Origin of the sequence: Paenibacillus sp. 1-18 (genome assembly GCF_000520755.1) — a bacterium.
Taxonomy (GTDB): domain Bacteria; phylum Bacillota; class Bacilli; order Paenibacillales; family Paenibacillaceae; genus Paenibacillus; species Paenibacillus brasilensis.
In genome coordinates, this window is record NZ_ASSB01000135.1 from 1 (window position 1) to 48,062 (window position 48,062).

Annotated in this window: 39 protein-coding genes and 5 tRNA genes; 41 read left to right on the forward strand and 3 right to left on the reverse strand. The window is 46.7% G+C overall.

Annotated elements, in window-relative coordinates:
• Positions 1-25: 25 nt before the first annotated feature.
• The 13 genes from L693_RS0108680 to yajC all read left to right on the forward strand — a co-directional run bounded on the left by L693_RS0108680 (position 26) and on the right by yajC (position 8,652).
• Positions 26-101 (forward strand) — tRNA-Lys (locus L693_RS0108680).
• 34 nt (positions 102-135) lie between these two features.
• Positions 136-210: transfer RNA gene (locus L693_RS0108685), tRNA-Gly, on the forward strand.
• 5 nt (positions 211-215) lie between these two features.
• Positions 216-292, forward strand: a tRNA-Arg gene (locus L693_RS0108690).
• 12 nt (positions 293-304) lie between these two features.
• Positions 305-384: transfer RNA gene (locus L693_RS0108695), tRNA-Leu, on the forward strand.
• A 7-nt stretch (positions 385-391) separates the two neighbouring features.
• Positions 392-465: transfer RNA gene (locus tag L693_RS0108700), tRNA-Pro, on the forward strand.
• Between the two features lie 116 nt (positions 466-581).
• Positions 582-1,286: a BofC C-terminal domain-containing protein gene (locus L693_RS0108705; protein ID WP_025716925.1), complete on the forward strand. Its 705-nt coding sequence runs from the start codon at positions 582-584 to the stop codon at positions 1,284-1,286.
• A gap of 229 nt (positions 1,287-1,515) precedes the next feature.
• A complete protein-coding gene (gene ruvC, locus L693_RS0108710) occupies positions 1,516-2,019 on the forward strand; it encodes a crossover junction endodeoxyribonuclease RuvC (protein WP_025716926.1) in 504 nt (167 codons plus the stop codon).
• Positions 2,016-2,630 carry a Holliday junction branch migration protein RuvA gene (gene ruvA / locus L693_RS0108715; RefSeq protein WP_025716927.1) on the forward strand — a complete coding sequence of 205 codons (615 nt, stop codon included), beginning with the start codon at positions 2,016-2,018 and terminating at the stop codon, positions 2,628-2,630. The genes ruvC and ruvA overlap by 4 nt, the downstream gene beginning before the upstream one ends.
• Positions 2,631-2,680: 50 nt before the next feature.
• Positions 2,681-3,688 carry a Holliday junction branch migration DNA helicase RuvB gene (ruvB, locus tag L693_RS0108720; protein WP_025716928.1) on the forward strand — a complete coding sequence of 336 codons (1,008 nt, stop codon included), beginning with the start codon at positions 2,681-2,683 and terminating at the stop codon, positions 3,686-3,688.
• 303 nt (positions 3,689-3,991) lie between these two features.
• Positions 3,992-6,085, forward strand: coding sequence for a SpoIID/LytB domain-containing protein (locus L693_RS0108725; protein WP_025716929.1), 2,094 nt, complete (start codon positions 3,992-3,994; stop codon positions 6,083-6,085).
• Between the two features lie 7 nt (positions 6,086-6,092).
• Positions 6,093-7,121 carry a tRNA preQ1(34) S-adenosylmethionine ribosyltransferase-isomerase QueA gene (gene queA / locus L693_RS0108730; protein ID WP_025716930.1) on the forward strand — a complete coding sequence of 343 codons (1,029 nt, stop codon included), beginning with the start codon at positions 6,093-6,095 and terminating at the stop codon, positions 7,119-7,121.
• 20 nt (positions 7,122-7,141) lie between these two features.
• Complete coding sequence (gene tgt / locus L693_RS0108735) at positions 7,142-8,281, forward strand: tRNA guanosine(34) transglycosylase Tgt (protein WP_025716931.1); 1,140 nt, start codon at positions 7,142-7,144, stop codon at positions 8,279-8,281.
• 35 nt (positions 8,282-8,316) lie between these two features.
• Positions 8,317-8,652: a preprotein translocase subunit YajC gene (gene yajC / locus L693_RS0108740; RefSeq protein ID WP_025716932.1), complete on the forward strand. Its 336-nt coding sequence runs from the start codon at positions 8,317-8,319 to the stop codon at positions 8,650-8,652.
• A 100-nt stretch (positions 8,653-8,752) separates the two neighbouring features.
• Here the strand turns inward: yajC and L693_RS0108745 are convergent, their stop codons facing one another.
• Positions 8,753-9,142, reverse strand: a complete 390-nt coding sequence (locus L693_RS0108745; RefSeq protein WP_025716933.1) for a TIGR04086 family membrane protein — start codon at positions 9,140-9,142, stop codon at positions 8,753-8,755.
• 206 nt (positions 9,143-9,348) lie between these two features.
• Between L693_RS0108745 and L693_RS0108750 the strand changes: the two genes are divergently transcribed.
• Entirely contained in the window at positions 9,349-10,128 is a 780-nt protein-coding gene (locus L693_RS0108750; RefSeq protein WP_025716934.1) for a DUF421 domain-containing protein, read from the forward strand.
• Between the two features lie 9 nt (positions 10,129-10,137).
• On the opposite strand, the gene spoVB is transcribed toward L693_RS0108750, so the two are convergent.
• Complete coding sequence (gene spoVB / locus L693_RS0108755; protein WP_025716935.1) at positions 10,138-11,721, reverse strand: stage V sporulation protein B; 1,584 nt, start codon at positions 11,719-11,721, stop codon at positions 10,138-10,140.
• Between the two features lie 306 nt (positions 11,722-12,027).
• Here spoVB and L693_RS0108760 point away from each other — a divergent pair, with 306 nt between their 5' ends.
• The 7 genes from L693_RS0108760 (at position 12,028) to L693_RS0108785 (ending at position 19,306) form a co-directional block, all read left to right on the forward strand.
• Positions 12,028-12,285, forward strand: a complete 258-nt coding sequence (locus L693_RS0108760; RefSeq protein ID WP_007431667.1) for a post-transcriptional regulator — start codon at positions 12,028-12,030, stop codon at positions 12,283-12,285.
• A 90-nt stretch (positions 12,286-12,375) separates the two neighbouring features.
• Positions 12,376-13,632 (forward strand): protein translocase subunit SecD, encoded by a 1,257-nt coding sequence (gene secD, locus L693_RS27880; RefSeq protein ID WP_049825102.1) that lies wholly within the window; start codon positions 12,376-12,378, stop codon positions 13,630-13,632.
• Entirely contained in the window at positions 13,622-14,542 is a 921-nt protein-coding gene (secF, locus tag L693_RS27885; RefSeq protein ID WP_049825103.1) for a protein translocase subunit SecF, read from the forward strand. Before secD ends, secF begins: the two co-directional genes overlap by 11 nt.
• Positions 14,543-14,736: 194 nt before the next feature.
• Positions 14,737-15,687 (forward strand): cation diffusion facilitator family transporter, encoded by a 951-nt coding sequence (locus L693_RS0108770; RefSeq protein ID WP_025716936.1) that lies wholly within the window; start codon positions 14,737-14,739, stop codon positions 15,685-15,687.
• A gap of 33 nt (positions 15,688-15,720) precedes the next feature.
• On the forward strand, positions 15,721-18,117 hold the full coding sequence (recJ, locus tag L693_RS0108775) for a single-stranded-DNA-specific exonuclease RecJ (RefSeq protein ID WP_025716937.1): 2,397 nt from the start codon (positions 15,721-15,723) through the stop codon (positions 18,115-18,117).
• 69 nt (positions 18,118-18,186) lie between these two features.
• Entirely contained in the window at positions 18,187-18,699 is a 513-nt protein-coding gene (locus tag L693_RS0108780) for an adenine phosphoribosyltransferase (protein WP_025716938.1), read from the forward strand.
• A 262-nt stretch (positions 18,700-18,961) separates the two neighbouring features.
• Positions 18,962-19,306 (forward strand): cache domain-containing protein, encoded by a 345-nt coding sequence (locus L693_RS0108785; RefSeq protein WP_025716939.1) that lies wholly within the window; start codon positions 18,962-18,964, stop codon positions 19,304-19,306.
• Between the two features lie 138 nt (positions 19,307-19,444).
• On the opposite strand, the gene uraA is transcribed toward L693_RS0108785, so the two are convergent.
• Positions 19,445-20,755 carry a uracil permease gene (gene uraA, locus L693_RS0108790; RefSeq protein ID WP_025716940.1) on the reverse strand — a complete coding sequence of 437 codons (1,311 nt, stop codon included), beginning with the start codon at positions 20,753-20,755 and terminating at the stop codon, positions 19,445-19,447.
• A 283-nt stretch (positions 20,756-21,038) separates the two neighbouring features.
• Here uraA and L693_RS0108795 point away from each other — a divergent pair, with 283 nt between their 5' ends.
• From L693_RS0108795 to L693_RS0108890, 20 genes are all read left to right on the forward strand, one after another.
• Positions 21,039-23,216, forward strand: coding sequence for a RelA/SpoT family protein (locus L693_RS0108795; RefSeq protein ID WP_025716941.1), 2,178 nt, complete (start codon positions 21,039-21,041; stop codon positions 23,214-23,216).
• A gap of 139 nt (positions 23,217-23,355) precedes the next feature.
• A complete protein-coding gene (gene dtd, locus L693_RS0108800) occupies positions 23,356-23,802 on the forward strand; it encodes a D-aminoacyl-tRNA deacylase (RefSeq protein WP_025716942.1) in 447 nt (148 codons plus the stop codon).
• Between the two features lie 136 nt (positions 23,803-23,938).
• Positions 23,939-24,100 carry a hypothetical protein gene (locus L693_RS30515; RefSeq protein WP_167518644.1) on the forward strand — a complete coding sequence of 54 codons (162 nt, stop codon included), beginning with the start codon at positions 23,939-23,941 and terminating at the stop codon, positions 24,098-24,100.
• 879 nt (positions 24,101-24,979) lie between these two features.
• The gene (gene hisS, locus L693_RS0108810) at positions 24,980-26,224 is read left to right on the forward strand and encodes a histidine--tRNA ligase (protein WP_025716943.1); all 1,245 of its coding nucleotides are present in this window, start codon (positions 24,980-24,982) and stop codon (positions 26,222-26,224) included.
• 85 nt (positions 26,225-26,309) lie between these two features.
• Positions 26,310-28,088, forward strand: coding sequence for an aspartate--tRNA ligase (gene aspS / locus L693_RS0108815; protein WP_025716944.1), 1,779 nt, complete (start codon positions 26,310-26,312; stop codon positions 28,086-28,088).
• A 151-nt stretch (positions 28,089-28,239) separates the two neighbouring features.
• Positions 28,240-28,989 (forward strand): tRNA threonylcarbamoyladenosine dehydratase, encoded by a 750-nt coding sequence (locus L693_RS0108820; RefSeq protein WP_025716945.1) that lies wholly within the window; start codon positions 28,240-28,242, stop codon positions 28,987-28,989.
• 174 nt (positions 28,990-29,163) lie between these two features.
• Entirely contained in the window at positions 29,164-30,462 is a 1,299-nt protein-coding gene (locus L693_RS0108825) for an NCS2 family permease (protein WP_025716946.1), read from the forward strand.
• A 98-nt stretch (positions 30,463-30,560) separates the two neighbouring features.
• Entirely contained in the window at positions 30,561-32,378 is a 1,818-nt protein-coding gene (locus tag L693_RS0108830) for an ABC transporter ATP-binding protein (RefSeq protein ID WP_025716947.1), read from the forward strand.
• Between the two features lie 397 nt (positions 32,379-32,775).
• The gene (locus L693_RS0108835; protein ID WP_025716948.1) at positions 32,776-33,474 is read left to right on the forward strand and encodes a response regulator transcription factor; all 699 of its coding nucleotides are present in this window, start codon (positions 32,776-32,778) and stop codon (positions 33,472-33,474) included.
• A gap of 427 nt (positions 33,475-33,901) precedes the next feature.
• Positions 33,902-35,251: a 2-hydroxycarboxylate transporter family protein gene (locus tag L693_RS0108840; protein ID WP_025716949.1), complete on the forward strand. Its 1,350-nt coding sequence runs from the start codon at positions 33,902-33,904 to the stop codon at positions 35,249-35,251.
• 182 nt (positions 35,252-35,433) lie between these two features.
• On the forward strand, positions 35,434-37,677 hold the full coding sequence (locus L693_RS0108845) for a sensor histidine kinase (RefSeq protein ID WP_025716950.1): 2,244 nt from the start codon (positions 35,434-35,436) through the stop codon (positions 37,675-37,677).
• Positions 37,678-37,722: 45 nt separating this feature from the next.
• Positions 37,723-38,016 carry a citrate lyase acyl carrier protein gene (gene citD, locus L693_RS0108850; RefSeq protein ID WP_025716951.1) on the forward strand — a complete coding sequence of 98 codons (294 nt, stop codon included), beginning with the start codon at positions 37,723-37,725 and terminating at the stop codon, positions 38,014-38,016.
• Positions 38,017-38,898, forward strand: a complete 882-nt coding sequence (gene citE, locus L693_RS0108855) for a citrate (pro-3S)-lyase subunit beta (protein WP_025716952.1) — start codon at positions 38,017-38,019, stop codon at positions 38,896-38,898.
• Between the two features lie 10 nt (positions 38,899-38,908).
• Complete coding sequence (citF, locus tag L693_RS0108860) at positions 38,909-40,468, forward strand: citrate lyase subunit alpha (RefSeq protein ID WP_025716953.1); 1,560 nt, start codon at positions 38,909-38,911, stop codon at positions 40,466-40,468.
• A gap of 33 nt (positions 40,469-40,501) precedes the next feature.
• On the forward strand, positions 40,502-41,695 hold the full coding sequence (locus tag L693_RS0108865) for an NAD(P)-dependent malic enzyme (RefSeq protein ID WP_231503574.1): 1,194 nt from the start codon (positions 40,502-40,504) through the stop codon (positions 41,693-41,695).
• A gap of 117 nt (positions 41,696-41,812) precedes the next feature.
• Entirely contained in the window at positions 41,813-42,856 is a 1,044-nt protein-coding gene (gene citC, locus L693_RS0108870) for a [citrate (pro-3S)-lyase] ligase (RefSeq protein ID WP_231503575.1), read from the forward strand.
• Position 42,857: 1 nt separating this feature from the next.
• Positions 42,858-43,403 carry a citrate lyase holo-[acyl-carrier protein] synthase gene (gene citX / locus L693_RS0108875; RefSeq protein WP_025716956.1) on the forward strand — a complete coding sequence of 182 codons (546 nt, stop codon included), beginning with the start codon at positions 42,858-42,860 and terminating at the stop codon, positions 43,401-43,403.
• 43 nt (positions 43,404-43,446) lie between these two features.
• Positions 43,447-44,313, forward strand: a complete 867-nt coding sequence (gene citG, locus L693_RS0108880; protein ID WP_025716957.1) for a triphosphoribosyl-dephospho-CoA synthase CitG — start codon at positions 43,447-43,449, stop codon at positions 44,311-44,313.
• Positions 44,314-44,649: 336 nt separating this feature from the next.
• The gene (locus L693_RS0108885) at positions 44,650-46,791 is read left to right on the forward strand and encodes a HelD family protein (protein WP_025716958.1); all 2,142 of its coding nucleotides are present in this window, start codon (positions 44,650-44,652) and stop codon (positions 46,789-46,791) included.
• A 288-nt stretch (positions 46,792-47,079) separates the two neighbouring features.
• A partial coding sequence (locus L693_RS0108890) for an AAA family ATPase (protein ID WP_025716959.1) occupies positions 47,080-48,062 on the forward strand: 983 nt, incomplete at its 3' end.

Consider the following 48,062-nt stretch of genomic DNA (forward strand, 5'->3'; position numbering starts at 1 on the left):
CTACAAAGTTATATTACCCTGTTGGGAGCCATTAGCTCAGTTGGTAGAGCACCTGACTTTTAATCAGGGTGTCGAAGGTTCGAGTCCTTCATGGCTCACCATTTTTGAAATTATATGTTATAGTATAATTGTATTGCGGACGTGGCTCAGCGGTAGAGCATCGCCTTGCCAAGGCGAGGGTCGCGGGTTCGATTCCCGTCGTCCGCTCCATATTTGCGCCCTTAGCTCAGCTGGATAGAGCGTTTGACTACGAATCAAAAGGCCGGGAGTTCGAATCTCTCAGGGCGCGCCATTAACTTCATAAGCCGGTGTGGCGGAATTGGCAGACGCGCGCGACTCAAAATCGTGAGGGAAACCGTGGAGGTTCGAGTCCTCTCACCGGCATATGTATCGGGATGTAGCTCAGCTTGGTAGAGCACCTGGTTTGGGACCAGGGGGTCGCATGTTCAAATCGTGTCATCCCGATTCAAAAGGAAAGTCGCTGGGAACAGCGGCTTTTTTTATTGTATTTATTATCTTTTTGTATAATTCAGTAATCGCCAGGTCACACTAACACAAAAAGTGGGACGGAAGGGATTACTGTGAAGCGATTAAGTTGGAAAAAACAAATGAAACGGCGTTGGAATCAGGGAAGAAGAATGGTATGGGCCTTTACCATTTTTGGAGCGGCTTGTTTGCTGGCAGGGTTGGGTATTCTGTTTTCAAGACATATGCAGGCTATGCTGTCACAGCCACTGGCCGCTACAGTTATGGCAGAGGTTGATATGGAGGAATCTTCACCCACAACACAGGCTGAAGATCGCTCCTCACAGATGCAAGTTTTGCAAAGCATACGTGCTTCCGGTATAAGCAGGAAGACTCGTCTGTTAACCACCTACGTCTGTGGTACGGAAACGCTTTCCTTAGGTACGCTGAGCTCGCAGCAGCTGGAAAATTTACTAAGGCAGCATCCCGACTGGAAGGGACGGCTTAATACCAAGGGAGAGGTGTGGCTGGAGCGGAGGGTAGAAGATTTGTCGGAATCGTGTAAAGAGCGCGGCTACATGGGCTTGAGCGCTGACGGACAGCTCACTTTGTTTGAAGGACCACCTAAAAAGGAGAAGGTTATACGGACTTTTTTCCAACTGGATGTGGACTCCATGGAAACGGCTTTACCGGAAGGGGTGTATGAACAACTTCAGCAGGGAATCCGTGTACAGGATATAAACGAGTATAACAGTGTAATCTCTACTTTTAGTGACTTTGCGGTGGAACGAACACAGAGGGTATTAAAACAGCAATATTGATTAGAAGCAGGAGACGTTAGGCATTTACCGATCAGGTGATGCTTGTGGCGTCTCTTTTTATGTTTTTACTTAGAGTAAAATTTTTTCCTCTATTAGATACAAAGTTTTGTTATAATGAAATGAACGACACATATGTTCGCTTTGTATGGAATTTAGCACAGATGTATTGAGGATGGAGTAGGCTGATGGTTAGTTAACACCATCGTTTAGTGATAGGGGAGAGATTTTTTTGCGTTTTCTAGGAATTGATCCGGGTATTGCTATTGTGGGCTTCGGATTTGTGGACAAGATTGGCAGTAAGGTGGTTCCTGTGCAGTACGGCTGCATTCAGACTGAGGCTCATACACCGGAAGAAGAAAGGTTGCTTCATGTGTATGAAGGCATGTTGCAATTGATTGATAAATATAAGCCTGATGCGGTAGCGCTGGAGAAGCTTTTTTTTAATCGCAACGTTACGACTGCTATGTCTGTAAGTCAGGCACGGGGTGTGCTGGTGCTGGCTGCAAAGCAACGTAATCTCCCTATAGGGGAATACACGCCGATGCAGGTTAAGCAGGCTATTGTAGGGTATGGTAAGGCGGAGAAGAAGCAGGTACAGGAGATGGTTAGAATGTTTCTAAAGCTCCAGGCTGTGCCCAAACCGGATGATGTAGCGGATGCTTTGGCGGTGGCTATTTGTCATGCGCATTCCTATGGACTAAATTCAAAATTAAATGAGGTATTGCGAAAATGATAGATTTCTTGCGTGGTTCTGTAGCTCACTTGGAAAATGAATATGTCGTTTTGGATGTGCAGGGGGTGGGATATCGCGTGTTCTGTCCCAATCCTTACGCCTTCGCCAAAACGGAAGGGCCGGTGGTTATTTACATTCACCATCATGTAAGGGAAGATGCTATTTCACTGTTCGGGTTTGCAACCCGTGAGGAACAGCAATTATTCCGTAAATTAATCGATGTATCTGGTATTGGACCACGTGTGGCACTTGGTATTTTGGGAGGCGGTACGCCTGCTCATGTGGTGACGGCGATTTATCAGGAAAATATCACATTTCTCACCAAGTTACCGGGGATTGGTAAAAAGACGGCACAACGTATGATTCTGGACTTGAAAGACAAACTGGACAGTATTGGTTCGCTGGGAATGGTGACTGGATTATTTGCGGAGCCTGTCGTGGAAGAGGGAGAGGGCTCCTATTGGGGCGAGGCACGTGAGGCGCTCAAGGCGCTCGGTTACACAGATGCAGAGTTGGATAAGGTATGGAGCAGAATGAAGAAGGATGCCAAACCTGATGAATCTGCCGATATTTTGATGAAACGGGCTTTGCAACTGTTGTTTGCCGGATAGGACGCTGATGTCCGTTGACAGAAGTCTGGTGAAAAGAGGAGCGATGGAAAATGGATGATCGGATTATTTCCGCCAATTTGATGATGGAAGACCAAACGGCGGAGCTAAGCCTTCGCCCCCGTTATCTTAATGAATATATCGGGCAAAATCAGGTTAAGGAAAATTTGAAAATTTACATTGAAGCAGCCAAGATGCGTAAAGAAGCGTTGGATCATGTACTGTTGTACGGTCCACCCGGATTGGGTAAAACGACTCTCGCTAACATTATTGCGAATGAGCTAGGGGTTAATTTGCGCACCACTTCGGGGCCTGCGATTGAAAGGCCCGGAGACTTGGCTGCGTTGCTGACCAATCTCCAAGAAGGCGATGTTTTGTTCATTGATGAAATTCATCGCCTTCATCGGACGGTGGAAGAAGTCATGTACCCGGCGATGGAGGATTTTGCACTGGACATTATGATTGGTAAAGGCCCGAGTGCGCGATCGGTTCGCCTGGATTTGCCGCCCTTTACCCTTATAGGGGCTACTACACGCGCTGGTCTGCTTTCTGCGCCGTTGCGCGACCGGTTTGGTGTTATCAGTCGATTGGAGTTTTATACGACTGACGAGCTGGCCTACATCGTATCAAGAAATGCGGACATTATGGAGATTGAGATCGTCGGGGATGCAGCCGAAGAAATCGCATTGCGTTCAAGGGGAACACCACGGATTGCGAACCGGCTGTTAAAAAGGGTGCGTGATTTTGCTCAAGTTGCTGGAGACGGTATTATTCATTCAGAATTGGCCGCAGAGGCACTAAAAAGGCTTCAAATAGATCCGCTCGGACTGGATGAAATTGATCATAAAATGCTTAAGGCAATGATTCATTCATTTCGAGGCGGACCTGTGGGATTGGATACCATTGCCGCAACCATCGGTGAAGAGAGCCAGACGATTGAGGACGTGTATGAGCCATATTTGCTACAAATAGGACTTTTACAAAGAACACCTCGAGGACGGACGGTGACTCCGGCAGCATATGCTCACCTTGGAATCCCTATGCCAACGGATCCGCGGTGACTAGGAATGGCGGATTTTTATTACAAGAGAACAAGCCCGAAATAAGGTTTAAAAAGAAATGGAATTGAGATTAATTCAGAGCGTAGTTACGCAAATATGGCAAGTACGATAGAGTAAATACGTTTATGGTAAATATGACATTGGCGGAATAGGATGGCTAGGGAAAAAGACCTGTGAGTTAGAACTAACCGTGTTCAAATTTTGGTTTATTCCGTCGATGTATTTAAAGGGACAGGCAATGGTCGAGATCCCGCCAAACCATGCTTTATGCTTGTAAGACAGTCGGAATGGGGGAAGCCAAAAATGAGTGGGAAAGCATTGAACCGAAAAACAATATTCAGTACATGGACAGGCAGAGCCAAACGAGCAGCAGCAATTATGGTATTAGCTACAGTTTGCTTACCTTGGACTTCGAGTGTTCACGCTGCCGCCGCCCAAGAGGATATTCGTGTAGTGATCTTTGCGGATCTAGGTAGCAAGTATAAAGCAACAGTCCCTGCGGTAACCTTGAAATCATCAGAGGGTTTGAGTGTCGGACAGAACAGTGGAGGCAGTTTTCAGGCTTGGATGGGACTACCGGACAGCACCGCTCGTTTTAGTGTGGATAGCTATCGGGTGAAGGTGCTTGAAGGAAATGAAGCAGCTGCGATAAAAGCGGCTCAAGTCCTGCAAAAGACGAATGATAAACCTACGGTTTTTATCGGATCCAAAAACGGTAGCTCTGTCTATCAGGTGTACGCGGGAATATATGCAAGTGAACAGGCAGCACAGGCTGCTGTACAGCGGATTTCTTCCGCAACCGGAGCGCAGGCTGAAGTTAAGGGGAATAAGCACTGGTCAACAGGAAGCTATGGAAGCGAGCAGGAGGCAAACCTCGTTCGAACGACAATTGCTGCCGCAGGCTTTGATGCTTTTACGGTGATTCAATCAAGAGGTCAGTATGCTGTGTGGGTTGGTGAAGAGAGTAACGACAGCAAGCTGTCGACTTTAAAAGCAGAACTGGAGAGCAAGCAGCCCAAACTTACGTTATCTAAAGTTAGTGCTACTCAAACCGGCCTCATAATAAGACAAGAAGCAGGAGTAACGACAGGCTCGCAAGCAATGTTACATTATATGCTGAGTGGCTCTGATAACAGTAAGATAATAGTCAACGGCGGTAACAATGGCGTTCAAGTGGTTGAAAGATCACAGCGTACATATCGCGGCGACATGGAGATTAGCATGACATCAGGACAACTGGCGCTTGTTAATGATGTACCGTTGGAGCAGTATTTGTATTCCGTGGTAGGAGCTGAGGTCTATTCCTCATGGCCGGCTGAAGCTCTCAAGGCTCAAGCGGTGGCTGCCCGCAGCTATGCACTTGCCCAAGGCACTCGGTTTCAGATCGGTAATGTGGTGGATGGCACGTTAAGTCAAGCTTATAATGGCAAGGGCTCGGAAAATGCGAATGTCAGTGAGGCTGTAGATGCCACGGCTGGTGAAGTCATTAAAAGCGGCGGCAAAGTGCTCGAAGCTGTATTTTCATCCAATGCGGGCGGTGTAACAGCAGATGCTTCCGAGGTATGGAACAGCGGTGGTGAAGCATTCGCCAGCGTAGACAGCTCGGGAGATACAACGGCGCAAAAAGGAGCACAGGAGTGGTATCATGTACTTCTCTCCAGTGGCAAGACAGGTTATATTCGTGAGGATAATGCCAAGGAGCTGGAGGGAGTCACAGAAGCCGGGTTAGACAAAATTACCGTTACTGCTGAGAATACCAATGTGCGTGCTATTCCCCAAATTCAATCAGCCGTTGCACCAGTAGCCAAGGCGCAACCGGGTGAAGAGATGATTGTTTTGGAGAAGGTCCCTCAATCCGGAGACTATGCATGGGTGCGTGGACCTTTTACATCAGCGCAGATTTCTAAATCCCTACAAGGGAAAGTTACAGGTACAGTACCGTCTTTAATTGATCATCTGGATGTTACCAAACGTGGTCCGTCAGGGCGTGTTCTTGAGGTTGAGGCCAACGGCTCACCTTTGACAGTAAAATATCCCGATATGTATCGTTCAGCGATGGGGGGATTACCGAGTACTCTGTTTGATATTGCGAGTACCGGCAGTTATACTGTATTAGGCGCTGATGGGGCCACTTCTCATGTAAGTGGTTCGCAAGGAACTCAAATTTTGTCAGCATCTGGGAGCAGCACTTCAAGCGGTAACGGAGTGGTCGTCATGAACGAAGACCGTCATGCGCGAGTCATTGATAAAACGCAAAGCTTTATTTTTACAGGCAAAGGAAATGGTCATGGTTTGGGCTTGTCGCAATGGGGAGCCAACGGTTTGGCCGAACAGGGGTATGATTACAAGAAAATTTTGCAACACTATTACAAAAATGTGGATATAGTTAAGGAATGACCAATATATGAATGTAAACGACTATGATTTTGAATTACCCGAAACATTAATTGCACAGACGCCTTTGCTGGAACGGAGCGCTTCCAGATTGCTGACGTTAAACAAGAATAACGGTGAAGTGGAGCATCATACATTTGCGGATATTGTACAGTATTTTAGCCCTGGGGATACGCTGGTGTTAAATGATACGCGAGTGATTCCTGCACGCTTGTTCGGTATTAAGCAAGACACGGGGGCTAAGGCCGAGGTGCTACTACTTAAGCAATTGGAGGGAGACCGATGGGAAGCATTGGTGAAGCCAGGTAAAAAACTGAAAAAGGGAGCTGTAATCGTTTTCGGTGATGAGCTGAAGGCTGTTATTGAGAAAGAAGGAGATATGGGGGGCAGGGTGCTTTCATTTTCTTATGAAGGTATTTTTCAGGAGATCCTGGATCGTCTTGGGCAAATGCCGCTTCCACCCTATATCAAGGAGCAACTGGATGATCGCGAGCGCTATCAGACGGTTTATGCTCGGCACGAAGGTTCTGCTGCGGCTCCAACGGCAGGACTGCATTTTACAGAAGAATTGCTAGACCGAATTAGGGAGAAGGGCGTTTCCATTGCCTTTGTTACACTTCATGTCGGCTTAGGGACGTTCAGACCGATGTCGGTAGACACGATTGAAGAGCATGTAATGCACGAGGAATATTATTCATTGTCACAGGAAACGGCAGATGTACTTAATGAAACCAAGGCACGTGGCGGAAGAGTCGTGGCCGTGGGTACAACCAGTTGCCGAACGCTGGAGACGGTGGGCAGTCAATTCGCAGATGGAGTACTTAAGGCAAGCAGTGGCTGGACACAGATTTTTATTTACCCAGGTTATGAATTCCGTGTGGTGGATGCAATGATTACGAATTTCCACTTGCCTAAATCCACCCTGGTTATGCTTGTCAGCGCACTGGCGGGCAGGGAGAATATTATGCATGCTTACCAGGAAGCGATTGACCGCGAATATCGGTTTTTTAGCTTCGGAGACGCAATGTTCATTTATTAATTAAGGATGGTAGAGAAAATATGGCACCAGCAATAAGATACGAACATATTAAAACCTGCAAGCAATCAGGAGCCCGCCTTGGGCGTGTGCATACACCTCACGGGGTTATTGAGACACCAACCTTTATGCCTGTGGGAACGCAAGCTACGGTCAAAACGATGAGTCCTGAGGAATTGAAGGAGATGGATGCTCAAATTATTTTGAGTAACACGTACCATCTGTTTCTTCGTCCTGGTCATGATATTATTCGTGAAGCGGGTGGACTGCACAAGTTTATGAATTGGGATCGTCCTATTTTAACGGACAGTGGCGGATTTCAGGTGTTTTCCTTAAGCGAAATGCGTAAGATTTCAGAGGAGGGTGTTCATTTTCGCTCTCATTTAAATGGAGATAAGAAGTTTCTTTCGCCGGAAGTGGCGATGGAAATTCAAAACTCGCTGGGTTCGGATATTATGATGGCCTTCGATGAATGTCCACCGTTTCCGGCTGAGTATGAATACGTGAAAAAGTCACTGGAACGCACCAGCCGTTGGGCTGAGCGTTGTTTAGAGGCACATGCGCGTCCTCATGATCAAGGGCTGTTCGCCATTGTACAAGGGGGCATGCATGAAGATCTGCGCAAGCAAAGTGCCGCAAATTTGACTTCCATGGATTTCCCGGGGTATGCTATTGGTGGACTGAGTGTAGGTGAACCAAAGCACTTGATGTATGAAGTGCTTGATTATACGGTTCCTCTGCTTCCTACCAACAAGCCACGTTATTTGATGGGCGTAGGTTCGCCGGATGCCTTAATTGAGGGTTCTATCCGCGGTGTGGATATGTTCGATTGTGTACTTCCAACCCGGATTGCTCGCAACGGGACAACGATGACAAGTCAGGGTCGTCTTGTCGTTCGTAATGCCAATTTTGCAAGCGATTTTGGCCCGCTTGATCCGGCTTGCGATTGCTACACTTGTCGCAATTACTCACGTGCTTACTTGCGTCATTTGATTAAAGCAGATGAAACCTTCGGGCTCAGACTGACAACGTATCATAACTTGCATTTCTTAATACAATTGATGCGTAATGTCAGACAAGCGATTATGGATGACAGACTGCTTGATTTCCGCGATGAATTTTTTGAGCAGTACGGTCTTCATGATAATGATAAAGGCTTTTAAGTTTCAGGGGAGTGTATACGAAAGGGGGATTTAACATGTTTCAATTTGCTACAGCTGCGGCTGCACCCGGCGGAGCTGGGGGACTTTTTCAAATGATCTGGCCATTGGCTCTGATGTTTGTAATCTTCTATTTCTTGCTGATTCGTCCGAATCAGAAAAAACAAAAGCAACGCCAATCGATGCTTCAAGCTTTGAAAAAGGGAGATAAAGTGATTACAATCGGAGGTCTTCACGGTACAATTATGGAGATCACGGACGATGTGGTTGTTTTGCGTGTAAATGATGTAACAAAGTTGACCTTTGACCGCAGTGCAATCAGTAATGCAATTGCAAAAGATACAGCATCTGAGGAAGTTGTATCTAAATCGTAGAATCTGCCTGTCATCATGTGAAAAACCGAGCCTATGAGAAGGCTCGGTTTTTTGTGTTGATCGTTACATGCCCCGCGTTCACTTCACTTTTTTAAATTCGTTATTTACTGAGATTAATTCCGAACATTCCGCCTCCCGCGCCTATGATAAAGGCAATTCCCAAGTGCAACAGATCCTTAGCGTTCATGCCCGCATCCAGTGCCAGAAAACCGACCAGAAGAACAATTAATCCATACAGGATGCCTGTAATGCCGCCTTGATACCAGCCTTTGTTTGTGGATCTTTTACCGGCGACGAAGCCACCAGATAGCATAGCGAATGCGTGAACGATGTACGTATACAAGGATAAGTCCTGTTCCTGCATCTGTGTTAGCCACAACAGTAGTGAAAGAATCAATGCGCCCAGCAGCATCCATGCAAAAGCATAAAACAAGCCGGATAAAATGGGATGGGCCAGACGAAACGGACTCCAGCGGCGAATGAGCTCCATTGCTAATTCCTCCTGTACCAAGGTTTGAACTATTATCATTCTATGGTCAAGCCTTCGGGCTTAGTACCAAGTCGCAAGCAGTCTTTCTCTTTATTTCAATAATTTAGCCTTTTGTTTTTTGTATGAGTCCAGTGGGGAACGGTCAGAATACGTGTACAATGAACAATGAATGTCTTGCACAACGTACAGGAGAGGAGGCGAACAGATTGAGTCACGATATTTTTGCTCATATTTTTCGGACGCTGCTCATGTATTTTATCGTATATTTGGTGATGCGCTTGATGGGTAAAAGGGAGATCGGGAAGCTGTCTGTTTTTGATCTCGTCATTTCCATTATGATTGCGGAAATTGCTGTATTCAGTCTGGAGGATATAAAACGTCCGTTATATGAAGGGTTAATCCCTCTAGGAGTGCTGCTAATTCTGCAGATAGGAATTTCCTATTTCAGTCTCAAAAGCCGGCGTCTGCGCCTGCTATTCGATGGTCGGCCCAGTGTGTTGTACTCCAATGGGCAACTAAACAAGGATGAAATGGCCAAGCAACGCTACAATTTAGATGACTTGTTATTGCAACTTCGTGAACAAAATATTGAAAATCTGGACGAAGTTGAATATGTTATTTTGGAAACCACAGGCAAGCTTACGGTGGCAGGTAAGGATGATAAAGATGAAGGTGTTGAGTTAGACAGAATAAAACGGGATTTAAGTCAAACAAATTTGACGAACATGGAGCAACAGGACAAAAAAGTTCCTCCTACTCCTCAAATCGGCGGAAAGTTTAGATATGAGGGTCTACCTGTTCCATTAATTATGGACGGAAAGGTGTTGGATCGAAATTTGGAGCGAATGGATATGAACCGATTTTGGCTTAAAAATCAGATTCAAGAAAAGGGACACAGAGATTTTAAAGATGTTTTCTTATGCACGGTTAATCATAGAGGTGATGTATATATTACGCCACCAGCTTTTGGGGAGTCTTCGGATTAGACCTTCGTATTAGATTTCTTTGGCTTTAAACCATCTTCTCAAAATGGGAATGCGTGTAAGGTTGTCCCAGTCAATCATTTTGATTGAAGTCATCAGAATAAGGTACAGGATCATCCCGACACCTGCGGCAAAAATAAATTGAAGCCACATTTGGTCGAACATTGCCAGATGTCTGTAAACGTATAATACCGCAGCTGCCATAATGATCATGCCCACTCCAGTTTTCCAGAAATCGAGCAAGCGTACACGAAAACGAAGCAGTCTGCTTACACTGAAGCCATGCAGAAGGGTGACAATGGCATTGTTTACGCAAATGGCGATGACCGCTCCGTAGATACCATACTGAGGCTGAGAAGCAAGCCATACGATAAGCAAAATTTTGATGACGGCTCCGACAAAGGTGTTAAATAAAGCACTACCGGGACGGTCCAGCGCTTGAAGTGCTGCCTGAAGCGGGGCCTGGATGTACATAAACAGAGCAAAGGGCGCCATGAGTTTAAGCATACCTGCAATATCGCCATTATTGTAGAGTAACAGACACAGAGGCTCTGCCAACACGTACATGATAACAGCGAATGGGGCTCCTGCAACCAAAGCGAGCCGAAGCGATTGATGCAAACGTTTGTGAATGGCCGTAATGTGTCCCTTGGCAGCTGCTTCAGATAAGGAAGGCACGAGTGAAACCGCTAATGAACTGGTTAGGGCACCTGGCAGTAATAATACAGGAATGACCATGCCCTGCATGGCCCCATACTGTGCGGTTGCGATACCAGTTGCAATGCCTGCTACGGCGAGGCTACGCATACATAAAATGGATTCCAGCAAATAGGACAAGGAGCCGACGAGCCTTCCCGCCGTAACAGGGACGGATATAGACATAAGACGTGACAAAACGGATGATTCCTCGAGATAAACCTCTGAAGGTAAAGATGTCTCCGTTTGGTAGGGGATACGATCCCTTCGCTGGTTCCACGCATATTGCCATAGCAGGACAACCATACCCATCAGTTCACCAGCCAATGCACCGAGCATGGCTCCTGCAGCAGCGTAGGCAACACCGTAAGGAAGGAGTAAGTACGCAAACCAAATGACGCAAAAAATACGCATAACGGTCTCGGCAATCGAGGAGCTGGCGGACGGAATCATATTTTGTTTTCCCTGAAAATAGCCCCTATAGGCAGAGGATACAGCAACGATGACAATCATTGGAGTCATGCTAATAAATGTATAATACACACGGCTGTCGGTCAGGAGATGGCTTGTGATCCAAGGGGCGAACACAAGGCAGAGTACCATAGCGAGCAGGCTCAGCGTAACGGTAAAGCGCAGGCTGGTGTGTAAAATGCGCCGTGACATTTCAGGTTGTCCTGCTGTTTCAGCTTCGGCCACAAGCTTGGCCACTGCAAGTGGGATTCCCCCGGTAATAAGAGTCACCAGCACGATAAAAAAGGGATACCCCTGTTGGTATAAGCCGACTCCTTCGGGTCCGATAATACGCGGGAGCGCGATTCGTGGAATAAAGCCCAGTAGCCGATTGATGATTCCCGCTGCCAATAAAATAATTGCTCCATGGATGAATGTCTGCTTTTTCAATCGCAACTCCCTCTTCCCCCAAATGTAATTCTCCGTCTATGCGTTACTATAAAAGATATGCCAGACCTGTCCATGTTCATGACAAGCTTTTCGGATTAAAAGCAGAGTAATCCGGGCGACCAGAGGGAGGGTGGTGAATTCTGCTATTGACGAGCGAAATGAATGCATATATTGTTGATTTACGGCTATTTTCGACGAAAAGAAGGGTTTTCCAAGATCAGGACAGAAATGTTCTATAAAGCAGTCAATAATCCCGCTAATTGCTGATCTGCGGAAACGGAGTCGCTGGGAGGAGGAACGACCATCGTGGGTATGGAAGAGCTGGATGAGCAGGATTGGGATGACGCCATAGAGATGCTGTGCCAAAGCAAGGCAGACGAGCTGGTTCTCGTAGGCTATGAACATGTCACAAGTAAGGACGTGTGGAATTGCGTCAGCCATAAATATGAAAAGGAGGGTATTCCTCCACTGCACAAGCTCGTTAACGATATACTTTCCCTTAAAGCGACGAGCTTTATGAACTATTTGACAATGTCCGCATTACGGGGCTCCACTTTCGAATAGAAGGGGGGCTTTTTTTGCGTTCAAATTGACTGCTTTTTGAGGGGTAGCTATAATAGGAATATTGAGAATGAAAGGGGAACATGGGACGGAATGAAAAGAATTCTAAGTTTCATCGTGGTCGTGCTCATAACAGCTGGTGTTATGGTCGGGACAAGCCCGGGCCTACTAAAAAGTTTAAAACTAGGCCTCGATTTAAAGGGAGGCTTTGAAATTTTATATGAAGCCCAGCCTTTGGAAGCAGGGCAAAGTGTAACCAAACAGTCTCTTACACAAACAGCACAAAGTCTGGAGAGACGGATTAACGCGCTCGGTACGACTGAGCCGGAAGTAACAACAGAGGGCAGCAACCGTATTCGTGTGCGTCTTGCTGGTGTCTCTAACGAGGCGGAAGTTCGCTCCATGCTGAAAAAGCCTGCCGAGCTGACGTTCCGCAGTGCAACGGCAGCGGATGCTAAAAAGCCGGGTCAATACAGCAAAATTGAGCTTCGCGGTAACGATTTTGTGGAGAATGGCGCTGTTGTCGGCTATGACCAGCTGAATCAGCCTGAAATTAGCATCAAAGTGAAGGATAAAGCCAAATTTGCAGAGATCACAAAACGACTTCTTAACAAAGAGTTGGCTATTTTCCTGGATGATGAGTTACTATCTGCACCTACGGTACGTGGAGAGCTGACGGATGGCAGTGCTTCGATTACAGGTAACTACACTCGTGATGAAGCGAACAAGCTGGCCGATACGATAAATCTGGGGGCTCTTCCGCTTAAACTGACGGAAAAATATTCTCAGAGCGTAGGCGCTACATTGGGTCAGTTATCACTGGATCAGACTATTCGTGCTGGTTTGATCGGCTCCGTTATTATTCTGCTATTTATGATTGCGATGTTCCGTGTACCGGGATTGGTGGCCAGCTTCTGTCTCATCGTTCATACCTGGCTGGTGCTTGCGATCTTCTATTTGGGCGGTTTCGTGCTCACGCTTCCAGGTATCGCAGCTTTCGTGCTCGGGATCGGGATGGCGGTCGATGCCAATATCATTACGTATGAACGGATTAAAGAAGAAATCAAGTCAGGCAAAACGATTCGTTCTTCTGTTATTGCGGGTAGTAAGGCTTCGTTCCGTACCGTTATGGATGCAAATATTACGACAATTATAGCGGCGGCAGTTATGTTTGGTCTGGGAACAGGCTCCGTTCGAGGATTCGCCTTAGTGCTCATCGTTGATATTGTTACCAGTATCTTGACGAATATCTTCTTCTCCCGCTTCTTGCTCAATCTGCTGGTTAAAGCGGATGTTGTGAAGAAGCCCAAGTATTTTGGTGTGAAGGAGAGTGATATCAGTGCGCTTTAATTGGAATTTGAAATATATCAAGATGAGCAAGTGGTTTTATACCTTTTCGATTATTATCACATTGCTCGGTATTTTGAGCTTGTCGATATTCGGTTTGAATTACGGGGTTGATTTCCGTTCCGGTTCTAACGTGGATGTCAATTTGACTAAGGCAGTTACACAGCAACAGATTCAGACTTTGCTCGACAAGAATGGAATCGGCAAAGAGGTTGATTATACACCGGGTAAGGAGCGCTTCGGCATTCGTTTTTCAAAGGTATTGACGGATCAACAAGTGAATAGTTTTAAAACCTCTTTCAATAAAGAGCTTGATCCTAAGGCTTCATTTGAGGTCAATACGGTGGATACAGAAATGGCCCAAGAGCTGGAGCGAAATGCAATCTGGGCGATTTTACTGGCCTCTGTTGCCATTGCTCTCTACATCTCGATCCGGTTTGAATGGCGTTTTGCTGTTGCAGCAATTGTTTCGTTGCTGCATGATGCGTTTCTCGTCATTAGTATTTTCTCCATATTCCGCCTTAAGGTGGATCTGACCTTTATTACGGCCATTCTGACGATTGTCGGTTTTTCCATCAATGATACCGTCGTTATTTTTGACCGTATTCGGGAAAATCTGCGATTTGCGAAGAAGAAGTCCAGGGCCGACTTGGAGCAGGTCGTTGATCACAGTATTGCCCAGACAATGACGCGTTCACTCGCAACTGTCTTTACTGTGTTTATTGCCTCTGTGTGCTTGTTCATTTTTGGCGGCGAGTCGATTCGGATGTTCTCGCTTGCAATGGTTATCGGTCTCCTGTTCGGTGCTTATTCTTCCATCTTCATTGCCAGCCCGCTGTGGGTAGCTTTGAAGGGGAAACAAAAAACTCCGACAGCTGGCGGTGGCGCCGCGGTCAAAGCTGCAAAGTCATAAGTTACGCAAATGCCAGTAGTATAAATTAAAGAGAAAGCCGCGTCTGCTTGGGCGCGGTTTTCTAAGGTTTTTACATTTACGTTAATTAGAAGCCCAGCAGTGGACTCATGAAGGGCTTTATTTTGAGGGATTTGATTGATTTGGAATGGAGCTTGACCGGGAAATTGTCAGTTCAGGATTGAGGGGGAAACGTTGTGAATAGCAAACGCAGCCGATCATTAGAAACTACGGCGTGGAGCGGGATTGTAGGTAATCTCGCACTGGCTGTTCTAAAGGGAACTGTCGGTTATGCGGCAAATAGCAAAGCGTTGTTGGGGGATGCACTGCACACGGCTGCGGATAGTGCTTCTCGATTGCAGGACCTGTTTTCCAAAGGTACAGGACACGGAATGCTGGCACGGTTGCGAAACGGTGAAAAGGTTCGGACTGTCATTTCTGTGGTGCTGGCTATTTTGGTGCTGATGAGTGGTCTTCAGCTAGCGATCTCGGCTGTCCGTTCACTAAGCAGTCCAGAACCACAGGCTCCCGGTCTGTACGCATTAATTACTGCTTTTGTTGCTTTGGTGCTGAGAGAGGTGTTATTTCAGTTTCAATACCGATACTCGATTAAACATGGTCATAAAGCGGAAGCAGATCTGTACGCTAATCATGAACGGTACTCGCTGTATGCATCACTGATTGCATTGATCGGCATGATCGGTGCAATGACTGGTAAAGCAATGGAGTGGCCTGCGTTGCTATATCTTGATCCAACCGCAGCTTTGCTGGTAGCTTGTATGGTATTGCGTAAAGGCTATCTGATGGTGGTGAATACCGCCTATCAGGCACCAGCGAGGCTCTTGCGGGAGGAAGACTCCCGAAGTTTTATGGAGACGATTCAGCGGGTGTATGGTATTGTAACGATTGAACATTTCCAGGCTCAGGAAGCAGGGCATTTCATAACGGTTGATGTAACAATTAGTGTGAACCCTCGGATTACGGTGCAGGAAGCGCAGGAAATTGCCGATCGGGCTAAAAATTTACTACTGACCCGTTTTCCACAGGTGACCCATGTACAAATGCAGTTCATTTCCTATCAATCCGAGTATCCTTACAAATCCAATCATGAACTACCGGATAATGATGTGTCGTCCTTGCTGCAATAATGCAAGGCGACGATGAAAGAAAGGTGAATAGGATTGCTTCATTCGCAGTACAGATGGAAGACCCCGGAACTTAACCTGACAGCGGCTCAGTCGTTAACAGAAGAGCTGGGGATTTCACCATTGTTGTCTCGGCTTTTAGTGAACCGGGGCGTCACTACGGCCGGGGAAGCAAACCGCTTTTTGTACGGAAGTGTGGATGATATACACGATCCTTATCTGCTTCTTGGCATGAAAGAGGCCGTGCCGAGAATTCGCAAGGCATTGGAGCGCGGCGAGCATATATTGATCTATGGCGATTATGATGCGGACGGGGTGTCCAGTACATCTTTAATGATTCAGCTTATGCGTTTCCTAAAGGCCTCTTATGATATTTATATTCCCCATCGCTCCAATGAGGGATACGGCCTGCATAACCATGCCCTGGATTGGGCTCATCAGCAGGGAGTTACGCTGGTCATTACGGTGGATACCGGAATTAGTGCAGTAGAGCAAATTAATTATGCAACTTCCTTGGGTATCGATGTTATTGTGACTGATCACCATGAGCCGCCTGCTGTGCTTCCCAAGGCGTATACCTTGATCAATCCGAAGCTGCCTGGCTGCCCATACCCATTTAAAGGCCTTGCAGGTGTTGGTGTTGCTCTAAAGCTGGCACAGGCACTGTTGGATGAGGTACCCGAGGAATGGTTTGAAATCGCCGCTATTGGTACGGTAGCTGATCTGATGCCGTTACACGGTGAGAATCGGACGATGGTACGCAGAGGGATCCAATCGATGAGAAGCTCTGCGTTTCCCGGGATTCGGGCGTTGCTTAGTGTAGCAGGTGTGGATATGTCTACAGTGACTTCTGCCAACATCGCATTTGCCTTGGCTCCGCGGATTAATGCCAGTGGACGTCTGGATCATGCGGGACGAGCCGTTTCCCTCCTGACAACAGAACAAGAGGAAGAAGCAGATCAACTTGCACATGCGCTTGATCTGCTTAACCGGGAGCGTCAACAGGTGGTTGAACGAATTGTGGAGCAAGCAGAGGAACAGTTGGCAGCCAAGCTGAATGGAGGCAAGCTCCCCTCAGTTATTGTTTTGGCTGGTGAAGGATGGAACGTGGGTGTTGTCGGAATTGTGGCCTCCAAGCTATTGGATCGTCATTATCGTCCAACCATTATTCTTGGGATTGATGCCGAGACTGGTATGTGCAAAGGTTCTGCCCGTTCTATTCCTGCCTTGGATATTTATAGTGCTCTTACAGACAGCCATGAACTTATGGAGCATTTTGGCGGCCATCCTTCGGCTGCGGGTATGACGCTGACCCGCGATAATCTGGAGTTGTTCGAGGAGCGGCTTAACCGGTATGCCAGTTCAATTTTGACACCGGAAGACCTTATTCCTATAGCAGAGGCAGATATGGTCTGTCGTCTGGACGAGGTATCTTTACAGGTGGTTGAAGAACTGGAATTGTTACAGCCGTTTGGAATGGCGAACCCTTCTCCACGATTCGTATTACAGGGGCTTCAATTACGCGAGGCTCGAAAAATGGGGCGTGAAAAAAATCATGTAAAGCTTCTGCTGGAGCAGAACGGACTGTCGCTGGATGCGATTGCCTTCCGGCGTGGCGATTTGGCTGATTTTTTACAGCAACAAACCGAACTGGATCTGCTGGGCGAGCTGTCTATTAACGAGTGGAACGGCAAACGTTCTCTCCAATTGATGATGCAGGATATTCGTGTACAAGCCCCGCAAATTTTTGATTATCGCGGAGTATCGAACCCTATTGCGGAGCTGGAACGAGGCTTGAAAATTTTCCATCCGCGTGTAGAGGAGAGAAAAAATGACGTTGCAGTGTTGATACATCCTTCATCCAGACTTCGTCCAATGGATTCCGTAAATGCAGAATCCTTATGGTTGTACGATGAGGATGGCACTGTTACTCCTGGTAATGGTCAAAGGAATGCACAGCAATCTGTGATGTCATTGTTCGTGCTGGAGCCACCGGAAACACCGGAGCAGCTACAGGCAGTATGGTCTACCTTTGAAAATGTAGAAAATGTATTTCTCCTGCATTCGGTCAGTGAACGTGCCGGTCGGCTCGTAAGCCCTGACAGGGAGCTGTTCAAGCGTATTTATGTTGTGCTTTCCCGAATAGGAACACAGCCTGTTGATGAAAAAGCAATGCTGCCTGCTCTTAGTCGGCAGTGTTCCTGTTCAGTACGAATGTTATCTAAAGTACTGGACATCTTTGAGGATCTTGAGTTTATGAAGCGTGCAGAGGGGCAATTTTGTTTTGTGCCTAATCCGCCCAAGCGTGATTTAACGACTTCTCCACGCTATCAGGAATTATATGATATGGCTGAGATGGAGCGTTATTTACTGGATGCGGATACAACCCAGATGACGAGTTGGATCATGTCGCTGATGAAGGGTGCTTCTTGAGACACTGCCTCAAGCTTATGTTGTAGAATGGATATACTAATTTAGAAGTTTACAGTAGGAGGAACTAAGTTGGACTACAAAGAATATATTCGAGTGATTCCCGATTTTCCACAACAAGGTATTAGTTTTAAGGACATTACGACCTTGATGAAAAATGGTGAAATGTACCGTAGGGCAATCAACGATATGAAGGAACTGGTATCGGATTTGAAAATTGATTTGATTGCAGGTCCTGAAGCACGCGGATTTGTCGTAGGTGCGCCTCTGGCCTATGCTCTTGGCGTTGGTTTTATTCCTATTCGTAAAAGCGGAAAGCTGCCTGGGGAAACCATTGAGGAAGCATACGGTTTGGAATACGGCAAGGATACGCTGGCTATGCATAAGGATGCAATTGAGCCGGGGCAAAACGTATTGATTGCCGATGATCTGCTTGCTACAGGTGGAACCATTGCCACATCCGTGAATTTGGTACGTCAGCTTGGTGGAAATGTGGTAGGAGCTGCTTTTCTTATAGAACTGTCTGAACTCAATGGCCGGGCGAAACTGCCTGACGTAGATGTGTTCACCCTCATTAAGTATTAAGTCTTAGAATTCGGGGTTTCCTTTTCCCGGGAAATATTTATATATGGATCGCTTAAATAGTCCGATGGAGCAACTCTTTAGGTAAAGAGATGTTCCATCGGACTATTTTTGTTGTATGCATTTTGGTTAGAAATGTAATTTACATTAACCTTCAATTTATTTGCGAAAATCGTTATAAATTATCTGAACAAAATGTCGATAACAATCGTCATGTTTTACTAGTTTCGATGATAAGCAAGAGTACGGAACAACTGGTGACAGGATGAAAATTGATGCTTATGGAAGACTGTTCGAACAAGAACTATTATTAAATGATATGACTTATGGGTTGGGCGTTTTTTTCGCTAAAGATGCGTATGAACCGGGTGTGACATACCGATCACAATATGTGCATAGGGATGGCGGACAAATCAGGCAAACGACTGAATATGATGATCCGCAATATAATTATTTAACACAGCCATGGTATACAGAGGCAGTTAAGCGCGGTAAAGAATTGAACTTTACGGAGCCTTTTTATGATACGAAGATGAAGGTCAATATGATTACTATCTCTACGGGTGTTTCTGACACGCTCAACCAGGTGGTATCCCGTTTTCGTGTATGATTTTAATCTTACATTATAGACATGAATTTTGAAAAAAAGCCGCTCCACGTAGTTACGAGTCCACACACTTGGATGCTAGTCAGGTGTGTGATGGCCCGTATCTCATGGAGTCGGCGTTTTCATGTAAAGGAACAGGTATTAATCGGGTATTTTTTCCGTTAAAGGTTCCTGTGTTTTATCGCTGGACCAGCCAAGCACGTCAATCAGCTTGAAGAACAGGCTGAGGACGATGCCGATGATTGTTGCCAGTGCCATACCTTTCAGGGTAACCGCACCCCAAGTGAGCGTTGTACCACTGATTCCGACAACCAGTACGACGGTAGCGAGCAGCATATTGGTCGGCTTGGCGAAATCGACCTTTTGCTCCACAAAGATTCTCAGACCAGAGGCAGCGATGACACCGAATAACAGCAAGGATACGCCGCCCATGACTGGAGCCGGGATGTTGGATACAATTGCTGAGAAGGTGCCTGAGAAGGAGAGCAGAATGGCAATCACAGCGGCGCCACCAATGACCCAGATGGAGTACACCTTCGTTAATGCCATGACACCGATGTTTTCACCATAGGTTGTATTGGGCGTAGAGCCGACAAAGCCGGAAATCACAGTGGAAATACCGTTACCAAGCAGTGAACGGTGCAGACCGGGATCTTTGGACAGCTCGCGTCCGACAATGTTGCTGGTTACGAGCAAATGACCAATATGCTCCACGATGACCACCAGAGCGACAGGAAGAATTGTCAGCATAGCCGATGTATTAAATATTGGAGTGGTAATGACAGGATGTCCGAACAAAGGAGCGTCCGCAATGGCCTGTGTATTGACCATACCCATAAAATAAGCAAGTACATAGCCTACCACAATTCCAATCAAAATATGAATGATTTTGGCAAATCCGCGGAACAGTACCGCACCCAGAATGGTAACTCCGAGTGTAACAAGGGAAAGAGTAATAGTTTTGGGATCTGGAGACCAGGTTTTCGCAGGGCCTGAATTGATAATGCCTGCCATGCCTGCTGCTACTGGAACCAGCTCGAGACCGATCAGAGCTACAATGGAGCCCATGACTGCGGGAGGAAATACCACATCCAGCCAACGGGTTCCGGCATATTTGATCACCAGTGCGACGAGGCAGAAAATAACACCTGTTGCGATAAAAGCGCCAAGGGCCATAGCATAACCGTTAACGCCTGGATTGCTTTTAAGCACGAGACTAACGGGAGCGATAAAAGCGAAGCTGGAGCCGAGATAGGCGGGGATTTTGCCACGGCAGATCCATATGTACAGCAATGTGCCAATACCGTTCATTAGCAAAATCATGCCGGGATCGACACCGAAAATATTCGGCACCAGCACGGTGCTGCCAAACATGGCAAACAAATGCTGTACGCTGAGCAGGAACCCGGGTCCTACCGGAAGCTTTTCATTAACTTGAATTTCGCGTTGCAACGCAGTTCACTCCTTAGTTCTTTCAATTATTCTTATATACATTAATTACTTTTCGTATTTTTTTCAATATAATTCGTTTCGTTTCGCCAACAATCCCGATTTACTGAACTAAATGTGACGAAATAACCTATGGTAAAATAACACGGCAATACCAAACGTGTAATAGTTGACGTGTGACGCAGTAACCGTCATAATTATAGGAAATCACTTTTAAAAGGGAACCTTTGCGCGACATTGATCGGCGGGTTCCATTTTGCATAGAAAGGACACGGAATAGAGCAGAATGGGGATAGAGCAATTACTTAAAAAGGCCGGGGCCTATACCAGAGAAGCAGATCTTATCCGCATCAGGGACGCCTATGATTTTGCAGAGCAGGCCCATTCCGGGCAGACTCGGAAGTCTGGTGAACCTTATATTCTGCATCCGCTTGCGGTTGCTGATATCGTCGTTAATATGCAGATGGATACCATCTCCATTATCGCCGCTCTTTTACATGACGTTGTGGAGGATACGACGGTGTCTTTGGCGCAGATTCGCGAGCATTTTGGCGATACTTGTGCGATGCTTGTCGATGGTTTGACGAAACTGGAGCGTATCCAGTTCCGTTCCAAGGAAGAACAGCAGAACGAAAATTATCGAAAAATGTTTATTGCCATGGCACAGGACATTCGTGTCATTGTTATTAAGTTGGCGGATCGTTTGCATAATATGCGTACCTTGAAATATCAGTCGGAGGAAAGCCAGCGCCGAATCGCTTATGAAACGCTGGAGATTTTCTGTCCAATTGCGAACCGGTTAGGTATTTCAGCGATTAAATGGGAAATGGAAGATATTGCTCTTCGCTATCTGAATCCTCAGCAATATTATCGCATCGCCAATTTGATGCATAAGAAACGGGCAGAGCGGGAGCAGTTTATTGATAATGTTATCGTACGCATCAGAGAAAAGCTCGAAGAGATGGGTATTCAAGCTGACCTTTCTGGGCGTCCCAAGCACATTTATAGCGTGTTTAAAAAAATGACAACGAAGAACAAGCAATTCAATGAAATATATGATTTGCTGGCGATTCGAATTATTGTAGATAACATAAAGGACTGTTATGCGACGCTGGGGATCATCCATACGTTGTGGAAGCCGATGCCGGGGCGGTTTAAGGATTATATCGCCATGCCCAAGGCCAATATGTATCAGTCCCTTCATACAACCGTAGTGGGTCCCAACGGGGAACCTACCGAGGTGCAAATTCGCACGGTGGATATGCATCGCACCGCTGAATTCGGGATTGCGGCCCATTGGGCTTATAAAGAAAACAACGGAGCAAATAACACGAACTTTGAGGATAAAATCACCTTTTTCCGAGAAATTCTCGAGCTGCAAAATGAGGCGAAGGACGCGTCGGAATTTGTAGAATCGCTCAAAATGGACTTTTTCTCCGACCTCGTATTTGTGTTTACTCCAAAGGGAGAGGTTATTGAGTTGCCAGCTGGATCGGTTCCGCTGGACTTTGCCTTCCGTATTCATACCGAAGTTGGTAACCGAACGATTGGCTCCAAGGTAAACGGCAGAATTGTGCCGTTGGACTATCGGCTTAAAACCGGCGATATCGTCGAAATTATGACGTCCAAGCATTCTTATGGACCTAGTCAGGACTGGCTCAAAATTGCCCAGTCCTCTCACGCGCGCAGTAAAATCAAGCAATGGTTTAAGAAAGAAAAGCGCGAGGAAAATATCGAAAAGGGCCGTGAGAATCTGGAGCGTGAGCTCAAAAAGCGCGATATAGAGCCTTCGGTATGGATGAGTGACGACAAGCTTCAGGAAGTAGCAGCAAAATTCTCTTTTAACGATATAGAGGATATGTTATCGGCGATTGGCTTTGGCGGTATAACCGCAGCTCAGGTCTGTACACGTCTGACGGAGAAGCTGCGCAAGGAGCAGGAAGAGGCGCGGCTGATTGAGCTGACAACCGAGGTCAAGGAGTACAAACCGCAGAGCGAACGCAAAAAAACACCGACCAACGGCGTCAGCGTCAGAGGAGTCGACAATTTACTCGTTCGTTTTGCACGATGTTGCAATCCCGTGCCGGGAGACGACATCATCGGTTATGTAACACGTGGCCGCGGCGTATCGGTTCACCGGACAGATTGCCCGAATATTCCTGCGGGTACGGGGGAAGATCAGGCTCGTGTGATCGAGGTTGAGTGGGAAGAAGCAGCAGAGGTCAATTACAGCGTCGATATTGAGATCACAGGCCATGACCGCAACGGGCTGCTGAACGAGGTGCTTCAGGCTATATCCGAGAACAAAACCAGCTTCTCGGCCGTGACAGGCCGTACCGACAAGAACAAAATGGCAATGATTCACATTACGATTCTCATTCGCAATACAGATCATTTGCATTCTGTTGTCGAACGGATCAAACGGGTAAAAGATGTATACACCGTGCATCGCATTATGCAATAACCTTGTAAGCGTAAAAGAAGGCTCATACCTTTTTTTATAGTGTATTTTGGGTACAAGCCCTCATAGGCTGCGTAAAGGAGCCGTGCTACGGCTCAAAGCACCTTTTAAAGGGATGGTTAAAGGAGACAGCGGATAGTCGATGAAAATCATCATTCAGCGCTGTAAAGACGCTCAGGTAACGGTTAATCATAAGGTAGTCGGCGAGATCGGAACCGGATTAATGCTGCTGGTCGGTATAGGTCAGGGGGATACAGCGGCTGATGCCGTTTATTTGGCGGATAAAACAGCGGGATTACGTATATTTGAGGATGCTGAAGGTAAAATGAACGACAGTGTGCTGGATGTCGGAGGGGCCATTTTGTCTGTCTCTCAGTTTACATTATATGGTGACTGCCGTAAGGGGAGAAGACCTAACTTTATGGGAGCTGCCAAGCCTGAGGAAGCAGAGAAGCTGTATGATTTTTTCAACAGCCAGCTTCGAGCCAAGGGTCTGGAGGTCGAGACGGGCATTTTTGGGGCAATGATGGATATATCATTGACCAACTGGGGCCCGGTGACGCTGATTCTGGATAGCGAGCGTTCATAGGTACAAATTGGTTCCTAGTCACGGCGTGAATCAGCAATGAGCAGAATAAAATGACCGTTCATGGAGACGATAATGTCATCCCAACCGGTGATAAACCGGGTGAGATAGCCTTAAGGGTGACAGGAGAGACGATGCAATGCGTCAAACCCCAAAAATGGACGGTTATCGAAGCGCTACGCTGCTTTTCCCCGGTAGTATTCAGGAGGCGATCAGCCTTACCCGTGATGCTGATACGTTATTGCAGCATGTTGCAGCAGCCATGGACAAGCCGGGGCGCGATGCTTTGCCACGCAGGTAGGGCCAGATATTTAGCCGTAAGTGAGAGAAAGGAGCCAGAAGCCGAAAGGCTCCTTTTTCTTTTTTGCTGCTTAGAGTTGTTGGAGCGGAACGACGGATCACGACAGAGGCTTGCTTGGTGCGACAGAAGTCTATATTAACGGTGATCAGGATGAATTACGATATGTGGCGCAGCTATGATTAAAGCCGGAGATTGTCACAGATTGTCGTTACTTGAGGAATGTAGCTGCTACAGAGTGCCTGTAATGAAATTGTAATATTCGAAACATCATTCCTTAATATTCGTTGTTTATAATAACGGCATGACCCCCTTTTGATATATCTTTTTAAACCTACGGACCGTTTCCGCAGGTTTTTTCTTTTTTTTAGACTTATTTGTCTGCTTCTAGAGGGAATGTCTTGACTTTGTCGGAGTAGTTCATTAAAATCATAAAATAATGAAAAATGATTTGATGACGGGACCAAGTACTCCGAACCCACAAGCGCAGAGAGGAATTTCCAGGCTGTAAAAATTCCCTTGATGAGCGGACGAATGACCTCCCCGAGAACAGGCGGCGAACAATTGAGGAGCACCTGCCGAGAGTGCACAGGTAACTGTGCCAAACAGCAGACCATCCTGCATAATAGCCGTACTGCGCGTTACGGGCGTTATACGTATGAGCGGAGTCAGTGTAAGGCTGACGGGCACTGAGCGTTTTTTGCGCGCTGGCTGTCCTGGTAAACTCCGGAATGTGGGTGGTACCACGGGTGATTTGTAAACGACAATCCCTCGTCCCTGTTAATTTTAACAGGGCGAGGGATTTTTTGTTTTATTATGAGCTTAAATAGCGAGTGATCAAGAAACAAAAATCAAGAAATATACAGATGGGGGGATACGTTAATGGCCTTTCAAAAGCCGACGGGAACGCAGGATTTGCTGCCGGGCAATGTAGAAAGATGGCAAGTAGTCGAGGAAAAAGCCCGCGAAATTAGTCGCCGCTTTAATTATCGAGAGATCCGTACACCGATGTTTGAACAAACGAATTTGTTCATTCGGGGTGTGGGTGAAACGACTGATGTGGTGGAAAAGGAAATGTATACTTTTGAGGATAAAGGAAAACGCAGCATGACGCTGCGTCCGGAGGGGACAGCAGGGGTTGTTCGCTCCTATGTGGAGAACAAACTATACGGTGAGCCGGATGTGACCAAGCTGTATTACATTGGTCCGATGTTTCGGTATGAGCGTCCACAGGCTGGACGTCAGCGCCAGTTTCACCAATTTGGCATTGAAGCATTCGGGGCGATGGACCCGGCGCTGGATGCAGAAGTTATTGCTTTCGGGTATCAGTTCTGCCGAGAGCTGGGCCTGAAAGGAGTACAGGTAGAAATTAACTCCGTCGGTAACGCTGCCAGCCGTGCTGCTTATCGGCAACATTTGGTTGACTTCCTGCTGCCTATTAAGGATACATTGACCAAGGAGAGCCAAGCGCGCATCGAGCGTAATCCGCTGCGAGTGCTGGATAGCAAAGATGACCAGGACAAATTTGGCGGTGCACCTTCTATTTTGGATAGCCTCGATGAGGAATCCCGCACACATTTTGAGAAAGTGAAGCAAAATTTGGATGCGATGGGTGTGGAATATACGGTCAATCCACGTCTGGTACGGGGACTGGATTATTATACGCTGACAGCATTTGAGTTCAAAGCCGAAGGAATTGGTGCTATTGACACGATTGGTGGAGGCGGTCGATACAACGGATTGGTTGGAGATCTGGGCGGACCCGATCAGCCGGGGATTGGTTTTGGTATTGGGCTGGAGCGAATTCAGCTGATCCTGGAGCATCAGGGTGTCCAATTGAACGAAGCCAAGCCGCTGGATGTCTATATGGTGGCATTGGGGGAAGCGGCAGAAACGGAAGTGACCAAACAGCTGTTTAAGCTGCGTCAAGCCGGATTTTCTGCAGAGCGAGATTATTTGGGCCGTAAAATGAAGGCGCAGATGAAATCAGCAGATCGCTTTAAAGCGAGATATACTGCGATTCTGGGCGAGGATGAGCTGGCACAGGGTGAAATTGCACTGAAAAACATGGAAACCGGTGAGCAGCGTACCGTTAAGCTGGATCAGCTGGTGGAAGAACTAGGTTGAAAAACATGATGTAACATCAGTCAGGGGGAGCTTCCCTCTGGCTGTCATATAGCATTAACTACTAACATAAACAGGAGTGTGTATTATGAAAAGGAGTCATCAATGCGGCGCATTGACTCATGCGCATATCGGAGAAACAGTTACATTGAACGGTTGGGTACAGACCCGTCGTGATTTGGGGGGCGTACTTTTTATAGACCTGCGTGACCGTAGCGGAATTGTACAAATCGTGTTTAATCCGGCCTATTCCGGTGAAGCGCTGCAAATTGCAGACCGTGTCCGCAGTGAATATGTGCTTGAGGTTACTGGCACCGTTGTCAAGCGTGATGTAGAAACAATCAATACGAACCTGCCTACAGGTGAAATTGAAGTGCGTGTTACTGAAATCGAAGTATTGAATGCCTCCAAAACACCTCCGTTCTTCATTGAAGACGGCGTAGAAGTAGATGAGTCGCTGCGTTTGAAATACCGTTACCTGGATCTGCGTCGTCCGCAGATGTACCAGACGTTGAAACTTCGTTCCAAAGCGGCTAAGGTGTTCCGTGATTTTCTGGACGGTGAAGATTTCATCGAAGTAGAAACACCGATTCTGACGAGAAGCTCGCCAGAGGGTGCTCGTGATTATCTGGTGCCAAGCCGTGTGCATGAAGGCGAGTTTTTCGCCTTGCCGCAATCACCGCAAATTTACAAGCAATTGCTGATGGTGAGCGGCTTGGAGCGTTACTACCAAATGGCACGTTGTTTCCGTGATGAAGACTTGCGTGCTGACCGCCAGCCTGAATTTACACAGATCGACATTGAGACCTCCTTCATGGAACGGGATGACTTGCTGCCTATGATGGAGCGTCTTATGGTCAAACTGTTCAAAGAGACGATTGGTGTAGAACTGGAAACCCCGTTCCAGCGAATTACACATGCAGAAGCGATGGACAAATATGGCTCAGACAAGCCGGACCTGCGTTTTGGCCTTGAGTTGATTAATGTAAATGATATCGTGGCAAGCAGTGGTGTAAAAGTGTTCGCTTCCGTAATTGAAAAGGGCGGCGAGGTAAAAGTCCTTAATGCCAAAGGATGTGGCACATGGAGTCGTAAGGACATTGATGACCTGGGGCCGTATGCTGCACGTTATGGAGCTAAAGGCTTGGCTTGGATTCAAGTGAAGGAAGGCGAATTTAAGGGGCCTATCGTGAAATTCTTTACACCGGAAGAAATCGAAGCATTGAAAGAGCGCACGGGGGCTGAAGAAGGCGATCTGTTGCTCTTCTCTGCGGATAACAAAAAAGTCGTTGCTGATGTATTGGGCGCGCTTCGTTTGAAAATTGGCCGTCATTTGGGACTGATCGACGATAACACATTCAAATTTGCATGGGTTGTAGACTTCCCGCTTCTCGGCTATGATGAAGAACAAAAACGGTATGTAGCGGAACACCATCCGTTTACGCGTCCGAAGGATGAGGACCTTGCCATTTTGGATACAGATCCAGGCCAGGTTCGTGCCGAGGCATATGACATTGTACTGAACGGCTACGAAGTAGGCGGCGGCTCGATGCGGATTCACAAGCGTGATGTTCAGGAAAAAATGTTCAATGCTCTCCGCCTGTCACCGGAAGAAGTTCAAGATAAATTCGGCTATCTGTTGAATGCGTTCGAATATGGTGCGCCTCCACATGGAGGTATTGCCTTCGGTTTTGACCGTCTTGTGATGCTGCTCGCAGGCCGTACAAATCTGCGTGAAACCATTGCATTCCCGAAAACAGCTAGTGCAACTGACCTGCTTATGGATGCACCATCCGAAGTGGATCCATCTCAATTGGAGCTGCTTCATATCCGTCTTGCTCCGAAGCCTGCTGCGCCTAAAGCCTAAGACGAACATTTGGCTTAGCGAGTGCCATCCATTGGCTTGTGAATAGCTTATGATTGCCATGAACCCGTTACCCTTTTATGGATAATGGGTTCGTGGTTTGTATGCTGGTGTTTAAACGTAAAGTTAAAATCAGTAAGGGAGGATATACCACATGCTGCATCAATTTTCACGAACAGAGCTGGCCATTGGCTCTGAGGGTCTGGAAGTTATGAAGAATAGTACGGTAGCCGTGCTGGGTATTGGCGGAGTCGGCTCGATTGCAGTCGAGGCGCTGGCGCGGACGGGTGTCGGACGTATTATTTTGATCGATAAAGATGTTGTAGACATTACCAACATTAACCGCCAGATTCATGCGTTGACAACAACGGTAGGTCAAAAAAAGGCTGATCTGATGGTAGAGCGTGTGAAGCTGATTAATCCTGAATGTGAAGCCATTGCGCTGAATATGTTTTACACCGAAGAAACCTATGAAGAGCTGTTTAAATACGATCTGGATTATGTGCTGGATGCTTCGGATACGATTGTTTACAAAATACATTTGATTAAGGAATGCTTGAAACGGGGTATTCCGATGATCTCCAGTATGGGCGCTGCGAATAAAATGGACCCGAGTCGTTTCCAAGTAGCTGATATTTCCCAGACAAGAATGGACCCGATGGCCCGTGTCATCCGCACCAAGCTACGTAAGGAAGGCATTACCAAGGGCGTCAAGGTTGTATTCTCTGATGAGGAGCCCATGAAGCCGCGTGAAGAAATTACCAAAAAGATTGTGCCTGCCAACGCACCTGAAATTCGGAAAGCGAAGCAGCCGCCTGCAAGCAATGCTTTTGTACCTCCGGTAGCAGGTTTGATCATGGTCAGTGTGGCCGTGAAGGATTTGTTAGAGTGCGCTGGTGTGTAAGCTGGAAAAGTAGCATGACAGTACATTCATAGATTACAGTAGTATGTATTTACTTTAAGACCTGTAGTTCTGTGCATCACTTCACTTGGTGTCACAGTAGACTGCAGCTCTTTTTGTTTTGAAACAGTGCAGCTTGCTGCAACCAGATTGGACAACTTGCTGGAGGGCTTTGCTATGAAGGGTGGACTATGGTCCAGAAGTCTCGGTTTCAAAGCCGAGCATCATTGGAAAAAGGAATTGGCCGCCGGTGCCATTTCTTATTTTTCCGTTGTATATATTGTGATGGTCAATGCGACCATTTTGGCAGATGCCGGGATTCCCCTGCAAGGGGCGATGCTCGGGACACTGCTCACGTCCATTATCGGCTGTCTGCTGATGGCTTTTGGTGGAAAATCTCCTATAGTCGTTGTGCCAGGGATGGGGATTAATGCGTTTTTCACTTATACGCTCGTACATTCGATGAAGCTGAGCTGGCAGGAAGCATTAATGGTGGTTACCGTCACAGGGCTTTTATTCGCCGTTGTAGCATTTACATCTTTGTACAAGCTGATTAGCCAGGCAATCCCCCATAATTTACAGCATGGAATTACGGTAGGAATTGGCTTGTTTTTAACCTTTATCGGATTGCAAAAAAGCGGTATTGTGATTGCTCATCAAACGACCTTTGTGGCCATCGGTCATTTTAATGACCCTAAGGTGATCACGGCTTGTGCAACGTTGCTGCTCGCTATTGTATTGTTTGTCCGTAACGTTCAAGGAGGGCTGCTGATCAGTATTTTGGCGGGAACGGGGCTGGCTTACGTGCTGGGCGCTATAGAGCCGACAAGTACGGTGCGAACGTCTGAAACCGTGCGGCAGTATGGGCAATTGTTTGGAGAGCTGTCCTTTTCAGGTATTTCTTCGATTGCCTTCTGGATCGCTGTTTTTCTCCTGCTGCTTATTGTGCTATTTGAGAATATTGGTATGATTACTGCGCAGACCAACATGATTGGAAGACCGGACACCTTTAAGAATAGCTTGCGTGTATTGGCGGTGACCAATATTTTTGCCGGTATTTTAGGCAGCAGTCCGGCGGTAGCTGCGGCGGAATCGACAGCGGGTATTGCAGCAGGGGGACGTTCGGGCGTAACACCGCTAGTAACTGCTATATTATTCGGGGCCACGTTCTTCTGTATTCCGCTGCTGGCTTATATTCCTGATAGCGCGATTGCTCCCGTGTTAATCATTATTGGCGGGCTGATGGTGCAAAATGTACGTGAGATGGATTTTGGTGATTTTACCGAGGCGTTTCCTGCATTTCTGATCATGGTGATGATGCCTTTTACTTACAGCATTGTAGACGGGATGGCATTTGGTTTTATTGCATACCCTGTTGCCAAGCTGGCAGCAGGACGCGGCAAGGAAGTGCCTGTCGCTCTGTATATCATTTCTGTACTGTTTGTAGCTAACTTTGTGCTTCATTCATTGGTATAGTAAAATCGAAGATAGGATGTACTGTTCATACCCGCGCAGAGCGCGGGTGTTGTTGTTTGGACAAGCATGGTCAGATTCGGAAGCGAGGTTGATGGTTTATGGAAAATGAGCATCATTTACAGCAAGATGAGCAACAGGACTGGAAGCAGGAAAAGTCGACTAAAAGACCCAATAAGGCCGGCATGGGTCGGTTTATCAAATTAATTGCGAGTGCACACCCACCCAAGGCCATTCTCATCATTGCCATGATTCTGACCCTCGTTCAGACAGTTGCCGGTTTAATTGTACCGCTGATGACCAAGGGATTGATCGACGGCCTGACCTTTTCTTCACTGAATCGTATGGTCATTTTTGGTTTGCTTGGGGCTTTTGTGCTTCAAGCAGTGGCTTCGGCAGTTTCTATTTATATGCTGAACTACGCTGGGCACAAAATTGTGGCTAATTTGCGCAAACGCTTATGGCATAAAATTTTGTCTCTCCCCATCCCGTACTTTGACCGAAATCGGTCAGGAGATACGATGAGCCGTGTCACCAATGATACAAGCCTGATTATGAACCTTATTACAGAGTATCTTGTCAATCTGATTTCTAATGTGATTGCAATTATTGGCGGTATTGCGCTGTTATTTTATCTGGATTGGGTTATGACGCTCATTATTCTGACGATTGTTCCGCTAACTGCTCTTATTTTATTTCCTGTAGGGCGGAAAATGTATCGCATCTCCAAAAAGCAGCAGGACGAGATGGCAGATCTGACCTCAGTGCTGAGCCAGGTTATAGGTGAAATTAGGCTGGTGAAGGCTTACGGAACGGAAAGCAGAGAAGCCAAGGCCGGGGAGGATCGCATCTACCGGATGTTCCGCTTTGGCCTACAGGAATCCCGCATTTTGGCCCTTGTAGGTCCTATTTCTACCTTTCTGCTAACCGCAGTACTGGTCATTATTTTGGGTGTAGGTGGCGTACGAGTAGCATCGGGTATGCTGACTGCCGGGGATTTAGTGGCTTTTATTTTGCTACTGTTTCAGGTAATTACACCGATGGCCCAATTCACGACCTTGTACTCACGCTTGCAAAAGGTGGTTGGAGCTACTGAGCGGATTCAGAGTATTTTGGATCATGAAGAGGAGCCATTGGAATTGAAGCTGGAAGCGGCAAAAGAGAGCAGGGATATTGTGCTGCATGATGTTGCTTTTTCTTATACCGAAGGGGAGGAGGTTCTTCATAGCGCAAATTTGGTCATTCCAGCTAACCGTACGACAGCATTTGTAGGTCCGAGCGGGAGTGGAAAATCGACCTTGTTTTCATTGTTGGAGCGCTTTTATGTACCAAATACCGGGGAAATCTGTTATGGAGATGATCCGATATCGTCATATACATTATCCTCCTGGCGCTCCAAAATCGGTTATGTGTCGCAGGAAAGCTCAATGATGTCCGGAACTGTCAGAGATAATATCACGTATGGATTGGGACGGGAAGCTGATTTGGAAGAAGTAAGACAAGCAGCCAAGATGGCATATGCGGACACGTTTATTATGGATTTGCCTCAAGGCTATGACACTGAAGTAGGGGAACGAGGAATGAAGCTGTCCGGCGGGCAGCGTCAACGGATTGCCATTGCGCGTGCGCTTCTTCGCAGCCCCGACATTCTCATGCTGGATGAGGCTACCTCCAGTTTGGACAGCTCATCCGAGCATGAGGTACAAAAGGCGCTGGCGAATTTGATGGAGGGACGAACGACGATTGTTATCGCTCACCGTTTGTCTACGGTCGTTCACTCCGATCAGATTATTGTGTTGGACAAGGGCAAGGTGACAGGTGCAGGGACTCATGCCGAGTTAATAGAGTCCCACCAGGTATACCGCGAGCTGGCTCAAAAGCAGTTTGTGGAGATGGGGGAGAGGAGTATGGAGCATTAGAGGCCGCTTCGCGTGTGATTTGATCCTCCGATCGCTGTTGCCTCTGAAATCCCCTTGATTGTAAATAAGAGCAGGGGTGGAATTCAGAGGCAAAGGCGAACGCTCCGCTTCTCTGGATTCAAATCACCCGCTCCGCTGCTGCGGTAAAGGTCCATACATAAGATGAAAACAGGCGGAGATGCTCCACTCACAACAACAAGTGGGACGGATTGATTTTTCCAAAATATTAATGAAAAGGTTTTAATAAGATATTTAACAAGGAATTAGTTTTTTTGAGGCTATATGACATACAACATATAGAGTTGGCTAAAATGATGCTAGACTAAAAAGTGATGTTTTTTTGTATTGTTAAAAAGGGCTTTTGTAGGAGGACTTTTAGAAAGGAATGGGGTCAAGAATGAGCAAACCGAGAGTATTGGTTGTTGATGATGAGAACGCAATCAGAAAATTGATTAAAACGGTTCTTGAAGGCGACGGAATGGTTGTGCTTCAGGCTGAAAACGGCATGGAAGCCATGCGCATGATTAGCGAGGAGCCGTTCGATCTCGTCATCCTGGACATTATGATGGAAAATATTGATGGCTATGATGTGCTTGGTCAAACGCGCAATATGGGCATACATACGCCAATCATTTTTCTGAGCGGGAAAAAAGAAGACACAGATCAGATCATTGGACTTGGTCTTGGGGCAGATGCCTATATTACCAAGCCATTTAGTCCTCCTGTACTTTGTGCTCAGGTAAAGAACCAGATTAAAAGATATCGCCAGCTGCAGGAATCAAAACAACAAGCCTCACGCATTGCATTGGGACCATTTCTATTCAATCATCATACCTATACGTTTCATAAAAATAATCAGGAAATTGCGTTGTCATCAAAAGAATTACAACTCATGAAATTTTTTATGGAGCATCCTAATCAGGTCTTTTCGAAAGAACAGCTATATCAAAACATCTGGAAAGATACGGTTGTCGATAATAATACGATTATGGTCTATATCAGACACCTTCGGACCAAAATTGAGGAAAATCCCACTAATCCGAAATATATCAAAACCGTCTGGGGAATCGGATATCGTTTTTCCGTTGAAAGATAGATTAACTATATAATTCAATCCAATTGTATACGTTCTCTTGAAAGCACGCCGATAGACTCGGGGGGCTTTTTTTCTACGACTAATTATTTCTCTAGCCATCCTTAATTTGGAAGCAAAAGGAAATACATAACTTTATATATTGTACTTACGAGCATCAGGAATCGAATTATGCAAAATACTGAACAAGCTGTTTTAGTAAATGAGTCAACCGTAGTTTTTTTGTCTTGAAAACGCTGACGTAATTTTATCGCATGGTTCTTAAAAACATTTAAGGATTAATCAGGATACTTTAAGATTTGCTTTTTACAATATAGTTATCTCGAATCATCCAATGAGTGAAAAAGCGTTCTACTACAAATCTTGTAAATACCTGGGCTAGCGATTGATTCGAGGATAAAACGCAGATTGATCTCAAGGAGGCGATCAAGTGGTCACTAATAATCTACAAGAAGCCGCAGAGCTTAAGCTACAGCCACGAACAAATTCCAAATGGCAAAAGGTGTTGAATTACAAGATTGGAGGTGTCATTCCTGTAGGCCTTTACATCCCGTTTATGGCTGTTGTCTACTTACTGATGAACTACGGAAAGCTCGGTAATGATATGCCCGGGGCTGTATCTGTCATGGTATTGTACGGTTTTATTTTGGCGGAAATTGGAAAACGCATCCCTGTTCTAAAGGATATCGGGGGCGCTGCAATTATGGCAACGTTTGTTCCTTCTTACATGGTGTATGCTCATCTTCTCCCGCAGTCAGCCATTGATTCCGTTACTGTCTTTATGGATAATACCAATTTCCTGTATGTGTACATCGCAATTGTTATCGCTGGTAGTATTCTTGGTATGAACCGGGAACTTATGATAAAAGCCGTCGTTCGCTTGGCTGTCCCTTTGACGATCGGATCCATTCTCGGAACAGGCGTCGGTTTGCTTACAGGTGTGGCTTTGGGAATTCCTGCGTATGATACCTTGTTTTACATCCTAGTTCCTATCATGGCGGGAGGCGTTGGTGAAGGTGCGATTCCACTCTCTATCGGCTACAGCCAAATTTTAGGTTCGACCCAAGGTGAACAATTTGCCATGGTTATTCCTGCGGTCATGTTGGGTAGCTTGTGTGCTATTATCCTGGCAGGCTTGTTGAAACAACTGGGAGATAGAAAACCAGAACTTACAGGTAACGGCACGCTACTCAAAACAGGGGATAGCGATGTTCTGGGACTTGCAGAGGATAAAAACAAAAAACCACTTGATCTTTACCAAATGGCTGCCGGAGCCATTTTAGCTATTGGATTCTTCATGGTAGGTATCTTAGCGGCTGAGTTTATTGGCCTGCCTGGTCCGATCGTAATGCTCTTTGCGGCATTCCTGGCAAAATATTTTGGTTGGTTGCCAAAATTCCTTGAAGACGGAGCGCAACAAATGCAGCGTTTCTTTGTTATCGCCGTAACATACCCGCTCCTGCTTGCGGTAGGTGTTGCTAAAACACCATGGGAGGCACTGATTTCTGTAATTAGCCCTGCTTATTTCATCACCATTTTTGTAACTGTATTAACCGTGGTTGTGGGTGGCTATTTTGCTGGTAAGTGGATGAAAATGTATCCGGTTGAAGCTGCGATTATTACTTCTACTCGATGCAGTCAAGGTGGAACAGGGGATGTTGCGATCCTTTCTGCAGCCGATAGAATGGGACTCATGCCATTTGCCCAGGTATCCACACGTCTCGGTGGTGCAGCAACGGTAACACTTGCTATTTTCCTGCTGCGATATATTACACACTAAGGGAGTGAAATCTTAAAAAAAATTAATAATTTGACAGGATACTTTAAGATCTTGTCATTACAATGAAGTTGTCTTGAGACACCATTTAGTAGACGAACGTGAATAGCTGATATAATCGGAAGCGAACTAGCCTAGCACTAGGGACTCATGGGCTAGTAGCTCGATGGAGATGGTAAAACAGGATGAGATTTCAAAGAGAGATACTGTTTCATTTTCGAAACCATTTTTCATTCATCACGATGCTAGCGCTTCCGATTTCTTTTCTAGTTCTGCTGTGGATGGCCTACGGCTCGTATATGGACGGAGAACGTACCGTAATTGAACAGCAGCAGCAGCAATTGCTAACGATTGCCAAGTTAAACAGCACGTCAATTGAATCCTTTTTCGATGAGCAAATGCACACGCTGCAAATATTGACGGGCAACCGGCAGATGTCGCTCGCCATAGCAAATAAGAATGAAGCTGTGATTGACGAAAACCTGTCTGCTTATTATGCCGCCAAAAAAGATAGCATCTATCGGGTTAGCCAGGTGAACCTGGAGGGGAAAATAGTACACACTTTTCCCAAGCGCAATCATACGGATACGATTAAAGCCTATGAATTAATCAAGAATGATATACAAAGGGTGCTGCGAGAAAAAAAACCATTCATTGCAAGCGCTAAGATGGAAAGTAAAGGTAATTACATTGTGCATCTGTTTCAGCCTGTTTATCTCGATGGGAAATTTCAAGGTGCGCTCATCAGTGTGGTAAATCTAAACGCTGTGTATGAGAAGCTGTTGAAGCCGATTCGTGTGGGGACCAAGGGTTATATCCATGTCAAGGATCAGCAAGGCTACTATCTCATGCACCCGAGCGAAGCAAATATCGGGTTATCGCTCTCAGCGATTAAGGCCAAATACCCGGGGCTTGATTACCGCGACCTGGAGAAACTGTTCAAAATGCAGCTTACCCAGGAACAAGGCTCAGCTTTCTACGATTCGTATTGGTGGGGTGACGAATTCTATACCAAGACGAAAAAGATCGAGGCATTTTCCCGTTTTCATCTCGGTGACTCGTTTTGGGTGGTAGCCGCCGCCATGAACTACGATGATGTGAGAGAACCGATTGAAAAAAATAGAATTAAAACCATTGAGATTTTTTCAATGATCGTCCTGACGTTGGCTTGTGCCGTTTATATCATCATGAGGACGAAGAAAAATAAAGAGGCTCTTGAATACGAGACGAGGTATTTGCGGGAACTGAATAACAAAAACGAGCTGTTGAGAAAAAAAGACCTACAATTGCAGCACTCGCAGAAGCTACAGTTGATCGGTACGATATCAGGGGAAATTGCCCATGATTTTAATAATTTGCTAACTCCCATCAGAGGCTATGCAGAAATTCTGCTTAGCAGGATAGAACCTACTGAAGAAATTTATGATTACGTAAGTGAGATTTATGATGCTTCCGAGAAAGCAAGATTGATAATCGAGGAAATCCTGCTATTGAGCCGGCTGGAGAGTGGAAAGGTCAAGAAAAACGCTCCGGTCAAAGTTGAAGAGCAGGTCAAAGAGGCACTGGGACTCATAAAATCCTTCCTCTCGCCCAAAGTGAATGCTGTATTCAAAAAACGGGTAGATTCAGCCGTAATTTTTGCAAATAAAGTACAGATTCATCAAGTCATTATGAACCTGTGCAACAATGCCTACCAAGCAATGAAAACAACCGGTGGCGAACTAAAAATCATATTGGATACCATTCCCTTGCAAGAGATAAAAAAAATCCGCGAGAACGTCCTGGAAGTCAGCGATTACGTTACTTTATCTGTCTCGGATACGGGTAGAGGGATGAGTGACGACACCTTGCAGAAAATCTTTGATCCTTTTTTCACAACCAAACCGACAGGAGAGGGTACGGGGCTTGGATTGTATATCGTCCAAAGCATTCTCGAAAAACATCAAGGATTCATTACCGTGGATTCGGAGCTGGGCAAGGGTAGTACGTTTACGGTGTATCTGCCGAAAACGGAGTTTGTAGCAAAAGAGACAGAGATAAATAAGAACCCTGTATTTACTGAACAAAAGCGCATCCTTTTGGTCGATGATAAACAGCGCGTATTGAAAGCGATGAGAAAAGGATTGGAATTGTATGGTTTCCATGTTGAGACAGAATCAGACAGTGTGGAAGCATTGCAGCGGTTCGAAAAGTCCCCAAACCATTACGATCTGGTCATTACGGATCAGGCCATGCCTTATCTGACTGGTACGGAATTGGCTGAACGTATCAAGGTAATCAACCCAAGTATGAAGATCATCCTGATTACCGGTTACGTCGAGGATCTTGTGGTGACATACAAGGAGAGATTGATCATTGATGAATACATGTGTAAGCCTGTAGCAGGTTCAGATATGGCACAAATGATTTATAAGGTTTTGCAATCCTGAAGATGGGGATTAACTACCATCCAATTGGCAAAAGAGGTGTAGACATTGATTATTCAGCAAGTAGGCATGGCCGGTACACTGGAATCAAGCGATATTACGATTTCCATCGAGCCGAACGGGACGAAGGGTATTGAAATCGAGTTGAAAAGTACCGTAGAGAACCAGTTTGGAAACCAGATTCGCAAAGTGATTCTCGAAACATTACAAGAAATGGGCATTGAGCATGCGTATATCCGCGCGAATGATAAAGGCGCACTGGATTGCGCCATTAAGGCTAGAGTAATGACAGCCGTAAGCAGAGTGGTCGAGGGCGACTGCCGACCATGGGAGGCGGAATAGATGCAGAAACTGAGAAGGACCATGTTGTATGTTCCAGGGAATAACCCAGGAATGATCCGGGACGCCCATATCTATGGGGCAGATTCGATTATGATCGACCTTGAGGATTCCGTTTCCCTATACGAAAAAGATGCGGCACGTTTGCTGGTTTACCAGGCTTTGAAAACCTTTGATTTCGGAGGCATCGAGGTGCTGGTCAGGGTAAACCCACTCAATACGCCGTATGGCAGAGACGATTTTGAAGCGATTGTACGAGCGAAGCCAACTGCCATTCGATTGCCGAAAACGGAGACCGCCGATGACGTGATTGAGGCGGATGAATTGATTACCGAAATTGAACAAAAGATCGGCATGGAGCAAGGGACAATCAAGCTTTTTGCAGCGGTTGAGAGTGGCAAGGGCGCATTGAACGCGGCGCAAATTGCGGTTGCCAGCAAGCGGCTTATCGGCATCGCCATTGGAGCGGAGGATTTTGTCACAGACCTGAAGACAACACGCTCGCCAGAAGGCATTGAGCTGCTGACAGCACGAAGCCTTATATTATTTGCGGCCAGAGCTGCTGGTATTGCTGCTGTCGATACAGTCTACTCGGATGTAAATAATGAGGAGGGCTTCGCGGGCGAGGTGAAGCTGATCAAACAGCTAGGCTTTGATGGCAAATCCATTATTAACCCACGTCAGATCGAGATTGTAAATCGCATCTATACGCCAACAGAAGCAGAGATCAAAAAATCAAAGCGGATCATTGAGGCCAGTCTCGAAGCGGAGGCAAAAGGCTCGGGTGTGATCAGTCTCGACGGTAAAATGATTGACCGTCCGATTGTAGAACGTGCACGTAGAGTACTTGATCTGGCGGAAGCGGCAAAAATAAATATAGAGTAAGGTGAATGTTATGTTAAACGGTGCTGGGAGAGAAATTCCTGTAGCTATTGAGGGACTTGATGCGATAACTCCCTTTGATCGCAAATCGACTTACGGACAATTTAAAAATACAGAGCGGTTAAAAGACCGCCAGCGAAATCCTGCCAAAAACAAAATCATGGATTCGATGGAGAAAGCCATTGAAGCTACGGGCTTGCGTAATGGGATGACGATCTCGTTCCATCACCATTTCCGCAACGGGGACTTTATCGTGAATATGGTTATTGATAAAATCGCCCAAATGGGTATTCGTGATCTTGTCCTGGCAGCCAGCTCCTTGACGGATATTCATGCGCCGTTGGTAGAGCATGTGCGAAACGGTGTCATCCGCAGAATCGAGACCAGTGGCCTTAGAGGCGAGCTGGCTCAGGCATATTCCTACGGATGGTTTGATATTCCGGTGACGATTAACTCTCACGGTGGTCGCGCAAGAGCGATTGCATCAGGGGAATGCCCGATTGACGTAGCCTTTTTGGGCGCTCCTTCTTGCGATGCATACGGCAATGCAAACGGAACTTCCAGTTTAAACGAAGCTCCATCGGCATGCGGCTCCCTGGGTTATGCCATGGTAGATGCACAGTATGCGCGCAATGTTGTGATGATCACTGACAATTTGGTCTCCTATCCGAACACTCCATTCGCGATTCCTGAAACCCAGGTGGATTATGTGGTCGTCGTGGATCGTATCGGTGATCAGAAGGGGATTGTCTCAGGGGCTACCCGTTACACGAAGAATCCGAAGGAACTGTTAATTGCCAAAAATGCGGCAGATGTGATTGAAGCATCCGGATATTTCGTGGATGGATTCTCATTGCAAACCGGCTCCGGGGGTGCTGCACTGGCAACGACCAGATTTCTGCGGGAAAAAATGCTTGCCGCCAATATCAAAGCAAGCTTTGCGCTGGGTGGTATTACCCAACAAATCGTTGACCTGCATGAAGAAGGATTGATTGAAAAGCTTTTGGACGTGCAGAGCTTCGACCTGCGTGCCGTAGAATCGCTGAGAAAGAACAAATTCCATCAACAAATTTGTGCGGAATATTATGCAAGCCCTGAAAATATAGGCTGCGCTGCTCACCAACTGGATGTTGTTGTGCTGAGTGCGCTCGAGATTGATCTGAATTTTAATGTGAACGTAATTACCGGGTCCGATGGGGTCATCCGCGGAGCTTCCGGCGGACACTGCGACACTGCCGCAGGCGCTGCAGTATCCATCATCGTCGCTCCGCTGATTCGCGGAAGAATGCCTGCTATTCTTGATCGTGTAAATACCATTATCACGCCAGGTCATACGGTTGACGTACTGGTTACCGATCAGGGCATCGCGGTGAACCCTCTCCGCCAGGACCTCCTGGCTAGCTTGAAAGCCGCCAAGCTTCCTGTCTTTACGATCGAAGAGTTGCAAGAGAAGGCTACGCGGATTGTCGGCAAACCAGAGCCGATTCAATGGGAAGATAAAATTGTGGGTGTGATCAAATATCGTGATGGTTCCGTAATTGATGTCATTCGTCAAGTGAAACAAGGACGCTAAAATTATAAACCAAGAGGAGGAAGTATTGAGCAGTTGCTCAGTACAAACAAACTTATGAGTATAAAAGAAGCCGCCTTACAGGCACATCGCGTAAGAAACGGTAAGCTGGAGATTGCAGGGACAGTATCGGTCGTAAGTAAACAGGATTTAGCGATAGCTTATACACCTGGCGTTGCCGAGCCATGCAAGGAAATCGCCAAAGATAAGAGCAAAGCCTATGAATACACGATTAAAGGGAGCACCGTGGCGATTCTGACGAATGGGACAGCCGTGCTGGGTCTGGGGGATATTGGTCCTGAGGCAGGGCTGCCCGTCATTGAGGGCAAGGCCTTGCTGCTCAAAGAATTTGGTGGGGTGAATGCGTTCCCCATCTGTATCGACAGCACTGATCCAGACGAGTTTGTGCGCACGGTTGAAGTGATCGCCCCAGGTTTTGGAGGCATTCATCTTGAAGACATCAAGGCGCCAGAATGCTTTTATATTGAAGACAAATTAAAAGAAAAACTGAACATCCCGGTTTATCATGATGATCAGCATGGAACGGCAGTTGCTGTGCTTGCAGGGTTATTTAATGCCTTGAAACTTGTGGGCAAAAAAATAGAGGATGTGCGCATCGTCATCAATGGAGCAGGAGCTTCGGGGATTGCCACCGCCAAGCTATTGCTTGTTGCAGGAGCGAAGCGTATAGTCCTCTGCGATATGAATGGTGCCTTGGTCGAAGGCGACACCTCTCTCAATGAGCCTCAGCAGCAAATCGCCAAGCTGACAAATCGTGATAAAGAAACAGGCAGCCTGACAGAAGTCATCAAAGGCAAGGACATCTTTATCGGCTTATCGGTTGCAGATGTGATGACAACAGAAATGGTGCAAACCATGAGCAATGAAAGCATCATTTTTGCCCTTGCCAATCCGATTCCGGAAATTTTGCCGGAGGAAGCACACAAAGGCGGAGCAAGAATTGTTGCGACCGGCAGATCGGATTTTCACAACCAAATCAATAACCTGCTGGCATTCCCCGGTATTTTCAGGGGCGCGTTTGATGGCAAAGCCACAGACATCACGATGGAAATGAAATTAGCGGCAGCCAGAAGCATCGCAGATCTGGTGACAGATGAGGAGCTTGATGATACCTATATCGTTCCTGATGCGATTGACAAAAGAGTAAGTGCAGCAGTTAGTAAAGCAGTAAAAATCATCGCAGAACAAAGCGGTGTTGTAAGAAAATAAAGACATTGTCTTTTCAGAACAAATAAACAGGATGCGCATCCTATCCTTTCGCTTGCAGAGTGTGGGATGCGTCATTCATACTTATTCTGACTTCCATGCAGAAAAATGGTGATCATTATGGCTATGTGGATGGAACATTTGCGTGAAGAGATTTTAAATCCAACCTCTGAAGACGCTCAAAGAAAGCTTCGCGATTTCCTTAAGCGCCAAGGTCTTAGAATAGACCATCAAATTGAATATACGATGGAAATTGTAGATGGCAGCAACATTGCCGCTACAGGTTCCTTTTCAGGCAGTGTACTAAAGTGCATTGCTGTGGATGAAGCTTATAAAGACCAGGGGCTATCGGCACAAATCGTTAGCCATTTAGTAAATGAAGAATACAGGAGGGGAAGGGCTCACCTGTTTATTTATACAAAACCAGTCAATAAACAAATTTTCAAGGATCTCGGCTTTTATCCAATCGTGGAGGAATCCTCCAAGGCGGTTTTGTTGGAAAACCGATGGGATGGTGTCAGGCAGTATCAGCAAGAGCTTTTGCAGGAATCGGGGGACCCCGTGCCTTCGGCTGCGATTGTCATGAATTGTAATCCATTCACACTTGGACATCTGCACTTAATCGAGCATGCAGCGGCGGTGTGGGAAAAGGTACATCTTTTTGTAGTCTGGGAGGACCGATCCATTTTTCCATCAGATGTCAGATACAGACTAGTGGAAGAAGGCGTGAGACATTTAGCCAATGTGGTCTTGCACAAAGGCAAAGACTATATTATCTCAGGCGCAACGTTTCCTTCTTACTTCCTCAAAAATGATGAAGAGGCAGCAAGTACGCATATATCACTAGATTTAAAAATATTTAGCCAGTATATAGCTCCGTTGCTAAATATTCAAAAACGGTATATCGGTCAGGAGCCAAGCTGTGTCTTGACCCGCAGGTACAACACGAGCATGAAAAAATTACTGCCTTCCGTTGGAATCGACGTGGAGGAAATACCGCGACTGCTATGGGAAGGGGAGGCAATCAGCGCCTCTGCGGTCCGCAAATATATCCGTCTCGGTCAAATGGATAAAGTGAAGCAGCTTGTACCGGACACGACCTATCAGTTTTTATTGTCAGTGAAAGCTGGAGAAATCATCAGGCGTATCAGGGAGATGTCATAACATGTATCCGTATGAGGTGGTCACCCTTGAAGAAATGCTACAGGCACGCGAAAACCGGGCAGATAGACAAAGACAACTGATCAGCAGGTACACGGTACCTCTGATCAGCATGACGATCAATATCCCGGGACCACAGAAGTCCTCTCCAACTAGTAAATACGTTTTTCATGAAGGCTATCGTATCTTGATGAGTCAGCTGGCGGTGAACCAAATGACACCGCTGCACTGTGAAGCGTATGATCTGCTAACAGGCCCAGAAGCATATGTTGCCGTTCAGGCAGATGCACGAATATTGAAAAGGTTGGTCATTGCGATTGAAGATGGGCATCCACTAGGAAGATTACTGGATCTGGATGTGATTGGACTCAATGAAAGGGCAATCTCCAGAGATGAACTTGGCTTGGGCAAGCGAAAATGTCTCCTGTGCGACCAGGCTGCGCATGGTTGTGGACGGAGCAGAGCACATGCACTTCCCGAATTGCTGGAAGCTATCAAAGCACTGGTGGACGGTTATAAGCGAAAGCGTCAAGTAGTCAAACGAGCATGATCGTTCATCATCATTAAAAAATCCAGAGAAGAAGGTTGTTAGTATGGTCATTCCTCTTGGTCAACAAGCTGTCCTTGCGCTGTTAACAGAGGTCTCTGCCAGCCCAAAGCCGGGACTGGTAGATCGGTTTAATCGTGGTGCTCACAAGGATATGGACTTCTTTACGTTTATGTCTAGTGCGGCCGCACTTTCCGGCTACTTTGAAAGATGTGCAAAGGCGGGAGGTTCCTTTCATGGAGAGGATCTCCGTATGCTATTTGCGAATCTACGCCCCTTGGGACAGGAAGCCGAACAGGCTATGTTTGCCGCAACAGGCGGGGTGAACACACATAAAGGTCTTATTTTTTCGCTAGGAATTATTTGTGCCGCCGCCGCGTATTGTTGTACGACACGAGCAACTGTCAGCAGGCTGGATGAACAAGTAATTTGTGAGACCATTACTCAGATGACCAAAGGTTTATGTGCGAGTGAGCTTTCATTCCTGAAAAAATCAACAGGCTTAACGGTCGGCGAACGGTTGTATAAAGAGTGGGGCATGACGGGCATACGTGGCGAGGTGGAAGCGGGTTTTCCCACCGTGCGAGAGTATGCTTTGCCCGTCTATCGTGAGTTGAGGTCATCGCAACGATACCATGTGAATGATATCTGTGTTCAAACCCTGCTACAACTGATGGTTGTCAACGAAGATACGAATGTCGTTGGCAGACACGATAGGGAGATGCTAACCTATGTCCAGCAATATGCCAAACAGGCGCTAGAGGTGGGCGGTATGCTGTCAGAGAGAGGTGTCGCCATGATTCATCAGATGAACGATGATTTTGTGCAAAAAAATGTTAGTCCTGGTGGCTCCGCTGATTTACTGGCAGTTACAATCATGTTGGAATATTTATGTCTACCCGACCCATTTTAATGAAAAAGGGCTGTCCGCAAAGTGATATGTTCCCCTTACAACAGACAGGTTAATTCGTAAAACCTACTGCTGTAAGGGGTGTTTTTTATATCAAAGCAACCATATCGTTAATATTCGGATTCAAATCACCGCTACGCTGCTGCGGCAAAGCTCCATATCTGGGTAATCCATTAGTTTGTGTTTTAATAAGAGGTCTTTCGTATATAAAATAAGCGTATTGGGAAATAAGATTGGATTTTTGTGGTTAAATGTGTTACGCTTACTTTCCTTTTTTTGTGTCGAGCAAGTGAAAAAGATACAGAAATCGAGACTTGATATTCTTAGGAGGTAACTGAAATGGAGAATGAGTTTCAAAGTGCCTATCAAGAAGAACAGCACAGGCTGTCGCTTGCTATGGAGGAAATTGATCGGAGATTGGAACAGCTTCGCAACACACCGGTATACACCGGGCATGACTTTACGGAGCAAGTGCTGGAATCTGCGCGGGAGGAAAAACGTCAGGCTTTGGCCAAAAGCTCACAGGAGCCTTATTTTGGACGCATGGACTTTGACGAGCGTGGCAGAGGGCAGCGTAAGCCGCTGTATATCGGTAAAGTCGGAGTGGAGCGTGAAGAGACATCGGCGTATCCGCTTGTGATTGATTGGCGTGCGCCGATTGCCAGCTTGTTTTATTCGTTTACAGGTGGTGAAGAAACCGCGTCCTACGAGGCTCCCGAGGGAACGATTGAGGGCTTGGTGTATCTGAAACGCAACGTTGTCATCCGTAAAAGAATTCTGGAACGGGTAGCTGATACATACAATCGTGAAAGCGATGGGCCTGCCGTTTCCGATGAATTTCTCGTTTACCGTTTGGGAGAGAACAAGGATAACCGTTTACGGGATATCGTATCCACCATTCAGGCCGAGCAGGATCAGATCATCCGCGCGGCCAAAAATACAGCCCTCGTTATCCAGGGGGTAGCGGGAAGTGGCAAGACGACGGTAGCGCTGCATCGTCTCGCATTTTTGCTTTATCAATACAAGGATCAAGTGTCGGCGGAGAAGATGGTCATTTTCGCGCCGAACCATATGTTTCTCGATTATATTTCAGATGTACTTCCAGAGCTGGGGGTCGGAAATATTCAGCAAAGTACATTTGCGGACTGGGCGCTCCATTTGTTGGGGCTGGATTTACCTCTGGCGGACCCTGCCGAAACGTTATCTTATTGGTTTGAGAGCGGCAGCCTACGGACGAAGTCTATGGACGAGGCGCCGGGACGATTCAAAGGTTCGGTTCACTTTATGAAGCTGCTTCAGGCATTTGTGGAGCGGCTGGAGCCTATCTCGGTACCGGAAGGCGACTTTTCACCCTGGGATGGGGCGGTGCTGCCGCGAGTTGAGATTTTGAATTGGTTCAATGAGGAATACAAGCCATATCCGCTCGCGAAGCGGAAGGAGCGAGTGCTTGCAAGAGTCCATCGCTGGATTGAAATGGAGCTGAAAAAATCGCCTTCGGCGGCTGCGCTCAAGGAGCGTAAGAAAAAAGCAGGGACTCGAGAAAAGGCATATGCTAAAAAATGGCCTCAATACGACGTACTGACGCTTTACAAGCAGCTTTTTCAGGCAGCCAAAGGATTACCCGCAGAAACGGCTGCGGAGATGAAGGCTTCTTTGCCGGCTGCTATTTTCAAGACTACACAGTCGGACCTGCGAAATCAGGTGATCCGCGAAGAGGATTTGACTGCCTTGGTGTATCTCCACGTGCTGATTCATGAGGTAGAATCGTCTCAGCGTTTTGACCATGTGGTCATTGATGAGGCGCAGGATTTTTCGCCTTTTCATATCGCATTGCTGGATTTGTTCGTAAAAGGACATTCCTTTACAATACTTGGCGATTTATCGCAGGGGATTCATGAATACCGTGGCGTACATGCGTGGGAGGAAATGAGCTCTCTTTTTGCGCCAGAACATACGGCGTATTTTGCACTGACTCGAAGCTACAGATCAACCCTAGAAATTATAGAATTTGCAAATACAATTTTGGAGCAGGGAGTTCGCGGCGGCATTACAGCAGTTCCGGTATTTCGTAGTGGCGATCCGGTGCGTACCGAATCTTATGACACATCCGGACGTGAACAGCATTTGCTTACCGCTCTCAAAGAGCTTTCCTCCAAGGATTATCGCACTGTATCCGTGCTGACACGTACCTTAAAAGAGGCTGTAGAACTTCATGAGGTTTTCATACATGCTGGGCTGGACGTAAATCTGATTGACGGCGGTAAACAGCAATATGAGGGCGGCTTGTCCGTTCTGCCTGTGTATCTCTCCAAGGGGCTGGAGTTCGATGCAGTCATTGTAGCGGATGCTGACCATGAGCATTATGGAGAGCTGGCCTGGGATGCCAAGCTGTTGTATGTGGGATGTACTCGTGCGCTGCATGAGCTGTGGCTCATGCATGACGGTGCACTTCCAAGTTATGTACAGAAGCAGCCGGAGTAAGGAAAATCACAGTAGAAAATCGTTTATACTAATACTCAAGCTACCGTTCACCGTTGTAGTGGATGTTATGGAAGTAGAAGTACACTATTCTGGGAACAGCCATGGAATTTATCTTTCGTCCTTGGCTGTTCTTTCTTATTGTGTGAGATGGACTTGAAGATATGCAGATACAGCTGTACCATGACCATGCTATCTGCAACTTGTTAGCGGTTATGGTAGAATAAGAGGCGGTTCAACCCGTTTTAACTCCAATTAATGATTTAAATTTTAAGGAAGTGGATGAAATAAATGGATTTATTTTCATATTCCCAGGAATCGACGCCAAGCAATCGGTTGCTTGCGGATCGCCTGCGTCCAACCTCGCTGGATGAATATATTGGACAGGAGCACGTCGTCGGTCCGGGCAAGCTGCTGCGAAGAGCTATAGAGGCAGATCAGGTTTCTTCTATTTTGCTGTATGGACCGCCGGGATGCGGTAAAACAACGCTGGCGCATATTATCTCGCAGCATACGCAAGGGGATTTCGTCCGTCTGAATGCAGTAGAAGCCTCTGTGAAGGACGTAAGAGAAGTCATTGACCGTGCACAAACGAATAAATCCATGTACGGCAAAAAAACGATTCTGTTTCTCGACGAGGTGCACCGTTTTAACAGCTCACGTCAGGATGCATTGCTGCCTGCGGTGGAAAAGGGGACGATCGTGTTTATTGGCGCCACGACCGAAAATCCCTTCCATTACGTGAACGGCGCCTTGATGAGCCGTTCTACGTTGTTTCAGCTTGAAGCGCTGACCCAGGAGCATTCGCTGGCTGCCATGCGCCGCGCCTTGGGCGATGCAGGCAAGGGGCTTGGCTATATGCAGCTTCAGGTAGACGAAGCTGCGCTGGATCACATCGCGTCCATGGCGAACGGCGATATCCGCCGCGCCTTGAACGCGCTGGAACTGGCGGCGCTTACGACGCCTCCGCTGGCAGACGGCACGGTTCACGTGACGCTGGAAGTCGCGGAGGAATCCATTCGCCGCCCGATTGTCAAGGCAGACGAGTCTACGCAGTATGACGTGCTGTCTGCCTTTCACAAAAGCATTCGCGGCTCCAGCGACGCGGCGCTGTTCTGGTTCCTGTACGCCGTAGAGAAGCTCGGCATGGACCCGATGACCTTTATTCGCCGCCTCATCGCGGCGAGCAGCGAGGACATTGGCCTGGCGAATCCGCAGGCGATGGTACAAGCCGTGAGTGCGCTGGAAGCCTACCGCAATAACGGCTGGGCCCC

Bases quoted from the DNA above. Each gene is read 5' to 3' on its own strand.
- ruvA (WP_025716927.1), top strand. From the start codon at position 2,016: ATGATAGATTTCTTGCGTGGTTCTGTAGCTCACTTGGAAAATGAATAT.
- ruvB (WP_025716928.1), top strand. From the start codon at position 2,681: ATGGATGATCGGATTATTTCCGCCAATTTGATGATGGAAGACCAAACG.
- L693_RS0108725 (WP_025716929.1), top strand. From the start codon at position 3,992: ATGAGTGGGAAAGCATTGAACCGAAAAACAATATTCAGTACATGGACA.
- queA (WP_025716930.1), top strand. From the start codon at position 6,093: ATGAATGTAAACGACTATGATTTTGAATTACCCGAAACATTAATTGCA.
- tgt (WP_025716931.1), top strand. From the start codon at position 7,142: ATGGCACCAGCAATAAGATACGAACATATTAAAACCTGCAAGCAATCA.
- yajC (WP_025716932.1), top strand. From the start codon at position 8,317: ATGTTTCAATTTGCTACAGCTGCGGCTGCACCCGGCGGAGCTGGGGGA.
- L693_RS0108745 (WP_025716933.1), bottom strand. From the start codon at position 9,142: ATGGAGCTCATTCGCCGCTGGAGTCCGTTTCGTCTGGCCCATCCCATT.
- secD (WP_049825102.1), top strand. From the start codon at position 12,376: ATGAAAAGAATTCTAAGTTTCATCGTGGTCGTGCTCATAACAGCTGGT.
- L693_RS0108785 (WP_025716939.1), top strand. From the start codon at position 18,962: ATGAAAATTGATGCTTATGGAAGACTGTTCGAACAAGAACTATTATTA.
- L693_RS0108795 (WP_025716941.1), top strand. From the start codon at position 21,039: ATGGGGATAGAGCAATTACTTAAAAAGGCCGGGGCCTATACCAGAGAA.
- dtd (WP_025716942.1), top strand. From the start codon at position 23,356: ATGAAAATCATCATTCAGCGCTGTAAAGACGCTCAGGTAACGGTTAAT.
- L693_RS30515 (WP_167518644.1), top strand. From the start codon at position 23,939: ATGCGTCAAACCCCAAAAATGGACGGTTATCGAAGCGCTACGCTGCTT.
- hisS (WP_025716943.1), top strand. From the start codon at position 24,980: ATGGCCTTTCAAAAGCCGACGGGAACGCAGGATTTGCTGCCGGGCAAT.
- aspS (WP_025716944.1), top strand. From the start codon at position 26,310: ATGAAAAGGAGTCATCAATGCGGCGCATTGACTCATGCGCATATCGGA.
- L693_RS0108820 (WP_025716945.1), top strand. From the start codon at position 28,240: ATGCTGCATCAATTTTCACGAACAGAGCTGGCCATTGGCTCTGAGGGT.
- L693_RS0108825 (WP_025716946.1), top strand. From the start codon at position 29,164: ATGAAGGGTGGACTATGGTCCAGAAGTCTCGGTTTCAAAGCCGAGCAT.
- L693_RS0108830 (WP_025716947.1), top strand. From the start codon at position 30,561: ATGGAAAATGAGCATCATTTACAGCAAGATGAGCAACAGGACTGGAAG.
- L693_RS0108835 (WP_025716948.1), top strand. From the start codon at position 32,776: ATGAGCAAACCGAGAGTATTGGTTGTTGATGATGAGAACGCAATCAGA.
- L693_RS0108845 (WP_025716950.1), top strand. From the start codon at position 35,434: ATGAGATTTCAAAGAGAGATACTGTTTCATTTTCGAAACCATTTTTCA.
- citE (WP_025716952.1), top strand. From the start codon at position 38,017: ATGCAGAAACTGAGAAGGACCATGTTGTATGTTCCAGGGAATAACCCA.
- citF (WP_025716953.1), top strand. From the start codon at position 38,909: ATGTTAAACGGTGCTGGGAGAGAAATTCCTGTAGCTATTGAGGGACTT.
- citC (WP_231503575.1), top strand. From the start codon at position 41,813: ATGGCTATGTGGATGGAACATTTGCGTGAAGAGATTTTAAATCCAACC.
- citX (WP_025716956.1), top strand. From the start codon at position 42,858: ATGTATCCGTATGAGGTGGTCACCCTTGAAGAAATGCTACAGGCACGC.
- citG (WP_025716957.1), top strand. From the start codon at position 43,447: ATGGTCATTCCTCTTGGTCAACAAGCTGTCCTTGCGCTGTTAACAGAG.
- L693_RS0108885 (WP_025716958.1), top strand. From the start codon at position 44,650: ATGGAGAATGAGTTTCAAAGTGCCTATCAAGAAGAACAGCACAGGCTG.